The organism is Virgibacillus sp. CM-4 (assembly GCF_000445495.1).
Lineage (GTDB): Bacteria > Bacillota > Bacilli > Bacillales > Amphibacillaceae > Virgibacillus > Virgibacillus salexigens.
Map to the genome: position 1 here is coordinate 345797 of NZ_AUQA01000006.1, position 57671 is coordinate 403467.

Sequence of the window (57671 nt, forward strand, 5' to 3'; positions counted from 1 at the left end):
GAATCCAATATTCTCTACTGTTCCACAAGTAGCTGATTTGGACATGGATACCATTGTAACAACTTTATGCGTATTTATTCTATATGGAACCTTTATCGGATATTCCATTTCCTATGATTATCATGATCTGCAAAGAGCGAAAGAGGATAGTAAAAACGCGAAAGCATAATGACCTACTTCGTTTAGCTTATGTTATTCAAACGTGCAGGTTTATGATAAACTGAATACAGTCTGCGTTTTAGATAAATGAAGTGAGAATAACAGGGAAGGGATGAGGTCATGGAAAAGCTTACTAAATTGCGAAATGCATTGGAAAGTAATCATGTTGATGGCATTTTAATAACAAGTGCAATTAATAGACATTATATTACTGGATTTACTGGTACGGCAGGGGTTGTAATTATTAGCAGCTCTGATGCAAGATTCGTTACTGATTTTCGATACACAGAACAAGCAAGTGAACAAGCTAAAGGTTTTCAGGTAGTTGAACATAAACAAGGCATTGATCTCGAAATTCAAGATCAATTGCAGGAAATGGGAATTACACGTCTTGGATTCGAGAAAGATCACGTCACGTACCGGCAATATGAGCAATTTAAAAGCGTTTTTGATGCAGAGTTAGTACCTGTTAGCGGAATAGTTGAGTCGCTACGCCTAATTAAAACAAGTGATGAATTAGATATAATGAAGAAAGCGGCAAAAATTGCGGATGATGCATTTGACCATATTCAACATTATATTAAACCAGGGGTAAGTGAAATTGACATCTCTAATGAGTTGGAATTTTTTATGCGTAAACAAGGTGCTACTTCCTCTAGTTTTGATATAATTGTAGCTTCTGGTGAACGCTCGGCTTTACCACATGGGGTTGCCTCGGATAAGAAAATCCAGACAGGAGAATTAGTTACTTTGGATTACGGTGCTTTATATCAAGGTTATTGTTCAGATACAACTCGAACAGTAGCGGTTGGTGAAATAAGTGAAGAATTAACCAAAATCTATAATACCGTTCTTGAAGCCCAGTTACGAGGTGTAAACTACATTAAACCAGGTGTAACAGGAAAAGAAGTGGATGCTGTTACGAGAGATTATATTAAAGAGAACGGTTACGGCGACTATTTCGGTCATTCAACTGGTCATGGGCTAGGACTTGAAGTTCATGAAGGACCTGCACTCTCATTTCGAAATGATCAAAATTTAGAAGCCGGTATGGTCGTTACAGTTGAACCAGGTATCTATGTTCCCGCTGTAGGAGGCTGTCGTATTGAGGATGATATCGTTGTGACGGAAACTGGAAGCGAGCGGTTAACACATTCACCAAAAGAGTTAATTTATTTGTAATGGGAGGAATAGGAATTGATTTCGGTAAATGATTTTAAGACAGGACTAACGATAGAAGTAGACAATGGAATTTGGCAAGTAATTGAGTTTCAACATGTGAAACCGGGAAAAGGAGCTGCATTCGTACGTTCTAAGTTACGCAATTTACGTAATGGAAGTATTCAAGAAAAGACATTCCGTGCTGGGGAAAAAGTTAGCAAAGCCCATATAGAAACAAGAAAAATGCAATACTTGTATGCATCTGGAGATTCACATGCTTTTATGGATACAAATACGTACGAACAAATTGAGCTTACTTCGAGTCAGATCGAAGAAGAACTGAAGTATATAAAAGAGAATATGGAAGTATCTGTTATTACCTATGAAGGTGAAATCTTAGGAGTGGAGCTTCCGAATAACGTCGAATTGGAAGTTACTGAAACTGAACCAGGGATTAAAGGGGATACTGCAAGTGGTGGTTCTAAACCAGCAACCCTTGAAACAGGGCATATCGTACAAGTTCCATTCTTCATTAATCAGGGTGATGTATTAGTAATTAATACTTCTGATGGAAAATATGTATCAAGAGCATAATGATAGAATTTCAATCAAATTGTTAAAGCTGTCGGGTATTACTCGACAGCTTTTTGTTTATCTGCAGAAATATCGGCGGACTGCTTCTATCATCATTTTTTTCTTTCCACATCGTACTAGAAAGGCTCCTTCCACTTTACATTAGCCCCTTGTTGAACTCCCTTTTGAAGTTAGACTTCCATTTTTCTCCATTAGGCGTAAACCCCTCTTGAGTCTTCTTCTGTCTCAACTATACATTCTTGTTCCATTTTTAATTGCTTGTGCATTCCAAAAATACAGAGAATAGTCAATTAATTAACTGCTTTCTATTAATAATAGTAGGTTATTAATAAATGCTTCGTAATGGCTAGTGTAAATAGGTCATAATTTGTCCAAGCGAGCATACATTGACTAGTAAGTGATATAAAAAGTGAGGAAAATTTATGGAGGAAATAATTAGACTCTTCCCAGAAGGAATACAACATGAACTAAATAGTAGAATTGGGAATAGATGGGATCAGCTACAAGAAATCCGCTTACGACTAAATAGGCCCTTGGAATTAATCTTTCATACCAAACAAGAGTGGCTCAATCAAGCTTTACCAAACAAGCTTGATTTTGTACACATTATTAACCAACTTAGTGAATATTCTTTATATCGTATGGAAGAAGAGCTTAGAGAAGGATATATGACAATTGAAGGTGGACATCGTATCGGTTTAGCAGGAAAAGTAAATACATTAAATGGTGCTGTTAAAGCAATTCAATTCATCACTTTTTTGAATATACGTATTGCTAAGGAAAAAATTGGTGTTGCAACTAAAATTATGCCTTATCTCTATCACCAAGGGTATCTGAATACACTCATCGTAGGTGCACCACAAACCGGAAAAACAACGCTTATTCGAGACATCGCAAGAATTATTTCCACAGGTTGGAAGAACGTCCCTGCTAAAAAAGTAGGTGTTATCGATGAACGATCTGAAATCGCTGCATCGATTAAAGGAGTACCTCAACATGATTTAGGGTTAAGAACAGACGTTATGGATGCATGTCCTAAAGCCGAAGGAATGATGATGATGATACGGTCGATGTCACCGGAAATACTTATTGTTGATGAAATCGGCGGTAAGAAGGATGTGGATGCGTTATTGGAAGCTTTAAACGCTGGTGTGGTTGTTGTATGTAGCGTACATGGACAAACACTAGAAGAACTAAAAAAGCGTCCTACGATACAAGCACTTATAAATCAAAGAATCTTTCATCGTTATCTTATTTTAGACAGCACATTATCGATGGGACGTTTTCGAGGGATACACGATGCAGAGGGAAAACGAATGTCATAACAATACAATGGAGGTTTGATCCAATGCAATGGGTTGGTGCACTTTTGTTTATTTGTACAACGACGTGGATTGGATTTGAATGGAGTAATCGTTTAGCAAATCGCCCAAAGCATATTCGCCAGGTGAAAAATGCTTTACAGATTCTTGAAGCTGAAATGATGTATAGTCAATTGCCATTACAAGATGCTTTTCACACGATTAAAAATCAAACCCCGTTTCCAATACATGCTTTCTTCGATCGGTTGTATAAAAATATGAATCAGGAAAGTAAAGATTTTGGTATTGTTTGGCAGAATAGTTTAGATGAGCTGATGGATATTTCTTGTTTAGGAAATAACGAAAAAGAGATCTTACTCCAATTTGGACAAACGTTAGGGCAACATGATTTTCTTCAACAACAAAAGCATATCCAATTAGCTGCAAGTCATTTGGATCGAGAATTAGAAGACGCCAGCGAACAGTATCAGAAATATGGCAAGATGACAAAGAGTTTAGGGGTATTATGTGGATTATTTATTGTATTGCTGCTTCTATAGGGGAAAGGAGTTAACCCGATGTTTACAGATGCTACTATCTTGTTTCAAATAGCCGGTATAGGAATTATTGTAGCCTTAATTCATACGATTTTAAAACAAATGGGTAAAGAAGAAATTGCTCAATTTGCCACCTTAATTGGATTTATTATCGTGCTCGTACTCGTTATAGATGGTTTATCCGATTTATTTCAGCAAATCAAATCTGTATTTCTCTATCAAGGGTAATGCTATATGGATATTTTACAAATAGTAACATTGGGCCTTGTAGCTAGTTTGCTATTTATCATCTTAAAAGATGTAAATAGTACCTTTGCTTTTTTTGTAATTGTTATAACAGGCATCATTATTTTTATTTCTATTATCCAACAAATTGGCAGTATTTTTCAATTAATTCAAACACTAGGTGCTAAGGCTCAAGTAGATGGCATGTATTTGGAAACCATTCTAAAGATCATTGGGATTGCATATATTGCTGAGCTGGGTGCAAGTATTACGAAAGATGCGGGATTAGCATCCGTAGCATCTAAGATAGAGCTTGCAGGTAAAATATTTATTTTATTATTAGCGGTTCCAATTATTACAGCTGTTATTGAGGCAATTTTACGATTCTTACCTGCCACGTAAATTTCCAGAAAGGAGTAAATATTAGGAATGAAATCAACTAAAAAAATGGTATTCCTGTTATTCACTTTTTTCTTTTTCTTTCTGGGACAAGCATCGATTTCAGCAAGTACGGACGTTCCTGAAATACAAGATAGTATGCTCAAAGAGATCTCGTTGGAAGGTGTACAAAAATATTGGGGGGAACTGGTTCAAGAATACGGTGGTTATCTGCCTGAACTTGAAAAAACAAGTGTTTATGAATTCATTAAAGATCAAGGTTCTATCTCCTTAAAGAATATTCTAATTGGATTTGTAGAATTTTTATTTCATGAATTAATTCTAAATGGAAAATTGCTAGGCTCTTTGTTTATGTTAACTCTGTTTTCCATTATGCTACAAACCATGCATAATGCTTTTGAAAAGAGCACTGTAAGCAAGATTGCTTATTTTGTTGTTTATATCGTGTTAATTTTTTTAGCATTAAATAGCTTTTATTCAGCAGTTACATATGCGAAAGATGCGATTGATAGTATGAGTAGTTTTATGATCGCTCTGTTGCCACTGGTACTTGGTCTTATGGCATCATTTGGTAATGTCGTAGCTGTTTCTTTTTTTCATCCAATTATTATCTTTCTTATTCATGCTTGTGGTTTAATTATTTCTTCCTTCGTTTTACCCTTACTATTCTTATCTGCTTTATTAGTCATTGTTAGTAGCTTAAATGAAAATTATAAGGTTACACATCTTGCTAATCTATTCAAAACGGTTGGTTTAGGCACATTGGGTGTATTTTTAACGATTTTTTTAAGTGTGATGTCGGTTCAAGGTGCAGCCAGTGCAATTCAAGATGGCGTAGCAATGAAAACAGCAAAATTCATTACAGGAAATTTCATCCCTGTTGTCGGTCGAACATTTACGGATGCTGCGGATACAATACTTAGTGCTTCCTTATTATTAAAAAATGCAATTGGAATTGTAGGCGTACTCATTATCTTATTCATTGCACTATTCCCGGCATTAAAGATATTTGCTATTGCCATTATCTACAAATTGGCCGCCGCCGTCCTACAGCCAATTGGCGATGGCCCTGTGATAACGACACTAAATACCATTAGTAAATATATCGTATTTATTCTAGCCTGTCTTTTGGCAGTTTCGTTTATGTTCTTTTTAGCAATCGTTATTATAATTGTAGCAAGTAATCTTACTTTGCTATTACGATAGGGTGATAAGTATGGAAATGTTAATTGATTGGGTTACACAAATTATCTTGTTTTTACTCTTAGCAGCAATCATAGATTTAATTATTCCATCAGGATCAATGAAAAAATATATCAAATTGGTAGTAGGTTTAATTCTTATACTCATTTTATTAAAACCAATTTTTTTCCTATTTAATATTGATATTAAAAGTGCCTTGGAAGCTTCTATAGACAGGGTTGAGGAAGGCAGGATAGAAGAAGAATCAATGGAAAATTTAATTGAATCTCAAAAAAATGAAATAGATGGCACACAAGATGCATATATTTTAGAACAAATGGCTGTCCAACTAAATGATTTAGCAGAACAACCACTTCAAGAGGAATTTCAAACAGAGATAAGAGATATACAGTTTTTGTTTGCTAATGAACAGGAGATGACATTTGAAAATTTGGATGAAGTCATTGTTTATTTACGAGAATCAAATGATGGGGAGGGAGCAGTGAGTATAGTTGATGATGTTGTAATTAATACGGACAACCCTGATACGGCAAAAGAAAATGAGCAGAATGAAGAGATAAAAGCATTGCTTAAGGATGTATGGGAGCTCGAAGATAAAAAACTTACACTGCAATGGGAGGGAGGGGCATCTTGAAAGAAAAATTAGAAAAACTTTTCCAAAAGGCAGATGGCAGTAAGAAACCACCTAAAAAACTAGGATATATCGTTATTTTAGGATTGGTAAGTATAATGTTACTTATTGTAGGAAATATCTTTTCTTCATCCCCAGAGTCAATGGATGAACAGCAACCAATAGAACAAACACCTACCGAACAACCAGCTCAAGAAACAGCATCCAATAAAACGAATACAACTTCTAATATGGAGGAACTAGAATCCATTTACACCAAAGATTTACAAGAGTTATTAAACAAAATTAAAGGCGTTTCTGACGCAGAAGTAATGGTCAATCTAGAATCTACAAATATAAAAGTTTATGAGAAAAATCTAGTAAAAGGGCAACAAACAACGAAAGAAACAGATAAAAATGGTGGCACCAGAGAGGTAGAGGATTCAACAGAAGAAGCGCAAACAGTATTGGTTAGACAAGGTGAAAAAGAGGTACCATTGCTTATTCAGACAAAGAAACCAGAAGTAAGGGGTGTATTTATCGTAGCAAAAGGAGCTGATCATGCAACTGTAAAAAAATGGATAGTTGAAGCTGTTTCAAGAGTATTAGATGTTCCTACGCATAGAGTATCTGTAATGCCGAAGAATTAAAGGGAGGAATGATTTTATGTTAAAAAAGCAAACAGTTTGGTTATTAACGATGTTAAGTTTAATGATTGTATTAAGTGTTTATTATATGACTTCTCCAGACAATGAAGATCTCGCTTATATTAATGAAGGACAAGGAAATGGTAATGAAGCGGTACCAACAGATTCAGATACAACCGATTCAGATGGTAATGCAGAAGTAGACGATATTTCGAATGTTGGACAAGATCAGCTATTTACTACAATTCGAATGGAATTACAAGATGAACGAGACATGGAAAAAGAAAGACTCACAGATATTGTAGCGTCTAGTTCATCAACGCCTGCAGAAAAAGACAAAGCTTTAGAAGCAATCGATAGTATTGAAGACCGTTCATCGAAAGAAAAAATATTAGAAGAATCCATTATTGCTTCTGCGAATTATGAAGACGTGTTAGTCCGTTCAGAAGAAGATAGTGTGACGGTACAAGTTAAAGTAGAAGAGAGCTTACCTAAGTCAGACGCTGTTTCTATTATACAAATGGTTAAAGATGAATTAGGAGATAAGAAAGTTAATGTATCCTATGTTCCTTCTGAAACGCAAGCTGAAACTGAAAACAATGAAACGGAAGGCAGTGAAACTGAAAATACAAAAACCGAAAGCAATCAATAATTATTATTTGACGATCCGGGAACTTGAGTTACCCGGATTTTTCATTTACATTGATTGTTCAAACATTCGCTTTCCACTAGTAACATTGGTATAATAAAACGGAAAGCTATGAATACGGTGCATGACCTCTTCATAATAAATCTTGAAGTTTGTTATGTATTTATCGTAGAATATTAAGAGGAGTTATTAGTACCTAATAACAAGTTTAACGATGAAGGGGTGCCAAACAATCATGAATGTAAATGAAATACAAGAAATTATAAAACTGATTGACAAATCGACCATTGAAGAATTCACGTACGAATCACATGGAACTTCAGTGTCACTGAAGAAAACAAGTACAACGAAAAAACTACAAGATGCTCCCGCTTTACCGGCTTCACTCTCTCCTGAGCCAGCTGAAGCTGCAACACCAGCAGAGCGCCAAGTTGTGGAACGTAAGGTAGAAGAGCCTGTGAAAGAGGATCCTAGCAGTAAGCCTGCATACGATCATGAAATTGTATCGCCAATGGTAGGAACATTTTATACTGCACCATCCCCTGAAAAAGGTGATTTTGTAAAATTGGGAAGTAAAGTGGACAAATCATCGGTTGTTTGTATAGTTGAGGCGATGAAATTATTTAATGAAATCGAAGCCGAAGTTTCAGGAGAAATTGTAGAAATCCTAGTTGAAAATGGTGAGCTTGTTGAATATGGCCAGCCATTATTCCGGGTAAACACAAAGTAAGGGGATGTAAAGAGTGATTAAAAAACTGTTGATTGCTAACAGAGGAGAAATAGCAGTTCGGATTATTCGAGCATGTAAAGAGTTAGACATCGAAACCGTAGCTGTATATTCCCAAGCAGATAGTGAAGCACTACATGTACAAATGGCCGATGAAGCTTATTGTATTGGTCCAACACAGAGTAAAGACAGCTATCTTAACTTTACAAATATCATGAGTGTAGCAATATTAACCGAAGTCGATGCGATTCATCCTGGTTATGGCTTTTTGGCAGAGAATGCTGATTTTGCGGAGATTTGCCGTGCATGCAATATTACTTTTGTCGGCCCTACCCCTGAAGCAATACAAAAGATGGGGATTAAGGATGTTGCGAGAAAAACAATGGACGAAGCGAATGTTCCAATTGTTCCGGGCTCAAAAGGAATTATTGAAAATGAAGACGAAGCAATTTCGATAGCAGAAGAAATAGGTTATCCAGTTATTATAAAAGCTACTGCTGGTGGTGGTGGTAAAGGAATTCGAGTTGCTCGCTCAGAAGAAGAGTTGCTTAAAGGGATTGAACTAACCCAAAAAGAAGCAGAAACATCTTTTGGTAATGCTGGTGTATACCTCGAAAAATATATAGAAGATTTTCGACATGTTGAGATTCAAATATTGGCTGACAGACATGGAAATGTCGTTCATTTAGGAGAACGTGATTGCAGTATTCAACGAAGGTTGCAAAAGTTGATTGAAGAATCTCCATCTCCTGCATTAACACCAGAACTTAGAGCGAAAATGGGAGAGGCTTCTGTGAAAGCTGCTAAAGCAGTTGGATATGAAGGTGCAGGAACAATTGAATACATTTTTGATCGTACAAGTAATTCCTTTTATTTTATGGAAATGAATACCCGAATTCAAGTAGAACATCCAGTAACAGAAATGGTAACTGGGTTGGATCTAATTAAAGAGCAGATTAATGTGGCCAATAATGAAGAGCTGTCTATTAAACAATCCGATATTACGCTGGAAGGTTGGGCGATTGAGTGTAGAATAAATGCTGAGAATCCATTTAAAAACTTTATGCCTTCTGCCGGAACTATTGACATGTACTTACCACCAGGAGGACTTGGGGTAAGGGTGGATTCAGCGGTATACTCTGATTATCGGATACCACCTTTTTATGATTCAATGGTGGCCAAATTAATTACGTATGGTAATACCCGTGAAGAAGCAATTAAGCGCATGAAACGGTCATTAGATGAATTTATTGTGGAAGGTGTTCATACAACCATTCCTTTCCATCGGTTAATCATGGAGAATAAAGTATTTATTAATGGTGATTTCAATACCAAATTTCTTGAAGAAAATCCCATCGTACAAGACAAAACGGAATAGAATCGATTATAAATAAAGGAGTGAGCACATGAGTGAACAACCTCTACTGAACGTTAGTGAAGATAATCTAGGTAAAGTAGAAATAGCGCCTGAAGTAATCGAAGTTATTGCTGGAATAGCTGCGACAGAAGTTGATGGTCTCTACGCAATGCGTGGGAATTTCGCGTCCGGCGTAGCAGAACGATTTGGAAAGAAAGCGCATAGTAAAGGGGTAAAGGTTGAATTAACAGAAAGCGGAATAAGTATCGATCTTTTTGTTATCTTGAACTTTGGAGTATCTATCCCCCAAGTAGCTCAATTGCTTCAATCCAATATCAGACAAACATTAAAGAATATGACTGCTTTAGATATTGATGAAATCAATGTTCATGTTGTCGGGATCCAAATGGAAGAAGGCTCCGATGAAATAGAAGCTTAATTCAAGAGGTCAAGCGGATTTATATCCGATTGGCCTCTTATTCATTTAGATACCTAGCCCTCCACAACAAATGTATGTTGCACATTGCCTTGGATTTGTTTGGTTCGGAGCAGGTATCAATAAGCTGAAATCCTTTTTTATATATGATACATTTGCTGATTGTAGCGTTGGGTTAATAATCGTGTTATTATTTGTAGAAGATACGTTAAAAGGAGTTACCAATAATGAACAGACACACGGCAAGAGAAAAGGCATTACAGATATTGTTCCAATTAGATATTAATGATAATCAACCAATCGAAGCAATGAATCATTTTTTAGAAAACGAGACAAAAGATGCTTTTTTAACCATTCTCGTGGAAGGGGTAGCAAAGTATAAAGTTGAGATAGACGATTTAATATCTGAGAAGCTTGAAAATTGGACAATTGACCGAATTGCCTCTGTTGAGAAGACAATTTTACGAATTGCTATCTTCGAACTAAATTATTTAGAAGATATTCCAACGAATGTTTCAATAAACGAAGCAATTGAATTAGGGAATACATATGGTGATGATAATTCAGGCAAATTTATCAATGGTGTACTATCTAAATTTGTAAATTAATTATACAGAGGGGGAAGTCTACGATGGCAGCAGAAATAATTAATGGAAAAGAATTAGCACAGCAACTCAGAACGGAAATGAAAGATGAGGTAGTGTCACTAAAGAACGATGGTATTCATCCACACTTGACCGTGGTTTTAGTCGGTGACAATCCTGCCTCAAAGTCCTATGTGAGAGGGAAGGAGAAAGCTTGCTTAGAAACAGGTATTTCTTCGGATTTAATTGAGTTACCTACGACCATAACGGAGGAGGAATTATTAAACCAAATTGATCAATTAAACGATGATCATTCCGTTCATGGAATACTGGTTCAACTCCCACTTCCAGAACATATTCGCGAACAAAAAGTAATTGAAGCAATTCGTCCTGAAAAAGATGTTGATGGATTTCACCCGGTAAGTATTGGAAGAATGATGACTGGAATGGATACGTTTTTACCCTGCACCCCATATGGAATTCTAACGATGCTCCAATCTAAAGATATTGAAATAGAAGGTAAGCATGCTGTTATTGTAGGAAGAAGTAATATCGTTGGTAAGCCAGTTGGACAACTATTATTAAACAATCATGCAACTGTCACCTATTGTCATTCAAGAACACAAAACCTTAAACAGTATACGAATCAAGCGGATATCTTAATCGTAGCTGTCGGAAGAGCTAATGGAATTGATGCAAGCTACATAAAAGAAGGTGCTGCCGTAATTGATGTTGGGATTAATCGATTAAAAGATGGCTCATTAACGGGTGATGTGGACTTTGAAAGTGTTGCACAAAAAGCATCATACCTTACTCCGGTGCCCAAAGGAGTAGGGCCCATGACGATAACGATGCTTTTAAAAAATACCATAAAAGCAGCAAAAGGAATCGAGAACAGTGAAGGATAAATATCTTACAGTAACCGCGCTTACGAAGTATATTAAGCGAAAAATAGATACAGATCCACATTTAAGTGAAGTATGGTTACGTGGGGAGATCTCTAATTTTAAGCATCATTCTCGAGGACATATGTATTTAACCCTAAAGGATGACCAAACACGAATACAAGCGGTTATGTTCGCTGGAAATAACAGAAGGCTTAAATTTACACCTGAAAATGGAATGAATGTCCTGATTAAAGGTGAAATTAGCGTATTTGAAGTATATGGGCAGTACCAATTATATATACAACAAATGGAACCTGATGGTATTGGAGCATTATATATAGCTTATGAACAATTAAAAGAGAAATTACAAAAACAAGGATATTTTGATGAACAATATAAGAAAACAATCCCTGTCTTACCCAAACATATAGGTGTGATAACATCACCAACTGGAGCTGCAGTTCGCGATATTATAACAACTATTAAACGCAGATATCCAATTGCCAAGGTTACTGTAATCCCTGTACTTGTACAAGGAACAACTGCACCTGCTTCTATAAAAGAAGCCATAGAGATTGCAAATGCCTCTTCAATATTTGACGTTTTAATATTAGGTAGAGGTGGAGGCTCTATTGAAGAATTGTGGAGTTTTAATGAAGAGATCGTAGCTGAAGCAATATATCACTCGACAATTCCAATTATTTCTGCAGTTGGTCACGAAACAGATGTAACGATTAGTGATTTTGTAGCAGATTTAAGAGCCCCTACTCCAACAGGTGCTGCTGAGTTAGCAGTACCATCGAAGCAGGAGTTAGTAGACAAACTTATAACAATGAAACGGATGTTGGCTAAAGATCTAGATCAGCAAGTAAAGCAAAAAAGACAACAAGTAGCTAGTGTGAAGCAATCCTACGCTTTTCGTTATCCAGAGCAATTACTTAAACAGAAAGAACAAGAATTAGATACAAAAACAGATCAGCTATCCAAGGCGATTACAACGAAGTTGGCTGAACACCAACAAGTATATCATCATCTGCATATCCGATTATTAACTCAACAACCGGATAAACAAGTTCAACGATCAAGAGATCAGTTGAAACAATTGGTAAAGCAGCAACAATATCTGATGCAACAATCATTCGTTAAAAAAACCGATCAATTAGCGAATAAAATAGAAAAGTTAAGTTTATTAAATCCATTAGAAATAATGAAACGAGGCTTTTCTATTCCGTACTTACAAGAAGGAACCATCGTTAAATCGGTAAGGCAGGTAAAGAAGTCAGATGAACTTATTTTAAAACTAACAGATGGTCAAATTAATTGTCGGGTAGTAGACGTAAAGGAGGAACAGAACGATGGCCGAAAATGATGAACTTTCATTTGAAGAAGCAATGGAAAAATTAGAAGAAATTGTAGGGAAGTTAGAAACAGGCGATGTACCTATTGAAAAAGCGATTGACTATTATCAAGAAGGGATGAAGCTCTCTAAACTTTGTAATGATAAATTAACCAATGTAGAGGAAAAAATGACGAAAATAATGAATGAACAGGGTGACCTTGCCCCGTTTCAAATGCAGGAGGAAGAATAGTGGAATATAGTATCAAGGAGTATTTGGATAACCAAAAGCTTCTTATCGACAACCTGTTACATGATTGCATAGACAGATTAACGATTCCTGAACAATTAAAACAATCCATGATTTATTCCGTTAATGCTGGGGGTAAACGATTACGACCAATCTTATTACTTGCCAGTTTTAATGTGTATGGTAAAGATAACAGTATAGCAATGCCAGCAGCTGCTTCGTTAGAATTCGTTCATACATATTCGCTCATCCATGATGATCTGCCTGCTATGGATGATGATGATTATCGTCGTGGTCAACTAACAAATCATAAAGCATTTGATGAAGCTACTGCAATTTTGGCTGGCGACGCATTACTAACCTATAGTTTTGAAATAATAGCAAATGATCATCAATTAAATCATGAGCAAAAAACAATATTGCTACAGCTTCTTTCACAGACAAGTGGGCCAAAAGGTATGGTGGCCGGTCAAATCTTAGACATGAAAGCAGAAGATCATCCGGTTACACTAGAAGCGTTAGAACAAATTCACGCACTTAAAACTGGCGAACTTTTGCGATTTGCTGTTTATGCAGGCGCATACCTAGGCGGTGCAACTGAAAAAGAATTACAATCATTAACCGAATTTGCATACTATTTAGGATTAATTTTCCAAGTTCAAGATGATATATTAGACATTACTGGAGACGAAAATAAACTCGGCAAACCAGTTGGTAGTGATGAGATCAATCAAAAAAGCACCTTTCCTAAATTGCTTGGTTTGGAAGGAGCGATTGAGAAAAAGCAATGGTATATTGAGAAGGCAAAACGTTCGTTAGCTAACGCGAATGCAGCCGACTCTGTATTGATGGATCTGACCATCTATTTTAGTGAACGAGATCATTAATTTTGAATTAGAAATTATGATTAAGATATGCTATAATAAAGATAACTAAGGAATGGTGCAGTATTCTAGTCAGTTCTCCGTATCCTGAAGGCGGGCCTAAAAATCCGCCAAAGGGCACATCGATGAAGTTCCTTGTGTAGGCTTGAGGCGCCCAGCCTTGGGTCTATGCTGGGAGTTAAGGTTTTTGGGCGATCCACAAAGGCATGTGGGCGTTGACCCGATTACCGCGGAGGCCCATCTCTGTAGTATTTGCTAAGCCTAGTAATTATTATGGAATGGGGTATGAACCTGCAGATATGGTAAGGGACACCTAATATGCAGCGTAGCCTGCCTTGAGTGGTGCTTGAGGGGATTAGAGCTTTAAATGGCAAGTTAGATGGCCAATAATTTGCTTATTTACATTCTATGAAATCAACACTGCAAAAGAGGCTAGGGGACGGTAAAGAACTGTTGAGGAAATCTCCTAGACTGTTCTATATGACGTGTAAAAGGGATTATAGTGCGGACTAAGTGGCAATCCAGTCTAGCTATTGGTGACAAAGCTAAGATGAATTTAAAGGGGAACCGCCTTTCATGGTAACATGGGGTATTCATTTGGGAAAACCTACTGGACCTAAGCCGCAGTTTTTACCTTTTAAATGACCATTCCTATTACATAATGGAATAACACTAATTTATATATAATAGAGGTAAGAAATGAATCCACATGTAAAACGATCGATTAAATTTAGTTTAACTATTGCCGTTATCACTTTTGTGTTAGCGGCTATTTTTTCAATAATCTCTTCTTCGATTTTAAGTGGAGTTATTTGGATTATTGGTCTACTTATTGTTTTTATGATTGTATTTGTAGGGGTTGTATTTGATATGCTTGGTATAGCTTCTACTGCAGCAGATGAAGCACCATTTCATGCAATGGCAGCCGAGAAAATAGCGGGGGCGAAAGAGGCCGTAATAATTATAAGAAATGCCGATCGATTTGCCAGTTTCTGTAACGATGTAATTGGTGATATATCAGGAATTGTAAGTGGTACAGCTTCGGCAATTGTTGTTCTGCAAATGGCTAACTTGTTAGGGCACGGCGAAGGTTCGACCGTTCAAATAACGATTTCAGTTATCTTAACAAGTATTGTTGCAGCATTAACAGTTGGCGGAAAGGCTTTAGGTAAATTCTTTGCTATTAATGCCTCCACTAAAATTATTTTCTTTGCAGGGAAGGTAATCTCAATTATAGAAAGAAAGTTAAAAATAAAAGTACTACCTAAAAATTAGAAATAAGGGAAAAGACGATGAGTAAAAAACGATTAGATGTACTATTAGTAGAAAGAGAACTTGTTGAAACCCGTGAAAAGGCTAAGCGGATAGTCATGGCAGGCCTTGTTTTTTCTGAACATGAGCGCCTGGATAAGCCTGGGATGAAAATAGATGAGCATACCCCTCTAACTGTTAAAGGTAAGTTATATCCCTATGTTGGTAGAGGGGGGTTAAAATTAGAAAAAGCACTTGACGAATTCAATTTAACGATGGCAGATAAAGTTATGGTTGATGTTGGTTCATCTACGGGCGGGTTTACCGATTGTGCTTTACAAAATGGCGCTACATTATGTTATGCAATTGATGTCGGGTATAATCAATTGGATTGGAAATTGCGTAATGACCATCGAGTGGTCGTAATGGAACGAACGAATTTTCGATATGTAACCCCCGATATGCTGCATTTTGATAAACCTAATTTTGCTTCAATTGATGTCTCTTTTATTTCTCTTCGTCTAATATTGCCGGTATTAAAGCAACTACTTCAGGCTGATAGTGACGTTGTTGCACTAATTAAACCGCAATTTGAAGCTGGCAGAGAACAAGTAGGCAAGAAAGGGATTGTTCGGAATAAAGATATTCACGTACAAGTGATTAAACAAATCGTTGCTTTTGCCGAAGCAGAAGAGTACCAATTATTCGATATCACCTATTCTCCTATAACAGGTGGAGAAGGAAATATTGAGTTTCTAGCTCACTTTGGCTGGAAAAAACAATTTGAAGGAAAGCGTATCACAGATGTAGAAATAGGCAAAGTAGTAAATAAAGCACATATAGACCTGCTTGATTCTAATAAAAAAGATTAAGAACGGATGTAAACTGAAATGGGGGCGCCCTATGAGTAAAGTTCAACGACATATTAAAATTCGAGCATTAATTACGGAAAATGAAATAGAGACTCAGGATGAGCTTGTCGATCATCTTAAAAACCTTGGGTACAAAATAACCCAAGCGACTGTCTCACGAGACATTAAAGAACTGCACCTAGTTAAAGTTCCAGCAAGCAATGGAAAGTATAAATACAGCTTACCTGCAGACCAACGCTTTAACCCATTGGACAAGCTTAAACGCTTAATTATGGATGCTTTTGTAAAAATCGAACATGCCAGCCATTTTATCGTTTTAAAAACGCTTCCTGGTAACGCTCATGCGGTTGGAGTTTTAATTGATAACTTAGATTGGGAAGAAATTATGGGGACGATTTGTGGTGATGATACCTGTTTAATCATTTGTAGAACAGAGGCTGATTCAGAATCGATTAAAGATCGTTTTATTCAAATGCTGTGATAAATGTGAGGTGAAGAGTCGCGTGTTAACAGAGTTATCCATCCAAGATTTTGCTATCATAGATAAAATCTCAATAACGTTTGATGAGGGTCTTACGGTATTGTCTGGTGAAACGGGAGCTGGAAAATCAATTATTATTGATGCTATACAATTACTTGCTGGTGGTAGAGGTTCTGTGGAATTTGTTAGGTATGGGGCAAAGAAAGCAGATATTCAAGGATTGTTTACAATAGATAATCCCAATCATCCCATATATGAAAAGAGTCAAGCATACGGAATAGAAATCCAAAATGACATTGTACTTCGAAGAACTATTACTGCTAATGGAAAAAGTATTTGTCGTGTCAATAGTAAATTGGTGACATTAGCTATTCTCAAAGAATTCGGAAAAACACTAATCGATATTCATAGCCAACATGAAACGCAATCATTAATGGATACAGATAATCATATCCATTTATTGGATTTATATGATCCAGAGCGTATTGGTCAAGCTAAAAAAGAATACAGCATTCTATATGAGCAGCTTTCAACTTTAAAGAAAAAGTATCGAAAATTGAGTGAAAATGAACAAGAAACAGCACAAAGGCTTGATTTACTTCAATTTCAAATGAATGAACTAGAGAATGCTAAATTAGAGCCTCATGAAGATGAAGTTCTAGCAGAAGAGCGGAATTCCTTAGCGAATTTCGAACGTATTCATGCTGCTCTGCAACATGCTTATAATGCTCTTTACGGAGAACAAAGAGGTCTTGAGTGGGTGAATAATGCACAAATGGCCTTACAAGATAATTCTAATATTGACCCATTTATTGCTGAAAAATCAGAGGAAATTGCTAATTATTATTTCGGTCTCGAAGAATTAACCCATGACATCGGACATCATATTGAAACATTAGCATTCGATTCTGAACGACTTAATGAGATCGAGTCTCGACTAGATGAAATAAACCGTTTAAAGAAAAAATATGGTGCTACCGTTGATGAGATCTTACAATATATGTCTCAAATTGAAGAAGAAATCGAAGAAATAAATAATAAAGATTCTCATTTATCAAAACTTGAAAATCAAATTAATGATAAGGCAAAAGATGCCTACCTTGAAGCGAAAGAATTACATGATTTACGTCAAAAAGCAGCAGATAGTTTAACCAAAGAAATCCATGAAGAATTAAAAGGCCTCTATCTTGAAAAAGCTACATTCTCTGTCTCTTTTTTGTTACAAGATAAAGATATAGGCGTAAAGCGAGATGACTATCAGGATATACGTCTTCATGAAAACGGTTTTGACCAAATCAATTTTATGATTTCAACGAATCCGGGTGAACCGATTAAGGAGTTGAGTAAAGTAGCATCTGGTGGTGAATTATCCAGAATCATGCTGGCTTTAAAGAAAATTTTTGCAAGGCATCAAGGTGTTACGAGTGTTATCTTTGATGAAGTTGATACTGGAGTCAGTGGAAGAGTTGCACAAGCAATCGCAGAAAAAATACATCATATATCACAACAATCCCAAGTATTGTGCATCACACATCTTCCTCAAGTAGCTGCAATGGCTGATACACATAAATTAATTGAAAAACAAGTGGATAATAACCATACTTCAACAAAAGTGATCGAGTTATCCGTTGATTATCAAGTAAATGAATTAGCAAGAATGATTACTGGAACAAAACTTACAGAGACAGCTATCGAGCATGGACGTGAGATGTTGGAAATGGCTGTTAACTTTAAATCAAAAAATAAGCATAATTATAAAGAAAAAGCCAGAAAATAAAATATCTGGCTTTTTTATTATATACTTCATTCCAACGTTAGTAATATCATACATGTATGCAACTGAACTTTCCCATTTTGCCGACATATACATAGAATACTGTCTTACTTTAAGGAAATGTTAGGTAGACTGCTTATGTTTCACCAGTTTAAAACGAACATGCTTCGGTCAAATTAGAAGTACAGAGAAACAAAAAAGGTGGTTTGGGTAAGGAACGAGGAGAGTGAAATAATTGGACGGAAAAAAATATAAATTACGATTCTGTATAGGATTAATACTCCTTTTAGCAGTGGTTACAATTCCTTTTTTAACCCCTATTCAAAAATATTTATCCATCCCAAATGATATTGTTACGGTTAATAGCCGGGCTCCGATTGACTTACCAACCTTGGGTGAAAATATAACAATTAATAGTTCGAACAAGACAGTACAAGCTGCAAAATCCAACGAATTTTATACGAAAGAATCGGGAAACAGCGAGCTTTTTTATGAATTTGCTGGACTGCCAATTAAGAAAGTAGACGTTAATGTTTTGGACGATATTAAAGTTGTACCTGGCGGTCAATCAATTGGAGTACAATTGCATACCAAAGGGGTCTTAGTTGTTGGCCATCATTTAGTTAATGCAAAAAACGGAAATACATCTCCTGGAGAAGAAGCAGATATTAAAGTAGGAGATGTAATTTTAGAGATAAATGGGAAAGAAATAAAAAAGATGAAAGATGTTAAGCCATTTGTTGAGGAGGCTGGAGAAGATAAAGAAGCTTTAGATATAAAATTAAAACGGGGCAAAGAGACAATTAATACGGAATTAAAACCTGCTTTAGACAATAACGAAGATGATTATAAAATTGGGTTATATATTAGGGATTCTGCCGCAGGTATTGGTACAATGACATTTTATGATCCGGAATCAAAAAAATACGGTGCATTAGGTCATGTGATTTCAGATATGGATACGAAAAAACCGATTGAAATTCATGATGGTTCCATTGTTCGTTCTTCAGTGACTTCCATTGAAAAAGGGAATAATGGAATTCCAGGAGAAAAACAAGCGAAATTTTCATCGGAACATGACAAAATTGGGAATATAACCAAAAATAGTCCGTTTGGTATTTTCGGTAAATTAAATAACGATATGGAAAATGGAAGAATGAAAAAACCAATGCCCATTGCACTTTCCCATGAAGTAGAAGAAGGGCCTGCCAAGATTTTAACCGTATTAGATGACGAAAAAGTTGAAGAATACGACGTAGAAGTGGTAAGTAGCGTACCACAGAAATTTCCTGCTACCAAAGGAATGGTAATTAAAATAACCGATAAAGAACTGCTCAATAAAACCGGCGGCATTGTACAAGGTATGAGTGGAAGCCCAATCATACAAAACGGTAAAATAATTGGTGCAGTGACTCATGTCTTTGTTAATGATCCAACTTCTGGATATGGTGTGCATATTGAATGGATGCTTCAAGATGCAGGAATTGACATTTATAAGGAACAGGAAGAAACAAATAAAGCTGGTTAATATCGAGACTTGTTTTGGAATCCATCCATTACAAGTCTCTCTTTTGTTAAATTTTATTTAAATTATTAGAAAACAATGCTTCTTTATGGTTAAATATGGTATAATTTAGTCAAATATTTTTCGACAAACCTGTCTATAATTATCGAATCATATCGTAATTTAGAGAATCTGAAAGCAAATTAAAGTAAATTTCAAAAAAACCAAAGTTTTTTAAATAAAAGAAGGATATTTGGGAGTTCTGTAGAATATGTAAAATAGTGATAAGTTTTGTATTACATAAAAGGAGGAGCTTTAGTGGAGAATATTTCAGTTTGTTTAGTTGATGACAATAGGGAATTAGTTCAATTAATGGAAGATTATTTCGAAGATCAGGGAGATATTGAAGTTATAGGCAAGGCATATAATGGTCGAGATTGTCTTGCAATGCTAGAAGAGTCTGAACCTGATGTGCTTGTTCTAGATATTATTATGCCGCATATCGATGGGCTTGCTGTTTTAAATGCAATTCGTTCATCAGAAGGTAAATCACCACATGTTATTATGCTTACAGCTTTTGGACAAGAAGAAGTCATGAAGAAGGCTGTCGATCTAGGCGCAGCTTACTTTATTCTCAAACCTTTTGATTTAGACAATTTAGCTGACCAAATTAGACAGGTACAAGGTCAGAGTGCAATTAGTACAGGAGTAACAAAGGTGAATCGGAAAGAAAAGAAAAAGCAGGATTTAGAAGCGAGCATTACTAATATTATTCATGAAATTGGTGTACCTGCTCATATAAAGGGATATATGTATTTAAGGGAAGCAATCACAATGGTTTTTAATGATATTGAATTATTAGGATCGATTACCAAAGTGCTCTATCCTGATATTGCTAAAAAATACAATACAACGGCATCCCGTGTCGAAAGGGCCATTCGACATGCTATTGAAGTAGCTTGGAGTCGTGGAAATATTGACTCTATATCTGCGTTGTTTGGCTATACGATAAGTATTACAAAAGCAAAACCGACCAATTCAGAATTCATTGCAATGGTTGCAGACCATTTACGTTTAGAACATAAAGCAAGTTAAAAAGAGCGGCATCTACAATAGATGCCGCTTACTTTCTATTCAAAAAAAGCATAATACAATGATTTTACAGCTTTATCTAGATCTTCTGCTTTAATACCAAACATCATAGACACCTCTGAGGATCCTTGGTTAATCATCTCGATATTGACATTTGCGTTTGATATCGCAGTTGTTGCCTTTTGGGCAACACCGATGGTTCTTACTAGACCTTCTCCTACAATCATAATCATCGCAAGATTGCGATGAATAGAGATAAGGTCAGGGTTTAATTCATTTTGTATTCTAGCCAAAATTCTTTTTTCTTTTTCGATGGGTAAACCATTTTCTCGCAGGATAACCGACATATCATCAATCCCAGATGGTGCATGCTCAAAAGAAATTCCTTCGTCTTCCAAGATATGAAATAGCCTTCTTCCGAAACCTACTTCACGGTTCATTAAATATTTACTGATGTAAATACTACAAAAGCCACTATCGCTAGCAATGCCAACGACACATTTTTCGCTTGGTTTTTTTTCAGATACAATATACGTGCCTGGTGCATCTGGATTATTCGTATTTTTTATACAAACAGGGATTTCTTCTTTGTATGCAGGAATTAGAGCTTCATCATGAAATACAGAAAAGCCAGCGTAGGATAATTCACGCATTTCTTTATAGGTTAATGTTGTTATTTCTTGCGGATTATCTACGAAGGTCGGGTTAACCGAATAAACAGAATCAACATCTGTGAAGTTCTCATACAGGCTCGCTTTTACTCCTGCTGCAACAATTGACCCTGTTATGTCAGAACCACCTCTAGAAAAGGTAATCAGTTTCTCTTCTTTGGTATAACCAAAGAAACCAGGGATAACCATAACTTCATCCGTATTTCTTAGTTCATATAATTTATCAAAACTCTCTGGCAAGATTTTTGCATTCCCTGGATTATTACTAACAATTATTCCGGCGACTTTAGGATTCATATAAGTTGCTTCTATTCCCGATAACGTAAGGTAAGCACTAAGAATTTTGGCCGAACTATCTTCACCGACTGCCTTTAATGCATCTAATTTTTCAAGAACTGTTGTATTTCTCTCTAGGATGGCATAGATCGTATTTTTTATATTTTCAAGAATTTCCCCCTCCAGGTTTAATTCTTCTACTATTTCATTAAAACGTTTCATAATCGGATATATGTATTCATCTATCGTTTCGTTCCGTTGATGCGCTTCTCCTAATTGAATAAGCATGTCTGTTATTTTTTCGTCATCCTTAAATCTTTTCCCTGGTGCGGATACTACTATGAATTTTCTTTGGGGATCAGTCTTAATTATATTTGCGACTTTTCTTATTTGTTCTGCACTTGCTACAGAGCTCCCCCCAAATTTTGCTACTTTCACGCTAAATTCCTCCCGATGATATTTTTAATTTAAATAATAACATAAATTCTGTTTTTTAGAAAAATAAAAAAAGGCCAAGCGGTACATATTACGACTAATTCGTTAGTTATTCTTCTTTATTTCTTCTCTGGTTCGTTGTCGCTTTCGGTCACGGTATATGATAAATCCACCAATAAAAGCAATTCCGGCAAGAAATAGAATCAAGCCAATAATAAACTGAATACTTGTGTGGAAAAATATCGGATAAAAGGAAGCGAATAAGGAGTCCCTCATTAACTTAATTCCGATAGCAGATATGATTCCAGGAATGAACAATAAAAGCGCTGCGATAATTCTCATTATGCTATTTCCCCTTATCTAGTGTCTCATTGTAGTATATCAAAACAATTCTAAAAAAGGAATGAAGTTACAATTTGCATTCAATTGCAGGCTATCGTATGATAATAGTATGCAAAATTATGCAAGGTGGGATGAGATGAAGCGAGTGCTTATTGTTGGCGCAGGTAAAGGTGGTAGCATACTTTTAAATATATTATATGCTACTGAAACCATGGAGATTGTAGCGGTAATTGATCCAAAAGATAATGCACCTGGTATTGAATTAGCAAAAAGATACAACATCCCTATTGATAATAGTTGGAAAAATTGGATAAATAAGGATATAGATATTGTTATAGAAGCTACAGGGAATGAAACTGTTCTTGATCATCTAATTGAATCAAGAAACCGGAAAACAGTCGTTATCCCTGGTAGTGTTGCTTATATTATTTCCGAATTGGTAGATGAGAAAGAAGCGCTTTTGGATAAAGTTAAACTACAAATGCGAAATCAGGAATTGATCTTAAACAATATTCGCGATGGTATGATTGTCGTAAATAATGAAGGTAGAGTAACTTTTGTTAATCACAGTGCGGAATCTATTGTCGGAAAGGCAAAACCGGAGTTCGAAGGTCAATCAATTGAACAAGTAATCACGAATACGAGATTACCACATGTGTTGCGAAATCGAAGGAAAGAGGTAAATCAAAAGCTTACTTTAGAGAATGGAAAGCAGGTTATTACGACTCGAATTCCAATTATTAGCGCTGATGACTTGCTGGTAGGTGCTTTCGCAGTATTTAAGGATATTACTGAGGTCGTGAAGTTAGCGGAAGAAAACACGGATTTAAAAGAAATCAAAACAATGCTGGAAGCAATTATTTACTCATCTGATGAAGCAATTAGTGTAGCAGATGAGAATGGGTTAGGAATCATGATAAATCCTGCGTATACTCGGATAACTGGTCTAGAAGAAGCAGATGTTATTGGAAAACCAGCAACTACTGATATTTCTGAAGGAGAAAGCATGCATTTGAAAGTTCTACAAACACGTCGCGGTGTACGAGGGGCCACGATGAAGGTAGGACCAAATAAAAAAGAGGTATATGTTAATGTTGCTCCTGTGATTGTGGATGGAAAAATGAAAGGGAGTGTAGGTGTACTTCATGATATTTCTGAAATACAAGCATTAACGAGTGAATTAAAACGGGCAAGACAAATTATTCGTAATTTGGAAGCAAAGTATACGTTTGATGACATTATTGGTAATTCTACGGAAATGAAATTAGCTCTTGAGCAAGCAAAGGTTGGTGCAAAAACACCAGCCACGGTACTTCTGAGAGGTGAATCAGGTACTGGAAAAGAATTGTTTGCACATGCCATACATAATGAAAGCGATCGTAAACATCATAAATTTATCCGAGTAAACTGTGCAGCTATCGCGGAATCCATTTTAGAGAGCGAGTTATTTGGTTATGAAGAGGGGGCTTTTTCAGGTGCTAAAGCTGGTGGAAAGAAGGGGCTCTTTGAGGAAGCAAATTTCGGCAGTATATTTCTGGATGAAATAGGCGAATTATCGTTAAATATGCAAGCTAAACTACTAAGAGTACTGCAAGAAAATGAAATAGTACGAGTTGGTGGAACCGAGCCTATTGCCATAAATGTAAGAATCATCACTGCAACAAATATCAATTTGGAAAAAGCGATAATGGCTAAAACGTTTAGAGAAGATTTATACTATCGTTTGAATCGATTGCCTATCTTTATTCCTACTTTACAGGAAAGATTGTCTGACTTACCTCTATTAGCTGATCATATTATATTGAAGATAAATCAAGATTATGGAAGAAATGTTCATTCTATTTCAAATGAAGTACTTGATGTTTTAAAACATTATCATTGGCCGGGGAACATTCGGGAATTAGAGAATATTCTTGGACGGGCAATGATTTATATGGATATGAACGAAGAAGTTATAAAACAGAAACATTTGCCAAATCTTTTAGGGAAATCGAATGAAAAAGAGATGGTACAAATGACAGAACAAAATAATTCCTTACAGACTGCTGTTGAGAACTATGAAAAACAATATATTAAGCGTATATACAAGAGCAATAATTATAATAAAACGAAGACTGCCAAAGATCTGAATATATCTATTCGAAGTTTGTATTATAAAATGGATAAATACGAAATTGAAAAAAATAGCATGCAATAATTTGCGATACCCGCAAAGATATGCAGGATAAACATTTAATAAATGAAGCGTTTTCAATAAGTTTATTTTGGCATGATTTTTGCATAGTAAGAATGGGAGCTAAGGAGGCCGATATGGGAACAATAAAAACATTAAACGAATTAAAAGATAAAACAAAGCAAGAAAGAAAACAAATGATTGCAATTGCGAATGCTGCTGATACAGGAATTCTTCAAGCAGTGAAAATGGCTCTTGAGGATGGTTTATGTCGATTTAAATTATTCGGAGATAAGAATAAAATGGAAAAGGATGCAGCTGAATTAGGGTTTGTCATGGATCAATGGCCATCCGAGGAACTCATAATCGAACACACAGAACAAATTGACGAAGCTGCAGTTGCTGCAGTTAGATCCGTTTCGAGTAAAGAAGCAGATATTCTCATGAAAGGCGATATCGCTACAAAGAATATTTTAAAAGCAGCATTAAATAAAGAATATGGCTTGCGAACAGGGAAAATCTTGTCTCATGTCGCACTGTTTGAAATCCCAAATCAAGAACGCTTGATTTTTCTTACAGATGCTGCAATGAATATTGCTCCTGATTTGCAGCAAAAAGCAGAAATAATAAACAATGCAGTTCAAATTGCACAAGGTATTGGTGTTGAAGTGCCTAAGGTTGCAGCAATAACGCCGGTAGAAGTTGTGAATCAAGCTATGCCTTCAACGATAGATGCAGCCGTACTTACACAAATGCAGCGAAGAAATCAAATAAAAGGATGTATCATTGATGGGCCACTAGCATTTGACAATGCTGTTTCAATAACAGCAGCAAACCAAAAAGGAATCGATTCAGAGGTAGCGGGTCATGCGGATATCTTACTTGCATCGTCTATTGAAGCGGGGAATGCCTTATATAAATCATTTGTTTATTATGCACAAGCAAAAGTTGCTGCAGTCATTAGCGGTGCTAAGGTACCAATCATTTTAACATCGAGGGCAGATACAGCTGAAAACAAACTGTATTCTATTTCATTAGCCCTTGTCTCATCGAAATCATTCTAGGAGGAATTAATAATGCAACTATTTAGTTATATGGAAGAGTATGATTATGAACAATTGGTTTTTTGTCAAGATAAGAATTCTGGATTAAAGGCGATTATCGCAATTCACGATACTACTCTAGGGCCTGCGCTAGGCGGGACAAGAATGTGGACATATAAAACGGAGGAAGAAGCAATTGAAGATGCTTTACGACTAGCTAAGGGTATGACCTATAAAAATGCTGCAGCTGGTTTAAACTTAGGCGGAGGAAAAACGGTCATTATCGGTGATCCCAAAAAAGATAAAAGTCCAGAAATGTTTCGGGCTTTCGGTAGATATATACAAGGTTTAAATGGTAGATATATTACTGCAGAAGATGTTGGAACAACTGTACATGATATGGATCTTATTCATATGGAAACGGACTTTGTTACAGGGATTTCTCCCGAATCAGGCTCTTCAGGTAATCCTTCACCAGTGACTGCTTACGGAGTTTATAAAGGGATGAAAGCTGCCGCTAAAGCAGCCTATGGAGATGATTCTTTAGAAGGTAAAACCGTTGCAGTACAAGGAATTGGAAACGTAGCCTATGCGCTATGTGAGTTTTTACATGAAGAAGGTGCCAAGTTAATTGTAACGGACATTAATAAAGATGCAGTTGAAAAGGCGGTAACTGCATTTGATGCACAAGCAGTTGAACCTGAGGATATCTATGATGTGGATTGTGATATATATGCTCCATGTGCTTTGGGAGCTACCATTAACGATGATACAATTCCGAGAATAAAGGCGAAGGTAATTGCCGGTTCTGCAAATAATCAATTGAAATCAACCAAACATGGTGACATTATTCACGAGAAAGGTATTGTGTATGCTCCAGATTACGTCATTAATTCCGGTGGTGTTATCAATGTAGCGGATGAATTACAAGGCTACAATCGGGATAGAGCGATGAAAAAAGTAGAAACGATTTACGACAGCTTACAAAAAGTATTCGAAATATCTAATCGGGATAATATTCCTACGTATGTAGCAGCGGATCGAATGGCTGAAGAGCGGATCGAATCCGAAAGAAATTCTAGAAGTCAGTTCCTACTTAATGGACATCATATTTTAAGCAGACGTTAAGGTACAACTAGATATTGGAGGTAATGTTATTGCAAGATCAATTTAGAAATCTAATCATTAATCCAGGCTCTACTTCAACCAAAATTGGTGTTTTTGATAATGATTCCTGTATTTTTGAGAAAACGATCCGACATCATCCAGATGATTTAGATCAATTTTCTACCATTATTGAACAATATGCGTATCGCAAGCGAATCATTTTGGAACAACTTGATTACGAAGGGATCAATATTTCAAAGCTAAGTGCAGTTTGTGGAAGAGGCGGATTGTTACAAGCAATTCAAGGCGGTACGTATCAAGTAAATGAACAGATGCTTTCTGACTTAAAAATCGGGTATAATGGGGAACATGCCTCAAATTTAGGTGGAATTATTGCGAATGAAATAGCTACTGGATTAAATATACCTGCATATATCGTTGATCCAGTCGTTGTTGATGAATTAGATGACATTGCTCGCTATTCAGGATTTGCCAAAATACCAAGAAAGAGTATTTTTCATGCGCTTAATCAAAAAGCAGTTGCTAGAAAAGTTGCTACAGACCTTCAACAAAAGTATGAACATATGAATTTAATTGTGGCACATATGGGTGGCGGAATTTCTGTTGGTGCACACAAACAAGGCAAAGTAATCGATGTAAATAACGGTTTACATGGAGAAGGCCCTTTTTCCCCAGAAAGAGCTGGAACTGTTCCGGCTGGGGATTTAATTGATTTATGTTTTTCTGGTGAATATTTTCGCGAAGAAATCATGAAAATGGTCGTGGGTCATGGTGGATTAATGGGGTATTTAGAAACGAGCGATGCCAGAGAAGTAGAAAAACGAATTGCTGCAGGCGATAATCGTGCAAAAGCAATTTATGAAGCGATGGCATATCAAATTGCTAAGGAAATAGGATCGGCTAGTGCAGTACTTTCAGGTAAAGTTGATGTTATTGTCCTAACTGGTGGGTTAGCCTATGGAAAAGAATTTACAGATATGATTATTAAACGAATTGATTGGATTGCAGATACGGTTGTTTATCCAGGTGAAGATGAATTAAAAGCCTTAAATGAAGGAGTATTGCGTATTTTGCGAGATGAAGAAGTTCCCAAAACATACCCTAATACGTTAATTGGCAAAGGAGTGTAAGAAATGGCTAAGGAATTTGATTTAGTAATACTTGGTGGGGGAACGGGTGGCTATGTTGCTGCTATTAGAGCATCGCAACTCGGTATGAGTGTAGCTATTGTAGAAAAAGCAGAACTAGGTGGTACATGTTTACATCGTGGCTGTATACCTTCGAAAGCATTATTACGAAGTGCTGAAGTATATAAACAAACAAAAAGCGCTAATGAATTCGGTATTGAAACGAAGGCGACTGCTGTTAATTTTAGCAAAGTACAAGAACGTAAGCATTCCATTATAACAAAGCTGCATCAAGGTGTACAAGGATTAATGAAAAAAGGAAAGATCGAGATATATCATGGTTTTGGTCGCATTTTAGGTCCTAGTATCTTTTCGCCTATGCCTGGTACAATTTCAATTGAATATTCAAACGGGGAGGAAAACACTATGCTTATCCCTAAGAATGTTCTTATAGCTACAGGTTCTTCTCCAAAAACATTACCTGGGTTGGAAATCGACCATGAATATATTATGACCTCCGACGATGCTTTAAAAATGACGGCATTACCTGAATCAATTATTATTGTCGGGGGCGGAGTTATTGGAATAGAATGGGCCTCCATGCTTGCCGACTTTGATGTTGATGTAACGGTAATTGAATACTTAGATCACATCCTTCCAACAGAAGATCTTGAAGTAGCCAAAGAAGTTGAAAAATTATTAAAGAAAAAAGGAATTTCATTTGTTAAAAATGCCAAAGTATTAGCAGATACAATTGAAAAAGAAAATGGAATTTCAGTGGAGGCAGAGGTAGATGGTGAAAATCAGCAATTTGCAGCTGATAAAATGCTCGTTTCAGTTGGAAGAAAACCAAACACCACTAATATTGGTATAGAAAATACAGATATAATTGTTGAAAACGGTTCGATTCAAACCAATAGCTATTATCAAACGAAGGAATCGCATATTTACGCAATCGGAGATGTAATTGGCGGCATGCAATTAGCACATGTGGCATCACATGAAGGAATTACTGCAGTTGAGCATATGGCTGATAAAAATCCAACGCCTATTGATTATAATCATGTCCCTTCATGTATTTATTCTAGTCCAGAAGCAGCTAGTGTTGGTCTTACAGAAAAACAGGCAATAGACCAAGGGTATGATGTTAAAATCGGAAAGTTTCCTTTTCAGGCAGTTGGTAAAGCGCTTGTCTATGGGGAGGCAGATGGGTTTGTGAAAATCATTGCAGACAAGCAAACAGATGATTTATTAGGTATACATATGGTTGGCCCTCATGTAACTGATATGATTTCTGAAGCAGGATTAGCGAAGGTGCTTGATGCAACCCCATGGGAAATAGCTGATTCTATCCATCCTCATCCAACATTGTCAGAAGTAATTGGAGAAGCAGCGTTAGCCGTTGATGGAAAACAAATACATGGATAATTTTAAAGGAGGGAATTTGCATGTCACAAAACCGTCATAAAGAATTAGGACTAACAGATGAACAGGTTCTTCATATGTATAAAATGATGTTATTGGCTAGAAAAATCGATGAAAGAATGTGGCTTCTCAATAGAGCAGGGAAGATACCGTTTGTGATTTCCTGTCAAGGCCAAGAAGCAGCGCAAATTGGCGCATCTTTTGCGTTAGATAGAGAACATGATTATGTTGCACCATACTACCGTGATATGGGTGTGGTACTTGCATTTGGTATGACTTCAAAAGAATTAATGCTTTCAGGTTTTGCAAAAGCGGAAGACCCAAATTCAGGTGGTCGTCAGATGCCAGGCCATTTTGGTCAAAAGAAAAATCGTATATTAACCGGCTCATCACCAGTTACAACGCAATTACCCCATGCTGTAGGTGTTGCATTAGCAGCAAAAATGAGAAAAGATCCAATTGTATCGCTCGTTACTTTGGGTGAGGGTTCCTCGAACCAAGGAGACTTCCATGAAGGGTTGAACTTTGCAGGAGTGCACAAACTCCCGGTGATCACAATGGTTGAAAACAACAAATACGCTATTTCTGTACCGATTGAGAAGCAAATTGCAAGTGAAACAGTTGCTGACCGTGCTCAAGGATACGGAATGCCGGGTTATACGGTTGATGGGAATGATCCGTTAGCCGTTTACGAAGCAGTAAAGAATGCTCGTGAACGAGCGATTAATGGAGAAGGTCCAACATTAATTGAGGCTGTGTCTTATCGATTAACAGCTCACTCTAGTGATGATGATGATCGGACATATCGGGAAAGTAAAGAAGTAGATGAAGCGAAGAAGAAAGATTCACTGATTACGTTTGCTAAATACTTACAAGATGAGAATATATTATCCGAAGACGTTGAAAAACAAGTAAATGACGAAATTGCTAAAGAAGTAAATGAGGCTACTGATTATGCTGAAAATGCAGCCTATGCACAGCCTGAGGATGCCTTAAGATATGTATATGAAGAGTAAGGAGGGAGAATTGTCATGCCAGTAATGTCTTATATTCAGGCAGTAACCGCTGCTTTAAGAGAAGAGATGCAACGGGATGAAAATGTTTTTGTATTAGGAGAAGATGTAGGTAAAAAAGGAGGCGTATTCCGTGCTACTGATGGCTTGTTTGATGAGTTTGGAGAGGCGAGAGTATTAGATACGCCCCTTGCCGAATCTGCCATTGCAGGGGTAGGAATTGGTGCGGCAATGTATGGATTACGCCCAGTAGCAGAAATGCAATTTGCAGATTTTATTATGCCTGCCGTCAACCAGATTATTTCTGAAGCTGCGAAAATACGTTATCGCTCGAACAATGACTGGAATGTACCAATGACGATCCGTGCACCATACGGTGGCGGTATTCATGGGGCGCTGTACCATTCTCAATCCGTCGAAGCTGTTTTTGCGAATCAACCAGGATTGAAAATCGTAATGCCTTCTACTCCCTATGATGTTAAAGGTTTATTAAAGGCGTCAATTCGTGATAATGATCCCGTTTTATTTTTTGAACATAAACGTGCTTATCGTTTATTGAAGGGAGAAGTTCCTGAAGAAGATTATGTATTACCGATTGGTAAGGCAGATATAAAAAGGGAAGGTTCCGATATTACAATTATTACGTATGGCTTATGTGTTCACTTTGCTCTACAGGCAGCAGAAAAATTAGCTGAGGAAGGGATTGACGCACATATTTTAGACTTACGCACAGTGTATCCACTAGATAAGGAAGCAATTATTGACGCTGCAACGAAAACGGGTAAAGTGCTATTAGTCACGGAAGATAATAAAGAAGGAAGTATTATTGGTGAAGTAGCAGCAATTATTGCAGAGAATTGTTTGTTTGATCTTGATGCACCAGTGCAACGATTAGCAGGTCCCGAAATTCCTTCCATGCCATATGCACCAACCATGGAAAAATATTTTATGATTAACCCTGATAAAGTTGAAAAAGCAATGAAAGAACTAGCGGAATTTTAATACAAGGAGGGCTGTTATATGGCTGCTGAAAAAATTAACATGCCACAATTAGGTGAAAGTGTTACAGAAGGTACGATTAGCTCATGGCTCGTTCGTGTTGGAGATAAGATCAATAAATACGATCCTATTGCAGAAGTAATGACTGATAAGGTAAATGCTGAGGTACCATCATCATTTACTGGAACAATTAAAGAGCTAGTAGCTCAAGAAGGCGATACGATTCAAGTTGGAGATTTAATGTGTTACATCGAGACAGAAGAAAGTAATACAGCAAAGACTTCAAAAGAAACACATCAAGAGAGGGAATCAAAATTAGAAGACGTCCAAGAGGACACTGTAAAGGATCAATCCATGAAAAAACGTTATTCACCAGCGGTATTACGACTCGCTCAAGAGAATGATATTGATTTAGAACAAGTAGAAGGTTCAGGTAAGCATGGAAGAATTACCAGAAAGGACCTTGAAAAGATCATCGAATCAGGTACGAAACCGACGAAAGAAAAAACGACTACCATGGAATCATCTCCATCGGAAGAAAATAAAAAAACAGATACAACAACTGCTGCATCCAAGCAATCGGGACCTACGTCGCAACCTGGAGATGTTGAAATTCCCGTTACAGGCGTTCGTAAAGCAATTGCTCAGAATATGGTACGTTCTAAACAAGAAATTCCACATGCCTGGATGACTGTTGAAGTAGATGTAACGGATCTTGTTACTTACAGGAATCAAATCAAGGATTCATTTAAACAAAAGGAAGGGTACGGGCTTACGTTCTTTGCTTTCTTTGTAAAAGCTGTTGCTCAAGCTTTAAAAGAGTTTCCACAACTAAATAGTACGTGGGCAGAAGATAAAATCATTCAACGTAAAGATATCAACCTTTCGATTGCTGTAGCTAAGGATCAAGAATTATTTGTACCAGTTATTCATCATGCGGATGATAAAAGTATAAAAGGAATTGCTAAGCAAATTCATGAATTAGCTATGAAGGCTAGATCAGGAAAGCTAACAGGTGATGATATGAAAGGAGGGACGTTTACTGTAAATAATACAGGATCCTTTGGTTCGATCCATTCGATGGGGGTAATTAATCATCCGCAGGCAGCGATTTTGCAGGTAGAATCGATTGTAAAACGTCCTATGATTGTCAATGATATGTTTGCAGCTCGTGATATGGTAAACCTTTCACTATCGCTTGACCATCGTATATTGGAGGGATTAGTATGTGGTCAGTTCCTTGCACGTGTGAAGGAGCTCTTAGAAAATATGAATGAAAATACAATAAACATCTATTAGTATTTCATTATTAATGCTATCTCACATAAATGTATATCATTGAAATATAGGCAGGATGCTGGTATCCTATCTATAGGTGAGAGAACATTAAAATAAGGGGTTTGATTTGAATGGATTTTAATATATTTATGAATGATGTTGTAGATGCTGCGCGTAAGGATATTAGAGAGGCTGGTTATCAGGAATTAACAACTCCTGAAGATGTAGATCAAGCACTAGCTCAGGACGGCACGACGTTAGTTATGGTAAATTCTGTTTGTGGTTGTGCTGGTGGGATTGCCAGACCTGCGGCTGCAAACGCCATTCACTATGATAAACGCCCGGATCAACTTGTAACTGTATTTGCGGGACAAGATAAAGAGGCAACTGAAAAAGCAAGACAATATTTTGAAGGATATCCGCCATCATCACCATCTTTCGCTTTCTTAAAAGATGGTAAAATCGTTACAATGCTAGAACGTCATGATATTGAAGGGCATAATGCGATGGATGTAATCGGCAAGCTTCAAGCTATTTTTGATCAACATTGTAAAGAAGTATAAATCTGGGTAATTCGTATATGGGGCTGTCTCTATGTTATCGTAGGTCAGCCTTATTTTTTCGAAGTTTTAGCTTTCAACTTATTTTTAAGGATAATTGAGCAGCATAAAGGAGAATAGAGCGTGAAGATAGGTTATCGAACAATCAAAACTGCGATAGGCACACCTATTGCGATTTGGATTGCTCAATTATTGGGACTATCAAATTTTGTTTCAGCAGGTATTTTAACCATATTATGTATCCAGCCATCAAGAAAACAATCGTTTCTCAGTGCTTGGAATCGCTTTTTAGCATGCATCATTGCTAGTATGTTATCTATTGTATTCTTTCATTATATTGGGTACCATCCTGCGGTTGTTGGGGTCTTACTAATGGTATTCATTCCAGTAACGGTATTCTTAAATATTACCCAAGGTATTGCAACAAGCTCTGTCATCATTCTAAACTTATACAGCGCTCAATATTTAGATTATGCCTTTTTAGTAGATCAATTTTTACTCATTGTAATAGGGATAGGAACAGGTTTACTATTAAATATATATATGCCAAGCTTAGATAATAAATTAAAGGCAAAACAAAAAGAGTTAGAGCAAAATTTTCAAGTTGTACTGTATGAGATTGCTCTATACGTACGTAATCGAAATATTGTTTGGGATGGTAAAGAAATTACAAAGATCGGGCAGTTATTGGAAGAAGCAGCAGATTTAGTTGAGCGGGATAAAGAAAATCATCTATTAAGGAATAAGCATCCATATCGTGATTACTTCCGAATGCGGTCTAGGCAATACGAATTACTACAACGGATGCTACCCCTTGTAACAAAATTACCAAAAAAAGATTCCATTACTGAAAAGATAGCAGCATTTTTTGAAGGGCTGTCAGAAGCTGTTCACCCAGGAAATACAGCTGTTATTTACTTAGAAGAGTTAGAACAGCTAAAAAAAGAATTTGATAATGAGGATCTTCCTTGTTCACGAGAAGAATTTGAAACAAGGGCGAATTTATTTAGATTATTACATGATATAGAAGATTATCTACTTTTAAAAAAGAGATATAAAGAAAGTGATATAAATATAAGAAAAAAATTAACAAAATAAAAAGACTGGACTTTTACGTAAAGTCTAGTCTTTTTTTATGCTACGTTTTCATATACATCACATTGCAATTAATTATTTAAATAAACATAGCTAAACCAGCAGTTAATGTAGATAGGAGCATCGCAATTATCATAATGTAGACAATTAATTTTGTTGTACGTTCTCGTTTTGACTTTTTTGCCATACAAAAGTCCCCCTTTATTACCGTATCCTATATCCACATTTTACAGTGAAATCGAAAATTGGACAAGTACTAGCCTTAATTGTTGTTCTGTGCCTAGTCCGACAAAAATAGGATGTAACTATAAACCGATTAGGGGGAAAAACATGAAAGATTTTACACATTCAACAACAAATGAATTGTCTCATATAGGAATAGCGGTAAAGGATTTAGATCTAGCTCTTTCTTTTTACGTCGATCGCTTAGGTTTACATATTATTACTACAGAAACGATTTTAACAGAGGGTGTGAAAATTGTACTCCTTCAACATGGAACAATGCAAATTGAATTGTTGCATGCCTTAAATGAAAGCTCTCCAATTTATACTTATATTGAAAAATATGGGGAAGGGATTCATCATATTGCATTTACTGTAAACGATATTTCCTCACAATTAACTTCTCTGCATCAACAGGGCATTCAGTTAATTGATGACCACCCTCGATTTGGAGCTCGTAATACAAAGGTTGCTTTTATCCATCCAGCGTCTTCAAACGGTGTACTTGTAGAGCTTTGTGAAAAGGGTGAAGCTAATGGATATGTATGATAAAATTACAGAACTTTATGAAAAGAGACGTCATCTAGAATTAGGCGGAGGTGAAAAAAGAATTGCTACTCAACATCAAAAAGGGAAACAAACAGCTAGAGAGCGTATTCGTGAATTAGTCGATACGGATACATTTGTAGAACTAAATCCTTTTATGATGCAACGTTCCCCTAACAAAGAAGCAAATGGAGAAGGTGTTGTAACTGGTTATGGTAAAATAAAGGGGATACCAGTTTATTTATTTTCGCAAGATTTTACTGTATACGGTGGAGCGCTTGGTGAAATGCATGGTAAGAAAATTGCAAATGCGATGGATTTAGCAGCGAAAAACGGTATGCCATTTATTGGGTTAATTGATTCAGGTGGAGCACGTATTCACGAAGGAGTATCTGCATTAGATGGATACGGGCAAGTATTCTATCGGAATGTCCTATACTCTGGTGTGATACCACAAATATCTGTAATTCTAGGTCCAAGTGCTGGTGGGGCCGTTTATTCTCCTGCAATTACTGATTTTATTATTATGGTAGAGGAAACATCACAAATGTTTATTACCGGTCCAAAGATTATTGAGACTGTAACAGGCGAACAAATCTCTGTTGAAGCATTGGGTGGAGCAGCCATTCATAATTCCCAAAGCGGCAATGCCCATTTCCAAGCAAAAACGGAAATAGATGCTTTGAAGTTAGTTAAACAGCTTTTACAATACCTCCCATCGAATTGTAAAGAAAAGCCGCAAGAAACTGCAAATGATTATGAAAAGAAAAGAGAAAATGATTTAATAGATATAGTGCCCGTTAACAGTAGAATTCCTTATAATGTAAAGGACGTGCTCCATCATATTATTGACAAGGATAGCTTGTTGGAAGTGCAACCCTATTTTGCTAAAAATATAGTTATCGGGTTTGCGCGACTAAATGGTAAGTCAGTTGGACTAGTATGTAATCAACCGAAGTATTTGGCAGGAGGTCTAGACATACATTCAAGTGATAAAGCTGCTCGATTTATCCGTTTTTGTGATGCTTTTCAAATCCCTTTGTTAACATTGGAAGATGTAACAGGTTTTATCCCTGGAGTAAAACAAGAACATTCAGGAATAATTCGACACGGTGCAAAAATACTTTATGCTTATGCTGAAGCTACCGTGCCCAAAATAACAGTCATATTAAGGAAAGCATATGGTGGAGCGTATGTGGCATTAAATAGTAAATCAATTGGGGCAGATATTGTTTATGCTTGGCCGAATGCTGAAATAGCTGTGATGGGAGCAGAAAGTGCGATCAATGTCTTATTTGCAGAAGAGTTAGCTAAGAGTGAGAACCCTGATCAATTGAAACAGGAAAAAATGCATACATACCAAGAACGTTTCACCAATCCATATGAAGCTGCAAGTTTAGGGATGATTGATGATATTATTGATCCGCGTGAGACAAGGAGCAAGTTAATTGAAGCACTTGATATGTTAGCAAATAAACAAGAAAATCGCCCGTTTAAAAAACATGGTAATATCCCATTATGAGAACGAACTAGAATTTAGGAGGATTAAAATGGTACAAATTAATGAACAAAGACTCGTAGATGAATTCTTTGAGTTAGTTAAAGTGGATTCAGAAACAGGAAATGAATCAGAAATTGCAAAATTACTGAAGCAGAAGTTTTCTGAACTAGGGCTTGAAGTGATAGAAGATGACAGTAAAGCGATAACCGGTCATGGCGCTGGAAACTTGATTTGTAATTGGCAAGGAAATAAAGAAGGTGTTGAGCCAATTTATTTCACTTCTCATATGGATACTGTCGTACCGGGACAATCGATTAAACCGATGATAAAAGATGGCTATATTCAATCTGATGGCACTACTATTTTAGGTTCAGATGATAAAGCTGGGTTGGCGGCAATCTTGGAAACAATTCGAACTGTGAAGGAGAATAATCTGGAACATGGAGATATTCAGTTTATTATCACTGCTGGTGAAGAATCCGGTTTAGTGGGAGCTAAAGCTTTAGAAGCTTCTATGTTAAATGCGAAATATGGCTATGCTTTAGATAGTAACGGAGATGTTGGAGATATTATTGTTGCTGCACCTACGCAAGCGAAAGTGCATGCAATCATTAAAGGAAAAACAGCTCACGCCGGTGTAGCTCCAGAAAAAGGAGTATCAGCAATTACCTTAGCAGCAAAGGCAATTGCTAAAATGCCGTTAGGAAGAATTGATGAAGAAACGACTGCGAACATTGGACGTTTTGAAGGAGGAAAGCAAACAAATATTGTTGTGGATCATGTGGAGATTTTGGCGGAAGCTCGATCTTTAGTACCAGAAAAGATGGAAATGCAAGTTGCTAAAATGAAAGAAGCATTTGAAACCACTGCACAAGAACTTGGTGGATCTGCAGAAGTTGAAATCAAAGTGATGTATCCAGGTTTTAAACAACAAGCTGGAGATAAGGTCGTTGAAGTAGCTAGTAGTGCTGCCAAAACCATAGGTAGAGAAAGTAAGTTATTACAAAGCGGTGGAGGTAGTGACGCAAATGTTATTTCTGGCCATGGCATACCTACGGTTAATTTAGCTGTGGGTTATGAAGAGATCCATACAACGAATGAGCGAATTAAAGTAGAAGATTTAGTGAAGGTTACGGAATTAGTAACTGCGATTATTCAGGAATCAGCTAAATAGGATTCATGAAACCCTTTAAGCATAGTGCTTAGAGGGTTTTTATCTGTTTGTATGTTATAATAAATACGAAGCTATCTAGTTTATAAAGGGGTATAATTATGAAAGACCGTGTTAGTAGGCGAAGAGTCATCTTTCATATTGATATGAACTGTTTCTATGCTTCGGTTGAAATGGCCTATAATCCAGAACTGAAAGGGAAGCCACTAGCAATTGCTGGTAATCCCGAAGAAAGAAGAGGTATTGTCGTAACCAGTAGTTATGAGGCAAGATCGAAGGGTGTAAAAACAACAATGAACCTCTGGGAAGCAAAAAAACGATGCCCTGAGTTAATTGTTATGCGTCCCAATTTTGATAGATATCGTGCAGCTTCAAGAGAAATATTTAAGATGCTATCGGATATTACTCCATTTGTTCAACCTGTTTCGATCGATGAAGGCTATATGGATATTACCGAAAGTGGAGGAGACCCAATTAAAACAGCTGTCCAACTGCAAGAGAGGATACTGCAAGAGCTTGATTTGCCATGCAGTATTGGGATTGCACCGAATAAATTTTTAGCTAAAATGGCTTCAGATATGAAAAAACCACAGGGAATAACGATCCTAAGAAAGCGAGAAATTTCTTCAAAACTATGGCCCTTACCTATTCATGAGATGTATGGCGTAGGAGAGAAAACGGCAACAAAGTTGAAAGGTATTGACATAAATACAATTGGTGATTTAGCAAGGAAAGATGTATATTCATTAAAACAGGTGCTAGGGATCAATGGAGAACGGTTACGGAATAAAGCAAACGGTATTGATACTAGCCCTGTAGACCCTGATGCTGTCTATGAATTTAAGAGTATCGGCAATTCCAAGACGCTTCCATTTGATACGACGGATGAGAGAGAACTGCATTCACTTATCCAACAACTTAGTGAAAATGTAGAAAAACGGATGAAACGAAAACAAGCAGTAGGCAGAAGTGTTCAGTTAATGATCCGTTTCCATGATCGAAAAACGATTACGCGCAGCAAAAAACTAGGAGACTATATTGAAACAAAAGAGGATATTATGATGGTAGCCCATGAATTATTACAAAAGCATTGGAACTTGGAGCCGATTCGGTTATTGGGGATTACTGTTCAAGATGTTGAAGAAAAGCATTCCATCATCCAACAGTTGGATTTATTCACTTATGAAAAAGAAGCCAGTAAAGAAAAACTGTATGAAACAATTGATGAGCTAACTGAAAAATACGGAAAGAATACATTCGTTTCATGGGATTCCCAAACGATAGACGATCAAAAACCAACGACAAGCTTTCAAAAGGATTTTTTAGATGACTTTAGAAAATAATGAGACGCAAGGTCATTTGCCATGCGTCTCATTTGTTTAGAAAAGCCTCTTTTGCTTTATGTCATTACTTCATTATTTTATTTATAATTGTTTCTGATAATTTACTACCAGGGTATCGGAATGGAAAATCAAATTTAGTTGTTTGTTTCATAATACTTTTCTTATGAGAAAATGTATCAAAACTATATTTGCCATGATAGGCTCCCATACCACTAGAGCCAACACCACCAAACGGGAGATGTGGATTTGCTAAATGATAAAGGGTATCATTAATGCTACCGCCGCCAAAAGAGAGGTATTGCATTATTTGCTGCTGCGTATTGTCGTTTTCTCCAAAGTAATATAATGCAAGTGGTTTTTCTTTGGATCTAATCATACTAACTGCATCTTCAATATCTTTGAATGTCAATACGGGAAGAATAGGCCCGAAGATTTCCTCTTGCATTACAGGATCTTCCCAAGTGATCTTATCAAGAATCGTTGGTTCTATTTTTAAGGACATACGATCAGATTCACCACCATGCAAAGCTGATCCATTCGATAAGAAATTAGATAATCGGTCGAAATGTTTTTCATTAATAATTCGAATATAATCTTTATTAATTAGTGGATTCTTACCATAAAAACTTCTTATATATTTTTTCATCGCTTTTAATAATTTAAATTTAACCTTCTCATGCACATATAAGTAATCAGGGGCTACACAAGTTTGACCTGCATTGGTATATTTTCCCCAGACGATTCGTTTTGCAGCTAGATTGATATTTGCATCTTTATCTACTATTGCTGGGCTTTTCCCGCCAAGTTCAAGTGTTACTGGTGTTAAATGTTTACTTGCTTCATGCATAATGATTTTTCCAGTTTCCGTACTTCCTGTAAAGAATATGTTATCAAATCGTTCTTGTAAAAGTGCTTGTGACGTTTCCTTCGCACCTTCAACAACGGTTATGAAAGAAGGATCAAACGTATTTTCAATTAGTTTCTTTAATAATGAAGAAGTCGCAGGTGCATCTTCAGACGGTTTAATAACTACACAATTTCCGGCTGCTAAAGCACCAATTGCTGGTGCAAGAGCTAATTGTAAAGGATAATTCCATGGGGCAATAATCAGACATACACCATAGGGTTCTTTCAAAATCAAATTTTTAGTACCTTTATGTGTGATAGGGGCAGAAACCTTTGTAGGCTCCATCCAATCACGTAAGTGTTTCATTGTGTAATCTATTTCGGTTAATAAAAAACCAAGTTCCGTCGTTAATGTTTCATGTTTCGATTTATTTAGATCTGATCGCAGAGCTTGATATACTGCTGCTTCATTTTCCTTTAACATTTGCTTAAGTTTTTGTAATTGTTCTTTTCGAATTGTATAATCCATTGTATTCCCATTTAAGAAAAATGCGCGCTGATTAGAAATAATAGATGATACTTGTGTCATTGGAAAGCCCTCCTTTATTTAATTGTAAAAGTAGAAAAATCATGTGCTAAATCAGTTTGCGGGAAGATGGCTTGGGCTTCCTGTAAAAGTTGCTCATTTTCTTCCTTTTGATAGCGTGATGAAATATGAGTGAGAATCAAATGTTTGCAATTACTTTCTTTTGCAAGCCTTGCAGCTTGTGAAGTAGTAGAATGGAAATATTGTTCTGCAAGTGCTTCTTTATCCTCTCTAAAGGTAGATTCATGAACAAGGACATCTGCATTTTTTGCAAAGGAAGTAAAGCGTGATGATAGCCTCGTATCACCTAAGATAGTTATAATCCTTCCTTTTTTATTTTCTCCTATAACGTCTTTTCTGTAAATCCGTTTCCCGTTTGAAGTTTCAACAAACGCTTTTTCCTTAATTTCTTGATAAATTGGACCGGGTTCTATTCCCATTTCTTTTAATTTATGAACGAGTAATTCTCCAGGTTTATCATTTTCCACGATTCGAAAACCGAAGCTAGGAATGACATGATCTAATTCCTCTATATAAACCGTAATTTCTTCGTCTTTGATAATAGAACCATGACTTATTTCCATAACCGTTAAAGGATAAGTAAGATGTGTACCACTTATTTTTAGACTTGTTTCTATAAAAGACTTCAATCCTTGTGGGCCGTAAATTGTTAGAGGAGTATCTCCGCCTTGGAAGGATCGACTACTTAAGAGTCCAGGGAGACCATAAATATGATCTCCATGCAGATGACTGATAAAAATCTTCGTAATTTTTCTAGGCTTGATTGATGTATAAAGAATTTGGTGTTGGGTCGCTTCACCACAATCAAATAACCAAATACAATTCTGTTCTTGTAATAATTTCAGTGCAATCGCTGATACATTCCGTTCTTTGGAGGGAACACCAGCCCCTGTCCCAAGAAAAACTAACTCCATTGCCAAACCTCCAAATCATTTCCATGCTCTTACATATTGCTTGGGTGGATCAATATTATCACCTAATTGATCAGCTGCTTCTTTTGCCCAATAGGGATTTCTTAATAAAGCTCTTCCAATAAAAACAAGATCTGCACGGTCATTTTGTAGTATTTCTTCTGCTTGAATTCCAGTTGTAATTAAACCGACTGCACCGGTGTATATTCCTATTTGCTGTTTAATCCGTTCACAGCGTGTTAATTGATATCCTGGAAAAGTTTTTATTTTTGCTGGAACAACACCACCTGAACTACAATCTATTAATTCAACACCATCTTGCTTTAATTGTTCTGTAAAATAAAGGATCTCATCCAAGGTATTTCCTTTTGAATGGTACTCATCTGTAGAAATTCTTACAAAAATCGGTCCTTGCCACACGGTTTTTATGGAAGAAATGATTTCTTTTAAAAATCGATATCGATTTTTAACGCTCCCGCCATATTCATCATTTCGTTGATTGGTTAACGGAGATAAAAATTGATTAATTAAATATCCATGTGCACCATGAATTTCAATAATATCAAAATCTGCCTCAGAAGCTCGTCTTGCTGCCTGTTTAAACGCATCAATTGTTTGATGAATTGCTTTAAGGCTCATTTCAATTGGCTGTTGGTAATTTTCATTAAAGGCAATATTTGATGGTGCAAAAATGGATGTTGGCAGTTCTGCTTTTCTACCAGCATGTGCCAGCTGAATAGCTGTTTTTGTACCATAACTATGTAAAGTGGCGTTAAGGTCTTTTAACCCTTTGATATGGTGGTCATCCCAAATCCCTAAATCGTAAGGGGAAATTCGTCCTTCTTTTTGGACTGCTGAAGCTTCTAACATGATTAAGCCTACTTGGCCGATAGCACGAGACGTATAATGTGTAATGTGAAAAGGTGTGATTTTTCCATCTTCAGCAGTACAAGAGTACATACACATTGGTGACATGACAATACGATTCTTAAGTGTAACATGTTTAACGTCTATAGGTTCTAATAAAAGCGACATATGGTGTAGTAACCTCCTAGTTATTATTCTTTAATTATTTTCTTACAATGGATTGCTTGATCAGGAACATCTGTAATAATACCATTAACACTCGTCTCTAAAGATCTTATTATTCTTGCTGGCTTGTTCACCGTATATACGCGCAGTTTCATATTCCTTCGGTGGCTCTCTTCAACGAGTCGTTTGTTTAAAAGTCGATATTTAATATGGATCGCATTTGCTCCCATCTCTTCAGCAAAAGAGACAAGGCGCTTGTATTTTTTAGAAGTTAAAAAAGCAACACCGATCGTATCTTTTTTGTTTCTAAGTCTCCGAATGCTGTTTGGATTAAACGTTGAAATTGTGGTACGATTTAGTAACTGATGGTATGCAATTGCATCATAGACAATGGATTCAATATGCTTATAGTCTATTTTATAATTTTTTAACTCAATATTTAAATATAACGGCTTCGCTTTAATCCAATTTAGAAAGTCATCTAATGATGGAATCGTTATATGTTCAAATTCGTTCGAGTACCATCTTCCTGCGTCCAACTGTTTTAATTGTTCATAGGTAAAGTCTTTTACGTAACCTACTGTACCCGTCGTTCGTTTAAGCTGTTCATCATGGAATAAGACAGGAATATTATCTTTTGTAAGTTGAACATCTGTTTCAATGCCGTCTGCGTTCATGTTACAGGCTAACTTAAAAGCAGGCATTGTATTTTCAGGTGCATATTTACTTGCTCCACGATGTGCGAATATTTTGGTATTCATACGGTTCACCTCTTATAAATTGTGTTGGATGATTGATAAAAAGTCAATTTATCTTTCTTTATGGTGTTACCAATATTAAAGAATAGGTGGAGGGATTGTAGTGAAAAATTGGCAGACGAAAGAAGAGCTAACCGATTTATTATGTTCGCTTGTGAACTATCAAAGCATTACAGGTTCAAACGCAGAGATTGCTTTAGCGGAATATATGTATCATCTTTTCGAGCAAAAGCCATATTTTCAAGCTAATCCTTCAGATTTGAATTTACATCCGCTTAACGATGGCAGAAGATTACTTACGGCATTTGTTAGAAGCAAGATTAATACAGATAAAACAATTATATTATTAAGTCATTTTGATGTGGTAGAAGTCAATGATTATGGTTCCTTACAAAACCTTGCCTTTCATCCGAAGGAACTTACAAAAGAGATGTTGAAAATCAAAGACAAGCTTTCGGAAACCATACAGCAAGATTTAAATAATGGAGATTGGTTATTCGGTCGAGGGACGATGGATATGAAAGCAGGACTTAGTCTACATTTATCCATGCTTGAAAAAGCAATGCATGGTGAGTTTGAAGGGAATCTATTATTGCTTACGGTACCTGATGAAGAAGTCAACTCGAAAGGGATGTTAACGGCACTGCCTGTTTTGCAGGAAATAAAAGAAAAAGAGCAATTAACGTATCTTGCTTGCTTAAATGGAGAGCCAATGTTTAGTAAGTACCCTGGAGATTCCGCTTACTATGTATATACTGGCTCTATCGGTAAAATATTACCCGGGTTTTATTGTTATGGAAAAGAATCACATGTAGGTGAACCATTTTCTGGAATTAATCCAAATCTAATGATTAGTTTCTTATCTCAACAACTAGAATTAAATGAAGCATTTATTGAAAAAATAGGCGAGGAAATAACACCTCCTCCAATAAGCTTAATGCAACGAGACTTAAAAGAGAATTATTCCGTACAAACTCCACAAGCTGCGATCGCGATGTACAACATTTTATATCTTAAACAATCCCTTCATGAGATTAATTCGAAGCTGCTTCATGGTGCAATGGTTGCTGCAAGTCAAATTGAGAGTTATGTACTTGAAAAAGCAGATTACTTCTCCGAAATTGCAACTGATTTTAAGATGCCGCCAGTAACCGTAAATGTCATGATGTATGAAGAATTATATCAGGAAGCGGTTAAACGTAATGGAAAAGATGAAGTCGTTCGCAGACAGAATTTGTTAGTAAGTCAGCGCAATCAAGGGGATCGTGATTTCTCTACTCTACTTGTTCAGGATTTAGCGTCCATGTGTAAAGATTTAGCACCCATGATTATTTTATTTTATAGTCCTCCATTTTATCCAGCGGTTACTTCAGATAATGACCTGTATATACGTGGGGTAATGCAACATATCAAGGACTACACAGAGAAAAACTTTCAAGTTGCCTTAACTGTTTCCGAGTTTTTCACAGGCTTATCTGACCTTAGTTTTATTGGACCACCTTCAACAACCAGTCAAATGAAGCATTTAACATTAAATATGCCATTACAAAATAATGGTTTTAATTTGCCGGAAGATGTGATGCAGCAACTGACCATGCCAATTTTAAATATCGGACCTTTAGGTAGGGATCCTCATCAATGGACGGAACGTTTAGAATTGACATATAGCTTTGAATATTTGCCGAAAATCCTAACACAGGCTATCCATCATCTGTTTCATACGTAATGCTTTCATTGTAAATGAATCGACAATTAAATATAAAAGGGGTAAAATAACAGAAAATGAATGATCATTCAGTGGAGGAATTTTAGATGAAAGTAATCGATAAAACAATAAGTCAGATAACATTACCAACCCCTTTTGCAGTTGGAGATGTTCATGTATATATTTTAGAAGGGGAACTTCTATCTTTGATTGACGCAGGTGTAAAAACGAAGGAAGCATGGGAAGCCTTTCAAATACAATTAAAAGAAATAGGCTATGGTCCAAATGATATCGAGCAAATTATTTTGACACACCATCATCCAGATCATATTGGCTTAATTGAACAATTTCCACGAGTTCAACATATTATCGCTCATCACCAGGTAAATAGGTGGATTACACGTGATACTGCTTATTTTAAACATTATCGTCAATTCTTTAAGCAGTATTTTACATTATCAGGCGTACCAGAAGATTTATTAGCTGGGTTGGAACTACAGGAAAGTACATTGGCTTTTATTGGAGAAGGAGAATTAACGAATACGATAGATGATGGTGATATACTACCTGGACACCAAGAATGGACAGTCATTGAAACTAAAGGACATGCCCAAAGTCACCTGTCTTTTTTACGACAACAAGATCAGATATTATTAGGAGGGGATCATTTATTGAAGCATATCTCGTCCAACCCACTAATGGAGCCTCAAGAAGTTGGCCAAACTATCGATCAACGCCCTAAGCCGATGCTTCAGTATAGAAGAAACTTAGATAAGTGTATGGAACTTGGAATCGAAAATGTGCTCCCAGGACATGGCAGAGTCGTTCGGCATCCTATCTCCTTAATACAGGAACGATTAAAGAAACACGAGGAACGGGCAGAAAAAGTATACCATCTGTTAGATAATGGTGAAAAAACACCATACCAATTGTGTATGGAACTATTTCCAAAACAATTTCAAAGTCAGATTGATTTAACAATGTCCGTCACATTTGGACAATTAGACTATTTAGAGGATCAAGCTCGTATCTATAAGACAGTAAAGGATGGGCATTTGGTTTATGCAAAAACAGTTAACTGGTAAGAAAATCATTATTACAGGTGCATCTAGCGGTATCGGAGAAAAATTGGTTTGGCGTATTGCTGAAGCTGGGGGCACGCCGCTAATGATAGCACGATCTATCAGTAAGTTGACTGCTATCAAGAAGCGTATCTGGGAACACTATCAAATAGAAAGTTATGTATACGAAGCTGACTTGCTTGTAAAAAAGGATAGGGAAGCAGTTATCGAATTTATCCTCATTGAACATGAACAAATACATGGATTAATAAATAATGCAGGTATCGGTAAGTTTGCGCACTTTTTAGAAATGTGTCAGCAAGAAATGGATAATATGTTTGAATTAAACGTTCATGCATTAATTCAAATGTCAAAGCGGTTTCTAGCTCATTTTGACTCTTTTAATGAAGGACATATCGTTAATATCGCATCACAAGCTGGAAAAATAGCTACGCCTAAAGCAGCTATATATAGTTCGACAAAGCATGCAGTCATTGGTTTTTCAAATGGACTGCGGCTTGAATTAAAAAAAACCAATGTGTTTGTTACTGTGGTTAATCTTGGTCCAGTGCAAACAGACTTCTTTCAAACAGCTGATCCGAATGGAACATATCAAGAAAATGTATCACAGTACATGCTAAATCCAGATAAAGTAGCTATAAAAATAGTAAACCATTTATTTGAATCGAAACGTGAAATTAATTTACCATTGTGGATGGAAATAGGAAGCAGGTTATACCAATTATTTCCAGGTGCTTTTGAACGAATTTTACAGAAACAATTTACCAAAAAGTGAATTCACTGGAGTGTTGAAGCATGAAACTAACAATTTCAAAGGAAGCATATGATTTGCTGGAACCCCTATTAAGCTCAGAAGCTCCGTATTTATTATTATGGTATGATACGGAAGGATGTGGATGCGGGGTGAATGGAGTGCCAATTATTCGATTAACAGATCAAATTAAATCAACGTATCAAACAGTGAATAATCATTATTTCCAAATATATATTGAGAAACAACAAACTACTTTCTTTGCAGAGCAAATGTCGTTACAAGTGGTAAATAATAACATGTTACGCCTTTCAAGTCCGGAAGGTATATTAAATCCATTTATTGGTATGCAGCAAATTCAATATACAAAATAAGCGATGGCAACTGTTCTCATAAGTGCAACAGTTGCCATTTTTATAACAAACTAGATATGCTTTTTATTTTTTATCGATGTGTCTGATAAGTAATCGGCCTTGACAGATGTTGCAATGCAGAATAAATTTCATCTGGTAATTCGGAATGGAAATCGCCATCAATTGTTTCTTTTAATTGGTTTACCGAACTAGCTCCAAAGACTGCACTAGCTACAGCAGGATGTTTTAATACATATTTAAGTGATAATTCATTTCGATTCGTGGTAGGATTCCACTCATTTAGCTGCTCGCTGATTTGTAGTAATGCTTCTCTGGAATAACCCAAATAGCCATCCTTCCCTTTCTTTTCTATTTGTTGATTCGCATGGTTACTTAACATTCCTTTTGCTAATGGGCCTCTAGCTAGCACACTGATAGAGTGTTCATAGAGAAAATCTAGTATTTTCTCCTCCGGCCTGCGATCAAATAGATTGTATTGCATCATTACCCCGTCGATCGAGGAACGCCCCACATATTCACGAATGACATTTGGTCGTATGGAAGAAATACCGTAAGCACGTATTGTCCCCTCTTGCTTTAGTAATTCGAATGCTTCAATTGTTTCATCGATAGGATCATCTATAGTACCACCATGCAGCATATAAAAATCTATATAGTCAGTATTTAATCGTTGCAGACTTTCTTTAACACCTTGAACGATATGTTCTTTAGATGGATCCCAAAACCAGTCACCAGTCTGCTTATTAAAATGATTTCCTACTTTAGAAGTTAAAACAATTTCTTTTCGTTTCCCATTAATTGCTTTTCCAACAATTTCTTCATTTATTCCAAAATCATATAAATCTGCCGTATCTAGATGATTAATTCCTTGATCCAACGCAAAATCAATGATGTTCTTAGCTTCCTTGAAATCTGTTCCTAATGACATACATCCAAGGGTAAGCTGGGATACTTCAATTCCTGAATTTCCAAGCTTATTTTTGTTCAATTGTTACAACCCCCCAATTGCGAATATTGTACTTCTAATTCTATTGTAAATGGATATGGAACGATAAAGCAAAACAATCGATTGAAGTGTAAATGGAAGAAAATATGCTAAAATAGAATGAAAGTAAAATGTTTAAGGGTGATAATTAATGCGAAATTTTGAAGAGAAGACAACAAATACACAAGTTATTTATAATGGGAAGGTTGTTCATTTACAAGTAGATGACGTGCTTCTTCCTGATGGAAAAACTGCTAAACGAGAGATTGTAAATCATCCTGGAGCTGTAGCAGTAATTCCGATAACAGCTGATAATAAAATCATTTTTGTTGAACAGTACCGCAAACCATTAGAAAAATCGTTACTGGAAATTCCTGCTGGTAAACTAGAGCCAGGGGAAGATCCAGAAGTGACGGCTATTCGGGAGTTAGAAGAAGAGACAGGATACACAACGAATGAATTATCATTTGTTACATCCTTTTACACGTCTCCTGGTTTTGCAAACGAAATAATGTATATCTATATTTCTGATCAATTGGAGGTAGTAGATCAACCATTAGCAGGGGATGAAGATGAATTCATTAAGATACATGCGTTAACATTAGAAGAGGCAAAAAAGTATGTGGAAGCAGAGCGAATTCACGATGCGAAGACGAACTATGCTATTCTCTATTTACATGCATTGGGGATGAAATAAGTGTTATCTACGTATTTTGCTGATATGCACATTCATATTGGTAGGGATATATATAATCAACCAGTTAAAATAACGGCGTCAAAAAATTTAACCATTCAAGCTATACTAGAAGAATCCAGTCGTAATAAAGGTATTCACTTAATAGGTGTGATTGATTGTCAATCACCAGCAGTGCAGCAGGAAATTACTCAGCTTATAGAAACAAACAAAGCTATGGAATTAGAAGACGGAGGTATTCGTTTTGAATCCGTTACATTAATTCTAGGTTCTGAAATTGAAATATATGATGAGCACTGTCATGGTCCAATTCATGTTTTATGTTATCTTCCAACGTTAGCCCAGATTGCAGGCTTTTTCTGAGTGGTTATGTAAACGAATGAAAAATATAACTTTAAGTTCTCAACGGTATTATGGTTCTGGTATAGAATTACAAAGAAAAGTAAAGGAACTTGGTGGGGTGTTTATTCCAGCCCATGTATTTACACCATTTAAAAGTTTATACGGAAAAGGTGTTTACAATACATTAAAGGAAGTATTCGACCCACGTTTTATCGATGGGATCGAGTTGGGGCTTAGTTCGGATTCCCAAATGGCTGATCAAATTCAGGAACTGCACGACTTTACTTACTTATCTAATTCAGATAGTCATTCTTTAAGTAAAATCGCAAGAGAATATCAAGAAATATCCATGGAATTCCCATCTTTTCGAGAATTTTACCTAGCGCTGCATCGTTTAAAAGGGAGACAAGTTACAAGGAATTATGGTATGAATCCCCGGCTTGGCAAGTACCATACAACAGTATGCAGTACTTGTTTTAATAAAGTAACAAGTAAAAGCACTACATGTCCGTTTTGTGGTGATACCAAGATTATTAAAGGAGTTGTAAATCGTATTGATGAACTAAAAGATATAAAAAATTCATACGATTCTAGGAAAAATAGACCTCCTTATGTATATCAAGTTCCGTTAGAATATCTTCCAAAACTAGGAAAGAAAACGTATGAGAAACTATTGAGAAATTTTGGGACGGAAATGAATGTCATTCACCATGCACCATTAGAAGAGCTGAAAAAAGTTATCCCAGAACAAGTTGCCAGCAGTATTGTTGAGATGCGAAATGGAAAACAACGTATTGAGACAGGTGGGGGAGGAAGATATGGGTTTATCAAATAATTAAGTTTTCGATAGATTCATATGGAAAATTTGGTATTTTTAAATGGAATTCTTCATAGTTTTTACTATAGCAGTATATCGAATGGAGGATTCCAATGCATAAAAACAAAACGGTGCTACTCAATCATATAAAGGAACATGCTACGATTTATTTATTTATGGTTATTTTATTTTTAACAGGGATCATCTTTGGAGCAATCCTAGTTAATAGTATGAATTTTGTCCAAAAACAGGATTTATTTTTTTATTTAGAGCGCTTTTTTGGACAAATCGTTGATAATCAAGAGATGGAAAAATTAGCTATTTTTAAGAGCAGTTTTTTATACCATATGAAATATTTATTGCTTATTTTTGTACTTGGTCTATCCGTAATTGGTCTTCCCATTATCTGGATACTTATCTTTATTAAGGGACTTGTAGTTGGTTTTTCTGTAGGATTTATCGTCAATCAGCTAGGCTTTGACGGCTTGCTTCTTTCTGCCTTATCGATTGCACCGCAAAATATATTAATTATACCGATTTACATTATTGCAGGTAGCTTATCCATGATTTTCTCCTTGACGTTATTAAATAAATTATTCACACGAAAAATTGCTCAACCCGTCTTTCAGCCATTTGGAAAATATGTTGTGGTTTTCTCATTGCTCATCGCATTTTCATGTGTAGCTGCAATATTGGAAACCTTTATTGCAAATGAAGCCATGCAGCTCTTAATCCGATCATTTTACTAATAATCAAACTTAAACTATAATTATTATAAATATAAAATAATAATATTTTGTTTTGACACAGTTCATATAGGTGCATATAATAAAGATGGGATATGAGGGAGGGAACCTGCCATGGAACATCGAATTGATCGGATAAAAAAACAGCTCCACTCACAAAGCTATAAATTAACGCCTCAGAGAGAGGCGACTGTACGCGTGTTATTGGAAAGAGAAGATGACCATTTGAGTGCGGAAGACGTGTACTTATTAGTGAAAGAAAAAGCACCAGAAATTGGCTTGGCAACTGTTTATCGTACTTTAGAATTATTATCCGAGTTAAAGATCGTTGATAAAATTAATTTTGGTGATGGTGTATCGCGTTATGATCTGCGAAAAGAAGGAGCCAAACATTTTCATCATCATTTGGTGTGTACAGAATGTGGTTCAGTAGAAGAAATTGAAGATGATCTATTAGAAGATGTAGAACGGATTGTACAAAATGAATGGGGCTTTCAAGTGAAAGACCATCGTTTGACATTTCATGGAATCTGTAAACAATGTCAAACAATTACAGTCAATGCATCTAGCTAATAAGTTGCCTCTATTTTTGTGAGAGAATGTAAACTGTTCATCTTAAAAAAGAAAATCATTTACAAACCTATATAAAAACGGTACATTTTGATTACAGGATTTTTTTCTATAGAATGATAGGAATATGTATATTGTTCTTCTTTTCTGGCATATCTTTTAATAGGATATATTTTGATTAGGGGAGCAAAAGTTCATGAAGAGAATACTGTGGGATATGATAAAAGTATTTATCATCTTTATTGCGTGTACGTTTTTATTTTATTTTGGGTTACGTGTAATGCATACAGAATATGAACAATATCATCGGTATGATCCTCCTGAAGGACCAGCGGTGAAAGTATTTAACGAAGAGCCTAGTTTTTTTGATCGATTGAACTTATTTTTCCGTTTAGGAGAGTAGAACAATGCTCACAGAAAATGCAGAGGATTTTTTCCATTATTTAAAGATTGAAAGAGGTCTATCAGATAATACATTGACTTCATATAAAAGAGATTTAACGCAATATATCCATTATTTGAAAACTGTTGCTCAACAGACGAATTGGGAGCAGGTAACTAGGAAAGATATTACCAGCTTCCTTTATCAATTAAAGGATACAAATAAATCTTCTGCTACAATAGCTAGGCATATAGCCTCTATCCGTTCCTTTCATCACTTTTTATTACGTGAACAGATTGTATCGCATGATGCCAGTCTGCACATTGAAACACCAAAGAAAGAGCGGAAATTACCAGATATATTATCTGTGAAAGAGATAGATCGTTTATTAAATATAACCAAGGATAGTGCGTTACATATTCGAAATAAAGCGATGCTTGAATTACTTTATGCGACAGGGTTACGTGTAAGCGAAATGATTGCATTAAAAATTTCTGATCTTCATCTAACGATGGGTTTTGTTCAGTGTTTTGGAAAAGGAGCAAAAGAACGAATTGTTCCATTGGGGAATGCCGCTATACAGGCAATCGAAAAATATTTGCAGCATGCTCGAGGGAAATTGGTTAAACGACAAACAGATAGCCAAATCCTTTTTGTAAACCAACATGGTAAACCGCTAACAAGACAAGGATTTTGGAAGATCTTGAAGAAATCAGCGTTAGAGGCAAATATAAATAAACCGATTACTCCCCATACACTGAGACACTCCTTTGCAACACACTTGCTAGAGAATGGCGCGGATTTACGTCTAGTTCAAGAAATGCTAGGACATGTAGACATATCTACAACCCAAATTTACACGCATGTGACAAAATCAAGATTAAAAGATATTTACCAAAGCTATCACCCAAGAGCTTAAATTTTTTGATTTTAGTTGTCTGACATCATACAACAAAATGATTTCGTTAACATAGTGAATAGCTTTAATGGGAATATAATATTTAGGAGGTTATATAACATGAAGAAATTTAATCGTGTTTTCCTAATTGTAATGGATTCTGTTGGAATAGGAGAAGCACCTGATGCAGAAGATTTTAATGATAAAGGCGCAGATACATTAGGGCATATTGCTGCGCATATGAAGGGGCTTCGTATGCCGAATATGGCAAGCCTTGGGTTAAGTAATATTAGGAAAATCGCAGGTATCGCTAAAGCGGATGCACCAAAGGCATATTATACAAAAATGCAAGAAGCATCCAATGGAAAGGACACCATGACCGGTCATTGGGAAATTATGGGTTTGCATATTGAACAGCCATTTCGCACTTTTCCAGATGGATTCCCACATGAATTAATTCACCATCTTGAAGAAAGAACAGGGAGAAAAGTGATTGGTAACAAGCCGGCATCTGGAACAGCAATTATCGATGAACTAGGTCCAGAACATATGGAAACAGGAGCATTAATCGTATATACGTCAGCTGACTCTGTCTTGCAAATAGCCGCGCATGAAGAAATAATACCAATTGAAGAGCAGTATCGCATTTGTGAAATTGCCAGAGAATTGACTTTAGATGAAAAGTATATGGTTGGTCGGGTTATTGCTCGTCCTTTTATTGGTAAACCTGGTGAGTTTGAAAGAACATCTAATCGTCATGACTACGCATTAAAACCCTTCGGTAAAACCGTTATGAACGAATTACAGGAGAATGATTTTGATGTTATCGCCTTAGGGAAAATCTCAGATATATATGATGGAGAAGGTGTTACTGAAGCTATACGAACAAAAGATAACGATGATGGTATGACAAAATTAGTGGAATCCATGAAAAAAGATTTTAATGGAATCAGCTTCTTAAATTTAGTTGATTTTGATGCGAAATATGGTCATCGTAGAGATCCACAAGGCTATGGCGAGGCACTAGAAGCATATGATGCCCGTCTACCTGAAGTATTGAAAGAAGTACAGGATGATGATCTATTAATTATTACCGCCGATCATGGAAATGATCCTGTTCACCATGGTACCGATCATACAAGAGAATTCGTACCTTTACTTGTTTATTATAATGGCATATCAAAAGGAGAAGAACTTCCAATTCGTCAAACATTCGCTGATATTGGAGCAACAATTTCAGAAAACTTCGGGGTGGACATGCCAGAGCATGGAGAAAGCTTTCTAAAAAATATTCAACCAAAAGGGGAGTAGTATCATGAATTACAATGCTGTAAAACAAGCAAGTACTTATCTGCAAACGGAATTAGAGGAAAAGCCCGAAATTGGATTAATTTTAGGTTCTGGTTTAGGTGTGCTTGCTGAAGAAATTGAAAATCCAGTAACTATACCTTATAAAGATATACCCGACTTTCCTGAATCAACGGTGGCTGGTCATAAAGGTCAGTTAGTTGCAGGACAATTAAAGGGGAAACAAGTAATAGCAATGCAAGGACGTTTCCATTATTACGAAGGCTATTCCATGAAGCAAATTACGTTCCCGGTACGTGTATTAAAGGAACTTGGTATTGATTCTATTATGGTGACAAATGCAGCAGGTGGGATTAACGAGAATTTCCAAGCAGGAGATCTTATGATCATTACGGACCACATCAATAATATGGGGGACAGTCCGTTAATCGGTAAAAATGATGATCGATTAGGTGTCCGTTTTCCAGATATGTCTAATGTATATGATCAATCGTTGATTGCCCATGCAGAGGAATGTGCGAAGCAAATTCATATAAACGTACAAAAAGGGATTTATGTTGGAAATACTGGACCAGCATATGAAACGCCTGCGGAAGTGCGAATGCTTCGAACTTTAGGCGGTGATGCAGTAGGAATGTCTACTGTACCAGAAGTTATGGTAGCTGGACATGCGGGGATTCGCGTGCTAGGGATTTCCTGTATATCGAATATGGCAGCAGGAATATTAGACCAGCCTCTTACGCATGATGAAGTTATTGAAACCACAGAACAAGTAAAAGAATCGTTCTTAAAGTTTGTAAAACAAGTAATAGAAACACTACCACAAAGATAATAGGTGATAACAATGAGGATGTATGACATTATTGAAAAGAAACGAGACGGTCAAGCATTAACAACAGAGGAAATTAACTATTTTATTAATGGTTATACAAATGGAGAAATTCCTGATTATCAAGTAAGTGCATTATTAATGGCTATTTATTTTCAGGATATGAACAATGAAGAACGTGCTCAAATTACGAAAGCAATGGTTGAGTCAGGGGACCAAATAGACCTTTCTGATATTGCTGGTATTAAAGTGGATAAACATTCAACTGGTGGTGTTGGGGATACGACAACACTTATCCTTGCTCCACTAGTTGCTTCGGTAGGTGTGCCTGTAGCCAAAATGAGTGGTAGAGGATTAGGACACACTGGTGGAACAATTGATAAATTAGAGGCTGTGCCTGGATTCCATGTAGAGATCAACAACAATGAGTTTATTGATCTTGTTAATAAGAATAAAGTGGCAGTTGTTGGACAATCCGGTAATTTAACACCTGCGGATAAAAAATTGTACGGTTTAAGAGATGTTACTGCAACAGTGAATTCTATACCATTAATCGCAAGCTCCATCATGAGTAAGAAAATAGCTTCTGGGGCAGATGCGATCGTATTAGACGTGAAGACTGGTGCAGGGGCATTTATGAAAGAATTAAAAGATGCAAAGGCTTTGGCTGAAGCAATGGTTACCATTGGTAATAAAGTCGGTAGAAATACAATGGCCGTGATATCTGATATGAGTCAACCTTTGGGCAATGCTATCGGCAATGCATTAGAAGTACATGAAGCAATTCAAACATTACAAGGTAATGGGCCAGACGATTTAACAGAGCTTTGTTTAACACTTGGTAGTCAGATGGTTGTGTTAGCGAATAAGGCAGAGACGTTAGAAGAAGCAAGACTGAAATTACAAGATAATCTTAATAACGGGAAAGCACTGGAACAGTTTAAGGTATTTCTTAAATCACAAGGCGGAGATACGACAGTTGTTGATCATCCAGATTCATTACCACAAGCGACATATAAAGTAGAACTGCCAGCAAAAACTTCAGGTTCTGTAGCCAATATCATCGCAGATGATATTGGAACAGCAGCGATGATGTTAGGTGCAGGGAGAGCTACAAAAGAATCGACAATTGATCTAGCAGTTGGTATTGTCCTTCATAAAAAAATTGGTGATACAGTTGATGCTGGTGAGCCTCTGTTAACTATTCATTCGAACTCAGAGGAAGTGGAAGAAGTGAAAGAAAAACTCTATAAAAGTATTTCAATCACGAAAGAGGCAGTTGAAGCACCTACTTTAATTTATGATACAGTGACAAAATAGATTTATCTCATCCAAACGGTTTGAATGGCATTCAAACCGTTTTTTCGTTTATCAAATGCCGGGATGTTAGCCGGTGTTATCTTATCATATAGGAGTATATTTGAAGGAGGAAATGGTTATCCTAATCGTAGATAGTTTACTCACCTGAATAAGTGTAAATTCCCTTTTTATACTACTCAGTTTGCACGGGGGAAAACCTACTTCATGTGAAGGCTTATGATATAGCTTGGACTCATTTCTGGGGAGAGATCCTTATTGAATGAAGTTGCACATTAGTTTCAGTATCTATTGGAGGTAGAAGAATGAAAAAAGGTCTATTAGTTATAACCATTGTTGTCTTTTTAATGTCAAACCTTAGCTTCACTGTATATGGGGAGGAGAACAACCAAGCTGCACCCGATTCAGAAAATCTTGCTGAAAACGCAAAGTCAGCAATCCTTATGGAACGTGATACAGGGAAAGTGATTTTTAATAAAAATGAGCATGAGCAGTTATCTCCCGCTAGCATGACAAAAATAATGACCCTGCTATTAATTATGGAAGCAATTGATGAAGGGAAATTAAAATTAGATGAAACCATTCGTGTGAGTGAACGAGCTGCATCCATGGGGGGATCACAAATATTTTTAGAAGCGGGAGAAGAGATGAGTGTCAATGACTTACTGAAAGGGGTAGCAGTAGCATCAGGGAATGATGCGAGTGTTGCATTAGCAGAAAGAATTGCTGGAAGTGAAAAATCTTTTGTTAAAAGAATGAACGAAAAAGCAAAGGAACTTAATCTAAAGAATACAAAGTTTCAAAACGCAACTGGACTTCCAGCTGAAGATCATTATAGTACCGCTTACGATATGTCTGTAATGGCAAAAGAACTATTGAAGTATGAGACCATCACTAATTATACCTCCATCTACGAGGATTATTTGCGTAAAGGGGAAGATAATGAGTTTTGGCTTGTTAATACAAACCGATTAGTCAAATTTTACCCTGGAGTCGATGGATTAAAAACGGGGTACACAAATGACGCAAAATATTGTTTAACAGCCACTGCTGAAAAAGAAGATATGCGCGTGATTGCCGTTGTTATGGGCGCTGGTTCTACTAAGGATAGAAATGCTGATGTAACTCAAATGCTTGATTATGCATTCAACCATTTTCAAACCAATAAACTATTTGAAAAAGGGGATAAAATAACAGAGCTAAATATGTTAAAAGCTGAAAACAATCATCTCGATGTGGTGGCTTCCGAGTCGATAAGCACCCTTCATAAAAAGGGAGAATCCATGGATAAAGTTACTACAGAGATTAAACTACATGAAGATTATACCCTCCCTATCTCCAAAGGGGATTCAATCGGAGAATTATTGGTGAAAAATGAAGGTAAAATCATTTCTCGATCCGATTTAACAGTAGAAGAAGATGTTGAAAA

60 protein-coding genes and 1 pseudogene (2 of these 61 running past the window's edge) are annotated in these 57671 nt (G+C 36.4%); 53 read left to right on the forward strand and 8 right to left on the reverse strand.

The window, feature by feature from the left end; genetic code table 11:
- From M948_RS34960 to spo0A, 25 genes are all read left to right on the forward strand, one after another.
- Nucleotides 1-169, forward strand: partial view of a YqhR family membrane protein gene (locus tag M948_RS34960; protein ID WP_021291145.1) — the 3' end only. The gene continues 350 nt to the left of window position 1, outside the view; only the last 169 of its 519 coding nucleotides appear in the window; the start codon falls outside the window, past its left edge; it ends in the stop codon at nucleotides 167-169.
- A 110-nt stretch (nucleotides 170-279) separates the two neighbouring features.
- Nucleotides 280-1341, forward strand: a complete 1062-nt coding sequence (locus M948_RS34965; RefSeq protein WP_021291146.1) for a M24 family metallopeptidase — start codon at nucleotides 280-282, stop codon at nucleotides 1339-1341.
- A gap of 15 nt (nucleotides 1342-1356) precedes the next feature.
- Nucleotides 1357-1914 carry an elongation factor P gene (efp, locus tag M948_RS34970; protein ID WP_021291147.1) on the forward strand — a complete coding sequence of 186 codons (558 nt, stop codon included), beginning with the start codon at nucleotides 1357-1359 and terminating at the stop codon, nucleotides 1912-1914.
- A 422-nt stretch (nucleotides 1915-2336) separates the two neighbouring features.
- Complete coding sequence (gene spoIIIAA / locus M948_RS34975) at nucleotides 2337-3239, forward strand: stage III sporulation protein AA (RefSeq protein ID WP_021291148.1); 903 nt, start codon at nucleotides 2337-2339, stop codon at nucleotides 3237-3239.
- Between the two features lie 23 nt (nucleotides 3240-3262).
- Nucleotides 3263-3775 (forward strand): stage III sporulation protein SpoIIIAB, encoded by a 513-nt coding sequence (gene spoIIIAB / locus M948_RS34980; protein WP_021291149.1) that lies wholly within the window; start codon nucleotides 3263-3265, stop codon nucleotides 3773-3775.
- A gap of 18 nt (nucleotides 3776-3793) precedes the next feature.
- The gene (gene spoIIIAC / locus M948_RS34985; RefSeq protein ID WP_021291150.1) at nucleotides 3794-4000 is read left to right on the forward strand and encodes a stage III sporulation protein AC; all 207 of its coding nucleotides are present in this window, start codon (nucleotides 3794-3796) and stop codon (nucleotides 3998-4000) included.
- 6 nt (nucleotides 4001-4006) lie between these two features.
- Nucleotides 4007-4399, forward strand: coding sequence for a stage III sporulation protein AD (gene spoIIIAD, locus M948_RS34990; protein WP_021291151.1), 393 nt, complete (start codon nucleotides 4007-4009; stop codon nucleotides 4397-4399).
- Between the two features lie 27 nt (nucleotides 4400-4426).
- On the forward strand, nucleotides 4427-5602 hold the full coding sequence (spoIIIAE, locus tag M948_RS34995) for a stage III sporulation protein AE (protein WP_021291152.1): 1176 nt from the start codon (nucleotides 4427-4429) through the stop codon (nucleotides 5600-5602).
- A gap of 10 nt (nucleotides 5603-5612) precedes the next feature.
- Entirely contained in the window at nucleotides 5613-6233 is a 621-nt protein-coding gene (gene spoIIIAF / locus M948_RS35000; protein WP_021291153.1) for a stage III sporulation protein AF, read from the forward strand.
- Nucleotides 6230-6859: a stage III sporulation protein AG gene (gene spoIIIAG, locus M948_RS35005; protein WP_021291154.1), complete on the forward strand. Its 630-nt coding sequence runs from the start codon at nucleotides 6230-6232 to the stop codon at nucleotides 6857-6859. The genes spoIIIAF and spoIIIAG overlap by 4 nt, the downstream gene beginning before the upstream one ends.
- 16 nt (nucleotides 6860-6875) lie before the next feature.
- The gene (locus M948_RS35010; RefSeq protein WP_021291155.1) at nucleotides 6876-7508 is read left to right on the forward strand and encodes a SpoIIIAH-like family protein; all 633 of its coding nucleotides are present in this window, start codon (nucleotides 6876-6878) and stop codon (nucleotides 7506-7508) included.
- A 229-nt stretch (nucleotides 7509-7737) separates the two neighbouring features.
- Nucleotides 7738-8235, forward strand: a complete 498-nt coding sequence (accB, locus tag M948_RS35015; RefSeq protein WP_031335511.1) for an acetyl-CoA carboxylase biotin carboxyl carrier protein — start codon at nucleotides 7738-7740, stop codon at nucleotides 8233-8235.
- A 13-nt stretch (nucleotides 8236-8248) separates the two neighbouring features.
- On the forward strand, nucleotides 8249-9610 hold the full coding sequence (gene accC, locus M948_RS35020) for an acetyl-CoA carboxylase biotin carboxylase subunit (RefSeq protein ID WP_021291157.1): 1362 nt from the start codon (nucleotides 8249-8251) through the stop codon (nucleotides 9608-9610).
- 28 nt (nucleotides 9611-9638) lie between these two features.
- A complete protein-coding gene (locus tag M948_RS35025) occupies nucleotides 9639-10028 on the forward strand; it encodes an Asp23/Gls24 family envelope stress response protein (RefSeq protein WP_021291158.1) in 390 nt (129 codons plus the stop codon).
- A gap of 224 nt (nucleotides 10029-10252) precedes the next feature.
- Nucleotides 10253-10633, forward strand: a complete 381-nt coding sequence (nusB, locus tag M948_RS35030) for a transcription antitermination factor NusB (RefSeq protein ID WP_021291159.1) — start codon at nucleotides 10253-10255, stop codon at nucleotides 10631-10633.
- A gap of 23 nt (nucleotides 10634-10656) precedes the next feature.
- Nucleotides 10657-11517, forward strand: coding sequence for a bifunctional methylenetetrahydrofolate dehydrogenase/methenyltetrahydrofolate cyclohydrolase FolD (gene folD, locus M948_RS35035; protein WP_021291160.1), 861 nt, complete (start codon nucleotides 10657-10659; stop codon nucleotides 11515-11517).
- Nucleotides 11507-12865 carry an exodeoxyribonuclease VII large subunit gene (xseA, locus tag M948_RS35040; RefSeq protein WP_021291161.1) on the forward strand — a complete coding sequence of 453 codons (1359 nt, stop codon included), beginning with the start codon at nucleotides 11507-11509 and terminating at the stop codon, nucleotides 12863-12865. Before folD ends, xseA begins: the two co-directional genes overlap by 11 nt.
- The gene (locus M948_RS35045; RefSeq protein WP_021291162.1) at nucleotides 12852-13085 is read left to right on the forward strand and encodes an exodeoxyribonuclease VII small subunit; all 234 of its coding nucleotides are present in this window, start codon (nucleotides 12852-12854) and stop codon (nucleotides 13083-13085) included. The genes xseA and M948_RS35045 overlap by 14 nt, the downstream gene beginning before the upstream one ends.
- On the forward strand, nucleotides 13085-13969 hold the full coding sequence (locus M948_RS35050) for a polyprenyl synthetase family protein (protein ID WP_021291163.1): 885 nt from the start codon (nucleotides 13085-13087) through the stop codon (nucleotides 13967-13969). The genes M948_RS35045 and M948_RS35050 overlap by 1 nt, the downstream gene beginning before the upstream one ends.
- Nucleotides 13970-14665: 696 nt before the next feature.
- Nucleotides 14666-15241: a hypothetical protein gene (locus tag M948_RS35055; RefSeq protein WP_021291164.1), complete on the forward strand. Its 576-nt coding sequence runs from the start codon at nucleotides 14666-14668 to the stop codon at nucleotides 15239-15241.
- 17 nt (nucleotides 15242-15258) lie between these two features.
- Entirely contained in the window at nucleotides 15259-16089 is an 831-nt protein-coding gene (locus tag M948_RS35060; RefSeq protein ID WP_021291165.1) for a TlyA family RNA methyltransferase, read from the forward strand.
- A 31-nt stretch (nucleotides 16090-16120) separates the two neighbouring features.
- Nucleotides 16121-16570 carry a transcriptional regulator AhrC/ArgR gene (ahrC, locus tag M948_RS35065; protein ID WP_021291166.1) on the forward strand — a complete coding sequence of 150 codons (450 nt, stop codon included), beginning with the start codon at nucleotides 16121-16123 and terminating at the stop codon, nucleotides 16568-16570.
- A gap of 22 nt (nucleotides 16571-16592) precedes the next feature.
- On the forward strand, nucleotides 16593-18347 hold the full coding sequence (recN, locus tag M948_RS35070) for a DNA repair protein RecN (RefSeq protein WP_021291167.1): 1755 nt from the start codon (nucleotides 16593-16595) through the stop codon (nucleotides 18345-18347).
- A 232-nt stretch (nucleotides 18348-18579) separates the two neighbouring features.
- Nucleotides 18580-19872 (forward strand): SpoIVB peptidase, encoded by a 1293-nt coding sequence (gene spoIVB / locus M948_RS35075; protein ID WP_021291168.1) that lies wholly within the window; start codon nucleotides 18580-18582, stop codon nucleotides 19870-19872.
- 294 nt (nucleotides 19873-20166) lie between these two features.
- Nucleotides 20167-20943, forward strand: a complete 777-nt coding sequence (spo0A, locus tag M948_RS35080) for a sporulation transcription factor Spo0A (RefSeq protein WP_021291169.1) — start codon at nucleotides 20167-20169, stop codon at nucleotides 20941-20943.
- 35 nt (nucleotides 20944-20978) lie between these two features.
- Here spo0A and M948_RS35085 read toward each other — a convergent pair whose 3' ends face one another.
- Together M948_RS35085 and M948_RS35090 are read right to left on the reverse strand one after the other, a co-directional pair.
- Complete coding sequence (locus M948_RS35085; RefSeq protein ID WP_021291170.1) at nucleotides 20979-22325, reverse strand: aspartate kinase; 1347 nt, start codon at nucleotides 22323-22325, stop codon at nucleotides 20979-20981.
- Between the two features lie 102 nt (nucleotides 22326-22427).
- A complete protein-coding gene (locus M948_RS35090) occupies nucleotides 22428-22667 on the reverse strand; it encodes a DUF2627 domain-containing protein (protein ID WP_031335513.1) in 240 nt (79 codons plus the stop codon).
- Between the two features lie 133 nt (nucleotides 22668-22800).
- Here M948_RS35090 and M948_RS35095 point away from each other — a divergent pair, with 133 nt between their 5' ends.
- From M948_RS35095 to M948_RS35140, 10 genes are all read left to right on the forward strand, one after another.
- Complete coding sequence (locus tag M948_RS35095; RefSeq protein WP_021291172.1) at nucleotides 22801-24861, forward strand: sigma 54-interacting transcriptional regulator; 2061 nt, start codon at nucleotides 22801-22803, stop codon at nucleotides 24859-24861.
- A gap of 92 nt (nucleotides 24862-24953) precedes the next feature.
- Entirely contained in the window at nucleotides 24954-25901 is a 948-nt protein-coding gene (yqiS, locus tag M948_RS35100) for a phosphate butyryltransferase (RefSeq protein ID WP_074436653.1), read from the forward strand.
- 12 nt (nucleotides 25902-25913) lie between these two features.
- Entirely contained in the window at nucleotides 25914-27008 is a 1095-nt protein-coding gene (bcd, locus tag M948_RS35105; RefSeq protein WP_021291174.1) for a branched-chain amino acid dehydrogenase, read from the forward strand.
- Nucleotides 27009-27031: 23 nt separating this feature from the next.
- A complete protein-coding gene (gene buk, locus M948_RS35110) occupies nucleotides 27032-28138 on the forward strand; it encodes a butyrate kinase (RefSeq protein ID WP_031335514.1) in 1107 nt (368 codons plus the stop codon).
- 3 nt (nucleotides 28139-28141) lie between these two features.
- Nucleotides 28142-29563: a dihydrolipoyl dehydrogenase gene (lpdA, locus tag M948_RS35115; protein WP_021291176.1), complete on the forward strand. Its 1422-nt coding sequence runs from the start codon at nucleotides 28142-28144 to the stop codon at nucleotides 29561-29563.
- Between the two features lie 20 nt (nucleotides 29564-29583).
- Entirely contained in the window at nucleotides 29584-30576 is a 993-nt protein-coding gene (locus M948_RS35120) for a thiamine pyrophosphate-dependent dehydrogenase E1 component subunit alpha (protein ID WP_021291177.1), read from the forward strand.
- Nucleotides 30577-30591: 15 nt separating this feature from the next.
- Nucleotides 30592-31575, forward strand: coding sequence for an alpha-ketoacid dehydrogenase subunit beta (locus M948_RS35125; RefSeq protein ID WP_021291178.1), 984 nt, complete (start codon nucleotides 30592-30594; stop codon nucleotides 31573-31575).
- A gap of 18 nt (nucleotides 31576-31593) precedes the next feature.
- Nucleotides 31594-32871, forward strand: a complete 1278-nt coding sequence (locus M948_RS35130; RefSeq protein WP_021291179.1) for a dihydrolipoamide acetyltransferase family protein — start codon at nucleotides 31594-31596, stop codon at nucleotides 32869-32871.
- A 110-nt stretch (nucleotides 32872-32981) separates the two neighbouring features.
- The gene (locus tag M948_RS35135; RefSeq protein ID WP_021291180.1) at nucleotides 32982-33413 is read left to right on the forward strand and encodes a BrxA/BrxB family bacilliredoxin; all 432 of its coding nucleotides are present in this window, start codon (nucleotides 32982-32984) and stop codon (nucleotides 33411-33413) included.
- A 120-nt stretch (nucleotides 33414-33533) separates the two neighbouring features.
- A complete protein-coding gene (locus M948_RS35140) occupies nucleotides 33534-34508 on the forward strand; it encodes an aromatic acid exporter family protein (protein WP_021291181.1) in 975 nt (324 codons plus the stop codon).
- Nucleotides 34509-34584: 76 nt separating this feature from the next.
- Here M948_RS35140 and prli42 read toward each other — a convergent pair whose 3' ends face one another.
- Nucleotides 34585-34692, reverse strand: coding sequence for a stressosome-associated protein Prli42 (prli42, locus tag M948_RS42860; RefSeq protein ID WP_021291182.1), 108 nt, complete (start codon nucleotides 34690-34692; stop codon nucleotides 34585-34587).
- 143 nt (nucleotides 34693-34835) lie between these two features.
- Here prli42 and mce point away from each other — a divergent pair, with 143 nt between their 5' ends.
- From mce to M948_RS35160, 4 genes are all read left to right on the forward strand, one after another.
- Nucleotides 34836-35276: a methylmalonyl-CoA epimerase gene (gene mce / locus M948_RS35145; protein WP_021291183.1), complete on the forward strand. Its 441-nt coding sequence runs from the start codon at nucleotides 34836-34838 to the stop codon at nucleotides 35274-35276.
- Complete coding sequence (locus tag M948_RS35150) at nucleotides 35263-36795, forward strand: acyl-CoA carboxylase subunit beta (protein WP_021291184.1); 1533 nt, start codon at nucleotides 35263-35265, stop codon at nucleotides 36793-36795. The genes mce and M948_RS35150 overlap by 14 nt, the downstream gene beginning before the upstream one ends.
- Before the next feature lie 28 nt (nucleotides 36796-36823).
- Nucleotides 36824-37948 (forward strand): M20/M25/M40 family metallo-hydrolase, encoded by a 1125-nt coding sequence (locus tag M948_RS35155; protein ID WP_021291185.1) that lies wholly within the window; start codon nucleotides 36824-36826, stop codon nucleotides 37946-37948.
- Nucleotides 37949-38046: 98 nt separating this feature from the next.
- A complete protein-coding gene (locus M948_RS35160; protein WP_021291186.1) occupies nucleotides 38047-39288 on the forward strand; it encodes a DNA polymerase IV in 1242 nt (413 codons plus the stop codon).
- Nucleotides 39289-39352: 64 nt separating this feature from the next.
- Here M948_RS35160 and M948_RS35165 read toward each other — a convergent pair whose 3' ends face one another.
- The 4 genes from M948_RS35165 to M948_RS35180 are packed head-to-tail and all read right to left on the reverse strand — an operon-like array spanning nucleotide 39353 to nucleotide 43445.
- Complete coding sequence (locus tag M948_RS35165; protein WP_021291187.1) at nucleotides 39353-40723, reverse strand: aldehyde dehydrogenase; 1371 nt, start codon at nucleotides 40721-40723, stop codon at nucleotides 39353-39355.
- 14 nt (nucleotides 40724-40737) lie between these two features.
- Nucleotides 40738-41655: a ribonuclease Z gene (rnz, locus tag M948_RS35170; protein ID WP_021291188.1), complete on the reverse strand. Its 918-nt coding sequence runs from the start codon at nucleotides 41653-41655 to the stop codon at nucleotides 40738-40740.
- A gap of 15 nt (nucleotides 41656-41670) precedes the next feature.
- Nucleotides 41671-42687: an NADPH dehydrogenase NamA gene (gene namA, locus M948_RS35175; protein WP_021291189.1), complete on the reverse strand. Its 1017-nt coding sequence runs from the start codon at nucleotides 42685-42687 to the stop codon at nucleotides 41671-41673.
- A gap of 23 nt (nucleotides 42688-42710) precedes the next feature.
- Nucleotides 42711-43445 carry a glycerophosphodiester phosphodiesterase gene (locus M948_RS35180; protein ID WP_021291190.1) on the reverse strand — a complete coding sequence of 245 codons (735 nt, stop codon included), beginning with the start codon at nucleotides 43443-43445 and terminating at the stop codon, nucleotides 42711-42713.
- Between the two features lie 100 nt (nucleotides 43446-43545).
- Here M948_RS35180 and M948_RS35185 point away from each other — a divergent pair, with 100 nt between their 5' ends.
- From M948_RS35185 to M948_RS35200, 4 genes are all read left to right on the forward strand, one after another.
- Nucleotides 43546-45168, forward strand: a complete 1623-nt coding sequence (locus M948_RS35185) for a M20/M25/M40 family metallo-hydrolase (RefSeq protein ID WP_021291191.1) — start codon at nucleotides 43546-43548, stop codon at nucleotides 45166-45168.
- Between the two features lie 86 nt (nucleotides 45169-45254).
- Nucleotides 45255-46232 carry an MBL fold metallo-hydrolase gene (locus M948_RS35190; RefSeq protein ID WP_021291192.1) on the forward strand — a complete coding sequence of 326 codons (978 nt, stop codon included), beginning with the start codon at nucleotides 45255-45257 and terminating at the stop codon, nucleotides 46230-46232.
- Entirely contained in the window at nucleotides 46210-47004 is a 795-nt protein-coding gene (locus M948_RS35195) for an SDR family NAD(P)-dependent oxidoreductase (RefSeq protein WP_021291193.1), read from the forward strand. Before M948_RS35190 ends, M948_RS35195 begins: the two co-directional genes overlap by 23 nt.
- Before the next feature lie 20 nt (nucleotides 47005-47024).
- Entirely contained in the window at nucleotides 47025-47354 is a 330-nt protein-coding gene (locus M948_RS35200) for an iron-sulfur cluster biosynthesis family protein (RefSeq protein WP_021291194.1), read from the forward strand.
- 70 nt (nucleotides 47355-47424) lie between these two features.
- Here M948_RS35200 and M948_RS35205 read toward each other — a convergent pair whose 3' ends face one another.
- Nucleotides 47425-48342 carry an aldo/keto reductase gene (locus tag M948_RS35205; protein ID WP_021291195.1) on the reverse strand — a complete coding sequence of 306 codons (918 nt, stop codon included), beginning with the start codon at nucleotides 48340-48342 and terminating at the stop codon, nucleotides 47425-47427.
- A gap of 148 nt (nucleotides 48343-48490) precedes the next feature.
- Here M948_RS35205 and M948_RS35210 point away from each other — a divergent pair, with 148 nt between their 5' ends.
- From M948_RS35210 to M948_RS35255, 10 genes and pseudogenes are all read left to right on the forward strand, one after another.
- Entirely contained in the window at nucleotides 48491-49036 is a 546-nt protein-coding gene (locus M948_RS35210) for an NUDIX hydrolase (protein WP_021291196.1), read from the forward strand.
- Nucleotides 49037-50210: pseudogene (locus M948_RS35215) on the forward strand (endonuclease Q family protein).
- 95 nt (nucleotides 50211-50305) lie between these two features.
- Complete coding sequence (gene spoIIM / locus M948_RS35220; protein WP_021291197.1) at nucleotides 50306-50941, forward strand: stage II sporulation protein M; 636 nt, start codon at nucleotides 50306-50308, stop codon at nucleotides 50939-50941.
- Between the two features lie 111 nt (nucleotides 50942-51052).
- Complete coding sequence (locus M948_RS35225) at nucleotides 51053-51511, forward strand: ferric iron uptake transcriptional regulator (RefSeq protein ID WP_021291198.1); 459 nt, start codon at nucleotides 51053-51055, stop codon at nucleotides 51509-51511.
- A gap of 193 nt (nucleotides 51512-51704) precedes the next feature.
- Nucleotides 51705-51911 (forward strand): YqzK family protein, encoded by a 207-nt coding sequence (locus M948_RS35230; protein ID WP_021291199.1) that lies wholly within the window; start codon nucleotides 51705-51707, stop codon nucleotides 51909-51911.
- A 4-nt stretch (nucleotides 51912-51915) separates the two neighbouring features.
- Complete coding sequence (gene xerD, locus M948_RS35235) at nucleotides 51916-52809, forward strand: site-specific tyrosine recombinase XerD (protein ID WP_021291200.1); 894 nt, start codon at nucleotides 51916-51918, stop codon at nucleotides 52807-52809.
- A 99-nt stretch (nucleotides 52810-52908) separates the two neighbouring features.
- Complete coding sequence (deoB, locus tag M948_RS35240) at nucleotides 52909-54099, forward strand: phosphopentomutase (RefSeq protein WP_021291201.1); 1191 nt, start codon at nucleotides 52909-52911, stop codon at nucleotides 54097-54099.
- A gap of 4 nt (nucleotides 54100-54103) precedes the next feature.
- Complete coding sequence (locus M948_RS35245; protein WP_021291202.1) at nucleotides 54104-54928, forward strand: purine-nucleoside phosphorylase; 825 nt, start codon at nucleotides 54104-54106, stop codon at nucleotides 54926-54928.
- A gap of 12 nt (nucleotides 54929-54940) precedes the next feature.
- Nucleotides 54941-56245 carry a pyrimidine-nucleoside phosphorylase gene (locus M948_RS35250; protein ID WP_031335516.1) on the forward strand — a complete coding sequence of 435 codons (1305 nt, stop codon included), beginning with the start codon at nucleotides 54941-54943 and terminating at the stop codon, nucleotides 56243-56245.
- Between the two features lie 302 nt (nucleotides 56246-56547).
- Nucleotides 56548-57671 carry the 5' portion of a D-alanyl-D-alanine carboxypeptidase family protein gene (locus tag M948_RS35255; protein WP_021291204.1) on the forward strand. 58 nt of this gene lie beyond the right edge of the window, so 1124 of the gene's 1182 nt are visible here — the first part of the coding sequence; the start codon lies at nucleotides 56548-56550; the stop codon falls past the right edge of the window.

Excerpts from the sequence above, each read along its gene's own strand:
- M948_RS34965 (WP_021291146.1), top strand. The coding sequence starts at position 280 with ATGGAAAAGCTTACTAAATTGCGAAATGCATTGGAAAGTAATCATGTT.
- spoIIIAA (WP_021291148.1), top strand. The coding sequence starts at position 2,337 with ATGGAGGAAATAATTAGACTCTTCCCAGAAGGAATACAACATGAACTA.
- spoIIIAB (WP_021291149.1), top strand. The coding sequence starts at position 3,263 with ATGCAATGGGTTGGTGCACTTTTGTTTATTTGTACAACGACGTGGATT.
- spoIIIAC (WP_021291150.1), top strand. The coding sequence starts at position 3,794 with ATGTTTACAGATGCTACTATCTTGTTTCAAATAGCCGGTATAGGAATT.
- spoIIIAD (WP_021291151.1), top strand. The coding sequence starts at position 4,007 with ATGGATATTTTACAAATAGTAACATTGGGCCTTGTAGCTAGTTTGCTA.
- spoIIIAE (WP_021291152.1), top strand. The coding sequence starts at position 4,427 with ATGAAATCAACTAAAAAAATGGTATTCCTGTTATTCACTTTTTTCTTT.
- spoIIIAF (WP_021291153.1), top strand. The coding sequence starts at position 5,613 with ATGGAAATGTTAATTGATTGGGTTACACAAATTATCTTGTTTTTACTC.
- M948_RS35010 (WP_021291155.1), top strand. The coding sequence starts at position 6,876 with ATGTTAAAAAAGCAAACAGTTTGGTTATTAACGATGTTAAGTTTAATG.
- M948_RS35025 (WP_021291158.1), top strand. The coding sequence starts at position 9,639 with ATGAGTGAACAACCTCTACTGAACGTTAGTGAAGATAATCTAGGTAAA.
- nusB (WP_021291159.1), top strand. The coding sequence starts at position 10,253 with ATGAACAGACACACGGCAAGAGAAAAGGCATTACAGATATTGTTCCAA.
- folD (WP_021291160.1), top strand. The coding sequence starts at position 10,657 with ATGGCAGCAGAAATAATTAATGGAAAAGAATTAGCACAGCAACTCAGA.
- M948_RS35045 (WP_021291162.1), top strand. The coding sequence starts at position 12,852 with ATGGCCGAAAATGATGAACTTTCATTTGAAGAAGCAATGGAAAAATTA.
- M948_RS35055 (WP_021291164.1), top strand. The coding sequence starts at position 14,666 with ATGAATCCACATGTAAAACGATCGATTAAATTTAGTTTAACTATTGCC.
- M948_RS35060 (WP_021291165.1), top strand. The coding sequence starts at position 15,259 with ATGAGTAAAAAACGATTAGATGTACTATTAGTAGAAAGAGAACTTGTT.
- ahrC (WP_021291166.1), top strand. The coding sequence starts at position 16,121 with ATGAGTAAAGTTCAACGACATATTAAAATTCGAGCATTAATTACGGAA.
- M948_RS35095 (WP_021291172.1), top strand. The coding sequence starts at position 22,801 with ATGAAGCGAGTGCTTATTGTTGGCGCAGGTAAAGGTGGTAGCATACTT.
- yqiS (WP_074436653.1), top strand. The coding sequence starts at position 24,954 with ATGGGAGCTAAGGAGGCCGATATGGGAACAATAAAAACATTAAACGAA.
- bcd (WP_021291174.1), top strand. The coding sequence starts at position 25,914 with ATGCAACTATTTAGTTATATGGAAGAGTATGATTATGAACAATTGGTT.
- buk (WP_031335514.1), top strand. The coding sequence starts at position 27,032 with ATGTTATTGCAAGATCAATTTAGAAATCTAATCATTAATCCAGGCTCT.
- lpdA (WP_021291176.1), top strand. The coding sequence starts at position 28,142 with ATGGCTAAGGAATTTGATTTAGTAATACTTGGTGGGGGAACGGGTGGC.
- M948_RS35120 (WP_021291177.1), top strand. The coding sequence starts at position 29,584 with ATGTCACAAAACCGTCATAAAGAATTAGGACTAACAGATGAACAGGTT.
- M948_RS35125 (WP_021291178.1), top strand. The coding sequence starts at position 30,592 with ATGCCAGTAATGTCTTATATTCAGGCAGTAACCGCTGCTTTAAGAGAA.
- M948_RS35130 (WP_021291179.1), top strand. The coding sequence starts at position 31,594 with ATGGCTGCTGAAAAAATTAACATGCCACAATTAGGTGAAAGTGTTACA.
- M948_RS35135 (WP_021291180.1), top strand. The coding sequence starts at position 32,982 with ATGGATTTTAATATATTTATGAATGATGTTGTAGATGCTGCGCGTAAG.
- prli42 (WP_021291182.1), bottom strand. The coding sequence starts at position 34,692 with ATGGCAAAAAAGTCAAAACGAGAACGTACAACAAAATTAATTGTCTAC.
- mce (WP_021291183.1), top strand. The coding sequence starts at position 34,836 with ATGAAAGATTTTACACATTCAACAACAAATGAATTGTCTCATATAGGA.
- M948_RS35150 (WP_021291184.1), top strand. The coding sequence starts at position 35,263 with ATGGATATGTATGATAAAATTACAGAACTTTATGAAAAGAGACGTCAT.
- M948_RS35155 (WP_021291185.1), top strand. The coding sequence starts at position 36,824 with ATGGTACAAATTAATGAACAAAGACTCGTAGATGAATTCTTTGAGTTA.
- M948_RS35160 (WP_021291186.1), top strand. The coding sequence starts at position 38,047 with ATGAAAGACCGTGTTAGTAGGCGAAGAGTCATCTTTCATATTGATATG.
- M948_RS35165 (WP_021291187.1), bottom strand. The coding sequence starts at position 40,723 with ATGACACAAGTATCATCTATTATTTCTAATCAGCGCGCATTTTTCTTA.
- rnz (WP_021291188.1), bottom strand. The coding sequence starts at position 41,655 with ATGGAGTTAGTTTTTCTTGGGACAGGGGCTGGTGTTCCCTCCAAAGAA.
- namA (WP_021291189.1), bottom strand. The coding sequence starts at position 42,687 with ATGTCGCTTTTATTAGAACCTATAGACGTTAAACATGTTACACTTAAG.
- M948_RS35180 (WP_021291190.1), bottom strand. The coding sequence starts at position 43,445 with ATGAATACCAAAATATTCGCACATCGTGGAGCAAGTAAATATGCACCT.
- M948_RS35190 (WP_021291192.1), top strand. The coding sequence starts at position 45,255 with ATGAAAGTAATCGATAAAACAATAAGTCAGATAACATTACCAACCCCT.
- M948_RS35195 (WP_021291193.1), top strand. The coding sequence starts at position 46,210 with ATGCAAAAACAGTTAACTGGTAAGAAAATCATTATTACAGGTGCATCT.
- M948_RS35200 (WP_021291194.1), top strand. The coding sequence starts at position 47,025 with ATGAAACTAACAATTTCAAAGGAAGCATATGATTTGCTGGAACCCCTA.
- M948_RS35210 (WP_021291196.1), top strand. The coding sequence starts at position 48,491 with ATGCGAAATTTTGAAGAGAAGACAACAAATACACAAGTTATTTATAAT.
- spoIIM (WP_021291197.1), top strand. The coding sequence starts at position 50,306 with ATGCATAAAAACAAAACGGTGCTACTCAATCATATAAAGGAACATGCT.
- M948_RS35225 (WP_021291198.1), top strand. The coding sequence starts at position 51,053 with ATGGAACATCGAATTGATCGGATAAAAAAACAGCTCCACTCACAAAGC.
- M948_RS35230 (WP_021291199.1), top strand. The coding sequence starts at position 51,705 with ATGAAGAGAATACTGTGGGATATGATAAAAGTATTTATCATCTTTATT.
- xerD (WP_021291200.1), top strand. The coding sequence starts at position 51,916 with ATGCTCACAGAAAATGCAGAGGATTTTTTCCATTATTTAAAGATTGAA.
- deoB (WP_021291201.1), top strand. The coding sequence starts at position 52,909 with ATGAAGAAATTTAATCGTGTTTTCCTAATTGTAATGGATTCTGTTGGA.
- M948_RS35245 (WP_021291202.1), top strand. The coding sequence starts at position 54,104 with ATGAATTACAATGCTGTAAAACAAGCAAGTACTTATCTGCAAACGGAA.
- M948_RS35250 (WP_031335516.1), top strand. The coding sequence starts at position 54,941 with ATGAGGATGTATGACATTATTGAAAAGAAACGAGACGGTCAAGCATTA.